Source organism: Winogradskyella sp. SYSU M77433, assembly GCF_029911945.1.
GTDB lineage: Bacteria > Bacteroidota > Bacteroidia > Flavobacteriales > Flavobacteriaceae > Winogradskyella.
This window is the reverse complement of sequence record NZ_JARYTG010000005.1, coordinates 57,672-115,342: the sequence shown is the minus strand read 5'-3', so window position 1 is coordinate 115,342 and position 57,671 is coordinate 57,672. Positions and strand designations below refer to the sequence as shown.

Below are 57,671 nucleotides of genomic sequence, written 5' to 3'. Positions count from 1 at the left end.
GTTTCCGACACATCTGTTATAGCGTAATAGTGGCTAGAAGTACCAAAGGTTAACGTTACATAACGACCTAAATCAAAAGCATTATGTTGTTTATAGTATTCGGTTTTCTTAAATAAGTATTGAAGTTTAGCTAGTTTAGAACTAGCATCTTCAGAAAACCCTAGAGTTCTAACGTCTAAAGAAACTATAGAATCTTTTGGATTAAATTTAATGAGTGTAGAATCATTGGCAATGGTAGAACCCAAATACGAAAAAGCCCATTTTAAGCCAGTAATGTTTCGCTCAAATGTATCTTCTGGATAAGCTTTATTCCATTTCAGATTGATTTCATAATCTTTCTTCGAACATGAAAAACAAAGGAATAAAACAATCAATATGGAAAGATAGGGTTTCATACTATTTGCTTAATTTCATTAGTCCTCTCGCTAAGCTGGATTTTAACTTATAGCCAATCATCTTTTTTAGATTTTTGTCATTAAGTTTTTCCTTATTGAAATTAACCTCATTAACAATTCGTCTTACCGCATAATCGTAAAATTTTCTGGGATAAGTTCTTGTGAAATCAATATCTCTATCTGTTGAGGTTTCCCAGTTTGGCTTAACGGTTATTTTATCTTCAATGTCATTATATAAAGATGTCCCCTTAATCGGATAAGCGACAGTGATTGTAAAATGTGTAGGATTTGCGGCTTTTAAATAAGTTATAGTGTCGTTAATATCCTTTTCATTTTCACCTGGATAACCAACCATAATAAACGTGCCAGATTCCATGCCTAGAGCATTGGTTTTTTGTATGGCTTCTTTAACAACATCAACATCCACACGTCTGTCCATGGCATCAATTATTTTTTGAGACCCACTTTCAGCACCAATCCAGATTCTATAGCATCCAGCTTCTTTCAATAATTTAAGGATGTCGTCATTTAGACGCTCGGCTCTAGTAATACACTCAAAGGGAATTATAGCATCTTGTTTTATAACCTCATCATGAAATGCTTCTAACCACTTATGACTGACAGTAAAAACATCATCTACAAACCAAATCGTATCTGGATTATAAGTGTCCTTCAATAGCTTTAACTCATTGGCAACTAAATCCGCAGGCCGTCTTCTATAACTTTGGCCATAGACTGCAGTACTACACCATTTGCAGGTGTAAGGACAACCACGTTGTGTACTAACTGTCATAGAACTCTTGCCATGGTGAGTTTTCCATGTGTTTAAGTATTTATCTACAGGAATAGCTTCTCTGTTGGGTAATGGCAGCTCAGTAAGGTCTTTGATTTTTGTACGTGGCGTAGTTTTTTTTACGCTACCATTTTCCAAATAAGCAATGCCACTAATTTCATTGTAAGTCTTGTTGTTAATGATGGCATTGTAAAGTTCAAAAGTCGTTTGTTCACCTTCACCAATAATTAAAAAATCAGAACCAGTATTTAAGTAATTTTCACAATTGTATGTGATATCTGGTCCGCCCAAAATAATTTTTGGGTAACCATATTTTTCATCGGTTTTTAAAAGTTTGACTAGTTTAATGACATTGATTTTTGTCATTAGATTAGTATATATGGCTACAACCTTGGGTTGTTTTTCTTCAATAAAATGAAGTTGCTCTGCTTTTGAATAAAACGTTGAATCAAACACAAAATTAGAAACGTTATTTTGGTTGAGATAAGCAGAAATATATAGAATTCCCAAAGGTGCGTAAGGCTTCATGATGGCCCTTTCTTTAGCATCTTCAAATAAATAGTAAGCATGTGTTAGTAAAATGCTCATCTCTTATTTTTTGGTTAGTTCTATTAAAAAATGATCTGAATATTTAGCCCAAACCGAAGCAGTTAATATTTGATCGATAAACTTAAGTATAGATAAAAAAGGTGCTTTAGAAAGAAACGAATCTTCTAAATATGAAGGCGGAATGGCTAGGCCAATTGGTTTTATGTTTTCTGTTTTATAATTTGATTTCGTAAATTCTATAATATCCTTAGGATTGTAGTACCAGGTTTTTACATCTACACCATCAACATTAGCTAAAACACAATCATTGGTTTGTCGTCTTTTAGCTTGTTTAAGTTTTCCTTTTAAAGAAAAATATAATTTTTCCCAAAGACATTGCTTTGTCATTATAACCAATATCATTTTTCCTTCAGGCTTAAGCAATCTAGAGGCTTTTGTAAAAAAAGATTGTAATTCAGATTTTGATAAACAGTTAAATCCGCCGAAGTTTGAGAATATTAAATCGAATGTTTTGTCAAATGAGTTCTTTTCAATTGTATTGATATCCTGTACTCTGAAATTTAAATTTTTAGATCTAGATTTTGCGCTGGCTAGTTTTATCATACTTTCAGAAATGTCCGTGGCAATTACTTCATGACTAAGTTTAGCAAAATTGATAGCATCTTCGCCAGTGCCACAATTCAATTCTAAGATGTCAAGTTTTTTATTTTGTGTAATAATAGGATTTAGATATTTAAAAACCATATGACGTTGCGCCTTTCCTATGTTAGAAAAAGTAAAGACTGTATCGTAATGGGCTGCAGCAATATCAAAATCGTTAACCATTAGAAATTTCCATATTTTTAAGTTGAAGCTTATCAACTAAAGACGAAGGTAAATAATAACCCAAAAGTACTATTGATCTTAGTTTCTGTTTTGAAAGTGCTAACGGATTTTTAAATACGGTTTTGATATTCTCAAAAGCTTGACTCTTTCGATATTCTTTGTGAACATAGCGCTGTAATTTTTTGTAAAATTTAGAACTGTATGTACCTTTAAATAGCATAGCTAAATCATCAGAATCGGTCCAGTTGGCTTTGAGTTGTAGATCGTCTTTTACCTTATCGTAAAATTTTGTTCCAGGCAAAGGATACGAAACCGAAACACCGATATTGTCAGGTAGTAGCTCTTTTATCATAGCAATGGTTTTAGCAATGTCAGCTTTTGTTTCACCCAAATAACCAAATTGTATAAAAAAGGCGACTCTAACACCTCTCTGCTTTAAAAGTTTGGTGGCTTCATAAATCTGCTCAATGGTGGTGTCTTTGTCCATAGCATCCAAAATACTTTGAGAGCCACTTTCCGCACCAACCCAAACTTCTTCCAAGCCACTTTCGGCTAAAGCATCGATGGTATCTTCTTTCAACAATAAATCAACTCGACTTTGTATATAGTAAGAAATTTTAAGTCGTTCTTTCTTTAGTTCTTCATTGAAATTTTGAACCCAATTTGGTTTCAGCCCAAAAATATCATCACACATCCAAAAACGATTCACACCATAAGTTTCAGATAGATATTTTATGTGTTTTGTAATATATTCTGGTGAATGCGAATTGTATCGATTACCGTAGATTGGTTTAGCACACCAATTGCATTTAAAAGGGCAACCTCTAGTGGTTGCAATATTTAAAGTGAATTCATTATTACCACTTTCCCAAATATCACGATAAGGCTCAATATCTATTAAATCCCAAGCAGGAAGAGGCAACTCGTCTAAATTTTTTAAAACCGGTCGCTTAGGATTCTTTATAATTTTATCATTTGTTTCATAAACAATTCCTTGAATATTTGAGGTGTCAAAGTCGTTTTCTAAAGCATTAACCAATTCTTTTAAAGTGATTTCTCCTTCTCCTTGAATTATAAAATCAGCACCAGCATTCAGGTATTTCTCATAGTGATCCGTAGAATCTGAACTGCAAACAATGATTTTACAATTAAGATTTTTGGCAATTTTTATCATTTCAAAAGCAGCCTCACGCATGGTGGTTAAGCACATTTTTGTGAGATAATTAAAACCGTCATCATAAATTACAAAATACTTTGGCTTTTCAGTTTCTAAGTAAGGTTTTATAACTTTCGGATGATCTAATAAATTAGCATCAAAAACACCAACTTTATAATTATTTTCTCTGAGATAGGATGCAGCATATAAAGTGCCTAAAGGTGGATATGGCGTTTTGTTTTTCCACTGTTTAGGATCGAATTTATAGTAGTAAGAATGTGAAAATACAATATCAAGCATTTTCCATGGTCAAATTTAGGTTGTAGGCTTTATTTTTATTTTCGTAATTTTTATTCAGTCTTACGATAACTTGAGACTGGAAATCTTGTGGATGATGTTTAGAAACATCATTGGTAGACTTCATGGCAATTTCAAAATTGTCTTTTTCTAAATGGTTAAATTTTTGTTTCCACTTTTTTAATGTAACCGCTTTAAGTCTTTTATCAATAAACCTTCCTAAACTGTTGTCAAAAATCAACTCTAGAGTTTTACTCCAAAAAGGTTTGGAATGCATCTCACGTATAAATTTTTGATTAATTGTTTTGTTGGGATAGAAACCTAAAGTCCATTTGTTGGACTCTATAAACTTATCGAAAGTAGCTTTTCCGTAAATAGGAATAAGCGTCATCAATTCCGTTGCAGTAAACTTATTCTGTTCTTTTATTTTTAGTTTATTAGAACTTATAAAATAGTTGACGCAGAAGTACTTTTTTGAATTCAATAAAAACACTTTTTTGAATAAAATTAAAAGTGTTCGTGCAAGCCATAAATGATTGGGTTTTGTAATAATAAAAAAATCAATGTCACCATCATTGTCATAATAACCTTTAGAAAGCGAACCCGAAATAGATACAGATTCTATAAAAGGGAATGAAGCAATTAGCTTGGCACGTTTTAAAGCTTTTGGCATAATATCCTTGGCCATTTTATTGCCTTTAATACGTCTTTCAACTAAACTGAAATTATTTTTATCAGTGTAATAATCCCCAAACTTATAGATGATTTTTTTATTGGTTAACTCTTCAAGTTCACGCTGAACTGCTTCCATGTTTTCTAAACAGGAATAGTTAAAAACCTCTTCTTTTTTCAAAGGATAATTAAAAACAGAGGAGTATATGATAACTTTAAGAGCGTTCATTTTTTAAGTTGGTGATTTATAAAAATAAGACTAATTATATATTAACTACGATATTAGACAAATTTTTAGATGTTTTTTGAGTTCTTTTTTATAAAACAACTCAATGCTAAAAACCACTGAAAAAAAGTGAAGATTTTTGACAAAACGCGAATTCTACTTTGTTGCTCTTGTAAGTCTATCGTTTATAGATTTACCCAAACCATAATCAGGAAGACGTTCTGCAATAATAAGATCCAAGTCTTGTTGGTCTAGTTGATGTAAGGCGTCATAGAGTTTTGAAGCGGCTTCTTCAAGATTTTTACCTTCGGATAGCACAATTTTGAAATGAATAGCATCATCGTTCAAAATATCATTGTATGTTAAAAGTCCTATGCGTAGACTTTTGTTTGCCTCAACAGCTTCTTTAAGATGATTGGTAAGAATGGTTTTGGTTTTTGGCGCATAATGGCGTTCTAACATTCCTGGTGCATCAGGTGCAACTTCTTTTTTGTTTTTAATTTCAATAGTTCCAACTACAGCTTCAATAGCTTCTATAGAAGTTGAACCGAGTCTATAAATTATAGGTTCACCATTTTCAAAACCAATAATTGTAGATTCAATGCCACTTTTACAAGCTCCGCCATCCAAAACCATTTTTATTTTATCCTTAAAATAGCTTTCTACATGCTCAGCTTTGGTTGGACTTATTCGGTTAAAAGGATTAGCACTTGGTGCAGCAAGCGGAAAATCTAATTGATTTAAAAGTTCTAAAGTAGTTGGATGATTCGGAATTCTAACAGCAACCGTATCTTTTCCGCCAGTGATTAAATCTGGAATTATAGATTTCTTTTTTAAAACCAAAGTAATTGGTCCAGGCCAAAAAGCCTCAGCTAAGAGTTTTGCCTTTTCAGGAATCGCTTCAACAATAGTTTCTAGATAATCTATATTAGGAATATGAACAATCAACGGATTAAAAAACGGACGCTCTTTAGTTTCAAAAATAGCCTTAACCGCTTTTTCTGAATAGATATTGCCAGCTAGACCATAAACTGTTTCAGTTGGTATAGCAACAAGCTCTTCATTATTAAGAAGTTCTACGGCTTTTGATAGGTCTGTTGAAATGATGCTCATAACAGGTTTAAAATGCAATATTACTTCAAAAAAATCAAAGATTTATCTTTCGGCTTTTAGTAGTTTTGCGCCTTTAAAATTAAAGCTATGATTTCTGTAGATAATTTAGTTGTAGAATTTAGTGGTCACACCTTATTCAGTGATGTGTCTTTCACTATAAATGAGAATGATAAAATTGCCCTTATGGGTAAAAATGGTGCCGGAAAATCTACAATGATGAAAATTATTGCTGGTGTTCAAAATCCTACAAAAGGTAATGTTAGAGCACCAAAAGATGCCGTAATAGCTTATTTGCCTCAGCATTTATTGACCGAAGATGATACGTCTGTTTTAGAAGAAGCCTCAAAAGCATTTAGTCACGTTTTTGAAATGCGAGATGAAATGGATGCGCTAAACAAACAGCTTGAAACGAGAACCGATTATGAATCTGAAGACTATATGAAAATTATAGAACGCGTGTCAGATTTGGGTGAAAAATACTATGCTTTAGAAGAGGTAAATTACACAGCTGAAGTAGAAAAAGCTCTAAAAGGTTTAGGTTTTAAACCAGAAGATTTTAATAAGCCAACAAGCGAGTTTTCTGGTGGATGGCGTATGCGAATAGAATTGGCAAAAATTTTACTTCAAAAACCAGATTTGATTCTGCTTGATGAGCCAACAAACCATATAGATATTGAATCGGTAATTTGGTTAGAGGATTTTTTGGTGAATAAAGCCAAGGCTGTCATGGTTATTTCTCACGATAGAGCCTTTGTTGATAATATTACAAACCGAACCATAGAAGTTATCATGGGTCGTATTTACGATTACAAAGCCAACTATTCACATTATTTACAGTTGCGTGAAGACAGAAGAGCGCATCAAATAAAAGCCTATCAAGAGCAACAAAAATTTATAGCCGATAACCAAGCATTTATTGAGCGTTTCAAAGGTACCTATTCTAAAACCAATCAAGTGGCATCTAGAGAACGTATGCTAGAAAAACTTGAAATTATTGAAATTGATGAAATTGACACATCGGCTTTAAAACTGCGTTTTCCAAAAACACAGCGTTCGGGAGATTATCCTGTAACAGTAAAGGATGTGTCTAAATCGTATGACGATCATGTGGTGTTTAAAAATGCAAACATGTCGATTGCGCGTGGCGAAAAAGTGTGTTTTGTAGGTAGAAATGGTGAAGGAAAGTCTACCATGATCAAAGCCATCATGGGACAAATTGATGTTGAAGGTACTTGTACACTAGGTCATAATGTTCAAGTGGGTTATTTTGCGCAAAACCAAGCCGCACTTTTAGATGAAGAACTTACTGTTTTTCAAACAGTTGATGAAGTCGCTAAAGGAGATATTCGTACACAAATAAAGAATATTTTGGGTCGTTTTATGTTTAAAGGCGATGATATCGACAAAAAAGTAGGTGTTCTTTCTGGTGGTGAAAAAACCAGGTTAGCTATGGTGAAGTTACTACTAGAACCAGTAAATCTTTTAATTCTGGATGAGCCAACCAACCATCTCGATTTAAAATCAAAAGATGTATTAAAAGACGCTTTAAAAGAGTTCGATGGCACCTTAATTTTAGTGTCTCATGATCGTGATTTTCTTCAAGGGCTGTCTAAAAAAGTCTTTGAATTTAAAGACAAACGTGTGATAGAACATTTTGAAACTATTGACGATTTCCTAGCAAGAAACCGAGTAGAAAACTTAAAAGCACTCGATTTGTAATCTTAAAATCGAACGTATTAAACATTTTATAGTAATTTGGATTTGTGTGGTTTAACAAATCTTCAACTGATTAAGTTGTATTTTCTAACTACCTTTATGCCGTTATGCAAGAAGAATTAAGACTTTCTAGTTGGTTGCCTACCACAAATAAAGAGGTGAAAATTCGCGGATGGGAATACTTAGATGTTATCCTGTTTAGCGGAGATGCCTATGTAGATCACCCAACGTTTGGTCCTGCAGTAATCGGACGTTTGTTAGAAAGTATGGGTTTACGTGTTGCTATCGTACCGCAACCTAATGTTAACGATAATCTTCAGGATTTTGTTAAGTTGGGTAAACCGCGTTTGTTCTTCGGTGTTACTGGTGGTTGCATGGATCCTATGATTAGCAACTACAATGCTAATAAAAAACGTCGTGATAAAGATGCTTACACACCAAATGGCGAAATTGGTTTTAGACCAGATTATGCATCAACAGTTTACAGTAAAATTTTAAAAGAAAAATGGCCAGATACACCAGTTTTAATTGGAGGTATTGAAGGCTCATTACGTCGTGTGACGCACTATGATTATTGGAGCGACCAATTAATGCCAACCATTTTAGAAACCTCTAAAGCAGACATGTTGGTATACGGAATGGGAGAGCAACCATTACGTGAAATTGTGCGTTTGTTAGAACGTGGTGTACCTTTTGAAAGTATTAATACGGTAAACCAAACCGCAATTCTTATTAATGATGAAAACGATATCCCAAAAAATAAAAATTGGGAAGATGTTGAAATCGCTTCTCACGAAACTTGTTTAAAGGATAAAAAGGCTTACGCGTCTAACTTCAAGGTTATAGAACAAGAGTCAAATAAGTTAGCTGCAAGACGAATTTTTCAAAAAGTAGGTGATAAGATGCTGATGATAAATCCGCCGTATCCTACAATGACAGAGGAAGAAATTGATGCCTCTTTCGATTTACCTTACACGCGTTTACCGCATCCTAAATACAACAAACGTGGACCAATTCCTGCGTTTGAAATGATTAAGTTTTCCATCAACATTCATCGTGGTTGTTTTGGTGGATGTAGTTTTTGCACCATTTCGGCACATCAAGGAAAATTTATTGCGTCTCGTAGTAAAGAATCCATTTTAAAGGAAGTCGATACTGTGGCGAATATGCCAGATTTCAAAGGTTATTTATCTGATATTGGCGGACCAAGTGCAAATATGTATCAAATGAAAGGTAAGGTACAAGCTATTTGTGATAAATGCGTTGCGCCAAGTTGTATTTCGCCAGTAATTTGTAGCAATTTAGATACGTCGCACAAACCATTAACCGAATTATATCAAGCGGTTGATAGTCATCCGAAAGTAAAAAAATCGTTTATCGGATCTGGAATTAGACACGATATGTTGGTGCCAGAATTCAATAAAAATGCAGATCCAAAAGAGTTAGATGATTATACCGAAGAAGTGATGACGAAGCATGTTTCTGGTCGACTTAAAGTAGCGCCAGAACATACTAGTGATCCGGTATTAAAATTAATGCGAAAACCATCGTTTAGTTACTTCCATAAGTTTAAAGAACGTTTTGATAAAATCAATATTAAGAATAAACTGAACTTACAGTTAATTCCGTATTTCATCTCAAATCATCCAGCTTGCGAAGTTGAAGATATGGCAAATTTGGCTGCCGAAACTAAAGATATGGGCTTTCAGCTAGAGCAAGTTCAAGGCTTTACGCCAACGCCAATGACGGTTGCAACGGTGATTTATTACAGTGGTTATCATCCGTACACGCTAAAAAAAGTAAATACGCCTAAAACCCGAAAGGAAAAAGACGAACAACACCGTTTTTTCTTTTGGTATAAAGATGAAAACAAAGCTTGGATTAAAAACACGCTTAATAAATTAGGAAGACAAGATTTATTAAAAGTCTTACTTCCTGAAAAGACTGAAAAATGGCGTAAAAACAAACCAGGAAAAACTAAGCATACTTTTAACGATGCTGTACCTTTTAACCAACGAAAGGACAAGGTGAAGTACAAGAAGAAAAAGCGAAAGTAATTTTTCTTCTTTTTATAAATCCCTTCTTCCATGCTTAGCAGCAATCACACTTATTGCTACAATTTGAAACGCGTGAAACATCATTATTGGCAATAAAATAATGCCTAAAAATGAAGCGTTTTGAAATAGTATTTTAGAAAATACTGTACCGTGTACTAATGACTTTTTGGTGCCGCAAAACTGTGCTGTAATTCGGTCTTCAATAGAAAAATGAAATCGTTTTGCGATGAAACCTATAAAGAAATATACTAACCAAAAGATTAAGATAGCAACAGCTAAAACGGCTAGTAATTTTAACGGACTTAAATTTTCAAAAATGCGATCTAAAAAGGATTTAGAAAAGCTTTTGTAGATAATCAACAAAATGACACCTTTATCAAATAGCGTAATTTTTTTACTGTGTTTTAAGGCAAAAGCACCTAAAAATCGTCGTAACAATAAACCTAAAATAACTGGTGCTAAAATTTCTAACAATAACTTTTGGTAGACTTCGATTAAGCTATAATCTGTTCCGGTAGAGGTCATAAAAAGACCAATCCATAATGGTGTAAGGATCACGCCAATTAATCCCGAAATACTCGCGTTAAAAATAGCTGCAGGAATATTTCCTTTGGCAATAGATACCATAACTACAGATGAAGATACTGTTGAAGGCAACGCTGCTAAAAACATAAAAGCCAGCCAAAGTGCTTTGTTATCTTCAGTAATTAAAGGATATGCAGACAATACAATTAAAGGAAAAACAATAAACGTTGTCGCTTGTATTAAGACGTGTAGTTTCCAGTTTTTTAAGCCAATTTTTATTTGTTGCGGACTTAATTTTAGTCCGTAGAAAAAGAAAATAAGCGATATACCAATACTGCTCAAAGTGTTTAAAACCTGAGCACTTTCACCTTTACCCAAATCAGGATAAATGTATGCCGCTATCACGGTAATTATAATAGCAATGACAAATCTGTCTATTTTCAAAACTCGATAGAGATTTTAAATTTAATGCGCTTCTAACCAGTTATCACCAAGACCAATTTCAACATCTAATGGTACCGATAATGTAAAGGCATTTTCCATTTCGGTTTTTATCAATTTCGAAATTTCTTCTAATTCAGGTTTGTAAACATCAAACACCAATTCATCATGAACTTGCAATAGCATTTTGGTTTTGTAATCACCAGTTTCTAATTTCTCATAAATGTTAATCATTGCTAGTTTGATGATGTCTGCAGCACTACCTTGAATTGGTGCATTAACAGCATTTCGTTCTGCTGCACCACGAACAACCGCGTTTCTAGAATTGATATCTTTTAAATATCTGCGTCTGCCTAAAACCGTTTGTACATAACCGTGATCTCGTGCAAAATCGACTTGTTTACTGATGTAGTTTTTCAGTTTTGGATAGGTTTCATAATAGGTATCGATTAGTTCTTTAGCTTCGCTACGTGATAAATCGGTTTGGTTACTTAAACCGAATGCCGACACACCATAAATAATTCCGAAATTCACCGTTTTCGCATTGCTACGTTGTTCTCTAGTCACGTCTTCAATAGCAACATTAAATACTTTTGAAGCAGTTGAGGCGTGAATATCTTCACCGTGTTTAAAGGCTTCAATCATCGTTTCTTCTTCACTTAACGCTGCGATGATACGTAATTCAATTTGAGAATAATCGGCAGCTAATAAGGTGTAGTCTTCGCTACGAGGCACAAATGCTTTTCGTACTTGTCTTCCACGTTCAGTACGAATAGGAATGTTCTGTAAATTAGGATTATTACTACTTAAACGACCAGTTGCAGCAACGGTTTGCATATAATCGGTATGTACGCGACCTGTAGCTTCTTCAACTTGAAGCGGTAAGGCATCTACATAGGTGCTTTTTAGCTTTGATAAACCTCTAAAATCAAGAATGTTTTGGATAATTTCATGGTCTTTTGCTAAGTAACTCAACACGTCTTCTGCGGTAGAATATTGACCAGTTTTGGTCTTTTTTGGCTTGTCTACCAGTTTCATTTTTTCAAATAAAATAACACCTAATTGCTTTGGTGATGCAATGTTGAATTCTTCGCCAGCAGCTTCGTAAATGCTCTTTTCTAAGTTGGCAATATCACTATTTAATTGCTCTGATAAACTGTTTAAAAAGTCTTTGTCTAGGTTAATACCTTCTAATTCCATCGCAGCTAACACGCGTAGTAACGGGATTTCTATCTCATCAAACAATTTTTGAGTGTTAGCTTCTCCCAATTCTTTTTCAAAATGTTCTTTAAGTTGAAGTGTAATGTCAGCATCTTCTACAGCATACTCGGTTTGTTTATCTAATGGCACATCGCGCATTGATAATTGGTTTTTACCTTTTTTACCAATCAATGTTTCAATGGAAATAGGCGAGTAGTTTAAATACGTTTCTGATAGTACATCCATGTTGTGACGCATGTCTGGATTAATCAAATAGTGCGCTAACATGGTATCGAATAAAGGTCCTTTAACTTCGATATTATATTTAGCTAAAACCTTGATGTCGTATTTTAAATTCTGACCAATTTTCTGAATGTTTTCGGCTTCAAAAAATGGACGTAATTCTTCAATTAATTCTTGTGCTTCATCTTTATTTTCAGGAAAAGGTAAATAGAATCCTTTACCAGTTTCCCAAGAAAACGCAATACCAACCAATTCTGCAGTTAACGGATTTAAGCCTGTAGTTTCGGTATCAAAACACACTGAAGTTTGATTAAGTAGGTTTTTTACAAACAGTTTAGTTGCCATTCCGCTTGCAATACTTTGGTAAAAGTGACTTGTGTTTTCGGCGGTATTTCTTGTGAAAGTTGTGTTTGCTTTTGTTTGCGAATCATCATCGCCGCCACCAAATAAAGAGAATTGTCCTGCACCAGCAGATGCTTTTTCTTTTGTTGTTTGAGACTTCTCGACTGCGCTCGAAGTGACATTTTGATTAGTCGTTGTAGTTGAATTATCGCTTTCTGAAGTAAACGTTTTAATAAAATTGTCTGTAAGACGTCTAAACTCTAACTCTTGGAAAATTTCTTTTACTTTTTCAATATCTGGATGATCTAACTCGAAATCTTTCGCGTTGAATTCTACTGGAACATCAAGCATAATTCGCGCTAATTCTTTTGAAAGCCTTCCTAATTCAGCATTAGCTTCAACCTTTTCTTTCATCTTACCTTTTAGCTGGTCTGTGTTGGCTAAAAGGCCTTCCATGCTACCAAATTGCTTGATGAATTTTTTAGCAGTTTTTTCACCAACGCCAGGTAAACCAGGAATGTTATCACTAGAGTCGCCCATCATTCCTAAAAAGTCAATGACTTGTTCTGGTCTTTCGACTTCAAATTTTTTCTGAACTTCTGGAATTCCCCAAGTTTCATATCCGCCACCAAACGATTTTGGGCGATACATAAAAATATTTTCGGTAACTAATTGTGCAAAATCCTTATCTGGCGTGACCATATAGGTTTTGTAACCTTCTTTTTCCGCTTGACGGGAAAGTGTCCCAATAACATCATCTGCCTCAAAACCTTCCTTTACCATAATTGGAATATGCATGGCTTCCAAAATGTTACAAATATGCGGAATAGCAGTGCGAATGCCTTCTGGTGTCTCATCACGGTTGGCTTTGTAGTCTTCATACATTTCTACACGGTCTACGCTTCCGCCTTTATCAAAACATACCGCTAAATGGTCTGGTCTTTCGCGTTTGATGACATCTAAAAGCGAGTTCATAAAGCCCATAATGGCTGAGGTATCTTCACCTTTAGAATTAATTCTTGGGTTTTTTATAAAAGCATAATACCCACGAAAAATAAGCGCGTAAGCATCGACTAAAAAGAGACGTTTTTGTTCTGACATGTTTTGAATTTTGAAGTCTATAAAACTACAAAACTTAAACTTTGAAATAAAGTAAAGACCAACTAAAAATAAAAAAGAAAGCCGAAATGGAAATCGGCTTTCTTTTAGGTTTTATAGAATAGTATAAGTGATTTATTTTACGAACGTAATACCGTGTTCACCACATATTTCAGTTACTTTTTCAAAATCTGGTTGTCCAGGAGGTAAATCTGCTAATTTTCTAAACATAATTTCAATCCCAGCAGGAAAAGCACTAGTAATCATGGTGGCTTTTTCTGTGCCTACCACTTTCCATGAATGTGGTAAATTTTTTGGAGCAAATGCAGTATCACCAGCTTTTAAAATAGACGTTTTGCCATCTACCATTATTTCAACCTGTCCTTTTATAACTCTAAAAATTTCATCTTCCTTAGTATGAATATGTGGTGGAATTCCGGTGCCAGGTTCCACATTATCCTCCCATTCTACAATTTGATTGTCGGTTTCACTACCAACTAACTTATGCGTTTGTATATCTCCAATTACATTTAAGACTTCACCTTCATCTTTTCTGATGATTTTAGACTTTAGCTTATCAAGATAAGACATTGTGCTTGCATAGCTAGGTTGAGGTAAAAAAGTTAAAATACTTAATCCACCTATGGACTTCAAGAAATTTGCTCTTTTCATAATGTTAAGATTTAGTAATGTTTTAAAAAAAGAAAGCCGATCCCTACTTCGGCTTTCTTTGGAAAAAATATAATTGAAGACAATCCAATTATGCTTTATATATTTTTATAATTGTTCTACTTCAAAAAAAGTTGCTCTTGCGTTCTGATTAATGCTTGCACCCACGGCTGGTCTTACAAAGGCGACATCGATAGTCTGACCAGCTGTTAAGTTTAAGATTGAGGTCACTTGTCTTACAAGTTCTCCATTACCATGGTGATTATATTCAGAACGTCTTTCTTGTGTACCATCTACACGAATGCGGACACCAAAAACGCCAGTTGCTGTGCTTGTGTCTAAAGTGATTTGCACGGTTACACGATAAATCCCATCTGCAGGCACAGTAAATTCATCGGTAGTTGTATTAAAGTTGCTATTGGTATCAAAATCAACAGTATCAAAATTTACTTTTGTTGTACCTCCACCTGTTTCTGTCTGAGAAAGGCTCATATACATTCTAGCTATTGACTTAGTTGGATTAAGGCTTGATAAATCCACAGTTTGTGCAGCTTGGCCGTCGTCTTCAATTTCTAAGGTTAAGATGTTTGTGGTTGAGTTAAAACTGAAATTATCTATTTGTTGATTGTCTGTGTTTATAGAAGCTAAATCAACAGTCACAGGTGCAACTCCATCGTCTTCAAGAGAAATGCCTAATACAGTCCCAACTAAGCCAAGGTTATCAATTTGTTGGTCGTCTGTATTTGTTGTTGGGTTTTGGAAGGTCACATTGCCAGCACCATCTGTGGTCATTACTTGTCCAGCTGCGCCATCAGAAAGAGGCATTGAATATCTGCCAATAGAAGGATTATTTCCAAAGGACATACTACCAATAAAATAGCCTGCGTAGCCTAAGGTACTTTGAACATCACTAAATATTCCATATTGTTCACCTAATGAGGTTGAAGGAATAGTTACTTCTAGACCAAATTTTCTTGCGCCTCCAGAACCTTCAATATGAGATTTAAAGCCATAAATATCACCTGCAGTACCTCCGTTATAGCTTACATCGTGATTAAAGCCTATGGAAGTTGTTAAATAATTAAGGGTTGTAGGGTCTGAAAATTCAAATGAGACTCCTCTTCCTGAAATAAGTCCAGAGTTATCAATTAATACACCACTATCTTGTCCAGTATTGTTACTATGCTTATTAATTTCAACATTCATAGATGTTAAGGCATTTGTAGTCTTTATAACTGATCTATCGAATAGATTATATGAAGATGTAACTTCTCCATAAATTGCAGATTCTGTTTGAGAAGAATTACTTATAAATTGGGATCCATATTGGATACTAGCATTAGTATCAACGTAAATACCATAATCTCCTAAAATTTCTACATTTCCATTATCTGCATAAATGGTGCGTCCTGCTCCTAAGCCTCCTTCATTATATGCTTGATCTAGGGTGTTTTGGGTGTTTCCATCCTGTAGCGTTGATAAATCAATTGTTGTGGTGCTACCTGCTTCGGTAATTTCCAAATCTGTACCAGATAATATGGCTGCAGTTATTGTTTCATTGGTACTATCAGCATCAGCATCTTGTATGTTTATAGTTGTGCTGGTTCCGTTGGTGATTGTAATTTCAATTTCTTCATTAGCTGTAACGATATTACTACTAAGGTCTTGTTCGTCGGTATCAGTATAAGTTGGTAAATCTTGAAAACTAATATTACCAGCGCCATCTGTGGTCATAACTTGCCCAGCTGTACCGTCTGCTGCAGGCATTAAATATCTATTAGCAGTAGTATCTCCTAAAGAGGTTCTTCCTAATAGATAAGCTGCATAGCCTGAGGTGTTTTGTACATTTGAATATAATCCATAATGTATGCCAAATAGTGATGAAGGAATATTAACATTAAATCCATACTTATTTCCTGTATTGGTAATACCTGATATGAAATTTATATTAGCTCCATATAATCTTCCACTTCCACTTGTAGAATAAAAACGGCCAGAAAATAAATTAGTATATGCATTAAAAGTTCCTGTTGCTTGTGCGAGAAAATTTGCACTTTCTGCCTGTATGGTCCCAGAAAGAAAAGAGCTAACTCCAAAATAATTATCTGAGCTGTTCGCATTTAATGTTATATATGCACCATTGAAACTTCCTGATCCAGAAGCGGCATTAAGACTTCTTGATATTGTTAATGAACTGGTATTACTAGAATTCCAATCATATATGGATAAGGGTGATGATGCAGCTGAGTTTTGACCAATTTTAATTTTACCGTAAGTATAAATATCGTCTGTGATACTATTTGGTGGATTAGAAGTTCCTATTTCAAAAAAGTCTGAGTCAGAATCAGATCCTTTTACTGAGACCCAAGATGTTGTTGCATTATCCCAATAATAAAAGCCTTTTCCAGATAATGATGTACCTGTATAAAATACCATCATACCATCTTGGTCTGCTGTTGGATCAGTAGTTGGGAAATTATCTATTCTAGGTATAAGGATACCATCTTCGTTTGTTGGCGAAGTAGTACTAGAAGCAGAAATATCTAAAGTGGATTTTGGATCTGTATTGCCAACTCCAACTTGAGAAAAGGCAAAACATGAAAAGAATAGGAATAGGGTAATTGTAATTGTCTTCATTTTGTAGGGTATTAATAATTCTTTGTCTTAGAGTTTAACTTCTACATTAAAAGTATTTTTTACATCTTTTAGAACTCTGTTGACATAGTAAAGTAGTCCAAGAAAAATTTCACTTCCTCCAAGAATAAGTGGATTTACGTTTCCAAATAATTGAATGGAAACATGACCTGCCAAAAAGCTCGAATTGATAACTAAAAGAGACACAAGAAATGTAGAGGTCTTCATCTTGCAATGAATTAATGATTAATAGCTCTCCAAAACTAGTTTCGATGTGTAAAAATGCTCTTGATTATTTTGTCAAACACAAGGAGTATTTTGTCAAAATGAAGAAAAACGACTAGTAGTATTTATTCAAAAAACAAATAAAAATATGAAAATCAGTTAATTGCGAAATTCAGAAGGGCTTTGTTCAAATTCCTCTTTAAAAGTCTTACTAAACCAATTTGGGTCGTTAAAACCTATCGCATAGGCAATTTCTGAAATGGATAAATCTGTAGTTTTTAGTAATTCTTTTGCTTTTTCGAGACGTACTTTTCTTATGAAAATGGCCGTACTAGAATTGGAAATGGCTTTTAATTTTCGGTAGAGTTGTGAGTCGCTCATCGCCATGGATTTTGCGAGTTCGGTTGGTCCAAAATTAGAATCTTCGATGTGGTTATGAATAACATCTACTACCGACTTTAGAAAAACGAGGTTTTTATCTGTAGGTTGAGATTCTTTTTTAGTGGTTGTAACAATAGTATTTACAGCATATTTTTCTTGTAACTGTTTGCGTTTGGCAATCAACATTTTCATGCGGAGTAATAATTCTTCTTTATGAAAAGGTTTGGTCAAATAGGTATCTGCACCACTCGAAATTCCATCAATCTTATCCTCTTGCATCGCTTTAGAAGTAAGCATAATTATAGGAATATGATTGGTGTTGGTGTTTTGCTGTAAATGTTGGGTAAGTTCGTAACCATCCATTTTTGGCATCATCACATCTGTAATAATAATGTCCGGAATTTGCTTTGATGCTAGTTCCAATCCTTCCTTACCATCGTTAGCAAAAGTGACCTTGTATTGCGGTTGTAAGCACGATGCTACATATCTTGCCATATCATGATTATCCTCAACAATTAGCACACTGTTAGAATCTTCATCCGAAATAATATCAGCTGTTTTTGGTACTACTGTACCAACTGACATTTCACGGTTATTGGTAGTAATAGTTGTGATTTCGGCAGTATTTGTAATTGGTAATGCAATTTTAAAGGTAGTGCCTTCACCAACTTCAGAAGAAACTTTAATAGTTCCATCTAATAATTCTACAAGCTCTTTGGTTAGCGCTAAGCCAATACCTGTACCTTGAGAAATTTTATGAGCTTTGTCTTCAACTTGATAAAAACGATCAAAAATATTAGGAAGCTCTTCTTTGGGAATACCATAACCTTGGTCTGAGACTATAATGTTCAGATTGTTATTTTGTTTTTTAAGGGTTACAGCTATTATGGAATTTTCAGGTGAAAACTTAATAGCGTTTGAAATAAGATTCGTTAAGATTTGACGCATTTTTTCAGCATCAAAATCCATTAGGATTTCATTTGGTGTCGTATCAAAATCGAGAGTTATAACTTTATCAGACGCAATACTGAGAAAGCTATCAATAACGTTTAACGTAAATTTTACGATATCGTTTTGTACAAGGTTTAATTTTAGTTGGCCTTTTTCAAGCTTTGCTAAGTCCAGCATTTGGTTTACCAAATCCAAAAGGTTATTGCTATTTTGTTCTATAGTTTCTAAAGAGGTTTCAAGCTCTTTTTTACCATTAACTTTGTCTTTTACATTACCTAAATAGCCAAGAATTATGGTGAGTGGTGTTCTAAATTCGTGAGTTATATTTGTGATGAATCTCGATTTTAGCGCATCAAGTTCTTGCAAACGTTTAGACTCTTGTCCTGCGATTTGGCGTTGTAAACTTATTTTGTAGAACGCATATACGATTCCTAAAAATATGAGTAGATAAAAGAGATAGGCAAGGTTGCTTTTGTACCAAGGAGGTATAACTTTAATCTGTAGTTCTAAGGGTGCTTTTTGCCAAAGATTGTTTCTGGATTTACCTTGAATTTTTAAAGTATGTTTTCCTTTTGGAAGGTCTAACAACGGAATTTCTCTTGAACCAGATAACTCATTCCAATCGTTGTTGTCTAAAGCATATACAAATTCATTATTTTTTGTTGGACGCAGATCTAAATCCGAGAATGAAATATAACAAGGGAAATCTGTGTAGTTAAGTGTGATTTTATCTACGGTTGTAATACTCCGATCAATGATGTCGTTATGAGTTACAGGATTAATTTCTTCGTTTTTTACCCTTAAGGACGTAAAGGTTAAATCGCCAGGTACATCAAGTTGATGAACATTTCTGGGATTAAAAATGTTAACGCCATTAATACCTCCGACGTAGACTTCATTAGTATCCTTATTGTAATAATGCGCTCCAAGATTAAACTCTGAACTTTGCAAACCATCATTTACCGTATAGTTTGTAAAAATTTCAGTTGCTTTATTAAAGCGAAATATGCCACCATTGGTAGTTAACCATAAATTATTATCTTGGTCTTCAGTGATACTATAAACAAACGTATTGGTTAAGCCTTCATCATTACCAAAGCGTTTAAAGGTGTTGTTTTCTGAATTGAACTTATTAAAGCCATCTTGTGTGGCAACCCATAAGGTTGCATCGGCATCGTGCCAAGTATGTAAGGTAGTGTTACTACTCAGGCTTGTGGAATCGTTTTCCTCACTAAAATAATTAGTGAATTTAGGATTTTGATAATTCTCATCTTCAAAATGAAGTTTGTTGAGGCCATCTTCAGAGGTTATCCAATAATTCAAATTCTTGTCTTGCGACATATTGTAAGTGAAATTGGAACTTATTGAGTTTGTGCTTTCTTTGGTTTTATAATGCTCAAAGGTTATGATGTTACTTTTTAAGTCTCCTGTAAATCGGTTGACTCCTCCACCATAAGTCATAATCCACACTGTACCATTGTTATCAATATGAATACCACGAGTAGCATCAGAACTTAAAGATTTAGGATCGTTGATGTCATTGTAAAAACTAATAATTTTTGGAGATTCAGGATCGAAATCATTCAAATCAATAATAGAAGCTCCTTTAATTGTACCAATCCACATGTAATTGTTTTGGTCTATTGCCATACTTCTAATCACGTTAAAAGCTAAGGCATCATCTGTATTTTCTTTAGTAATGTAAGTGACATTGCCTTCTGAATCTATGCAGTTAATTCCTTTTCGAGTCCCAACAAAAAAGTAATCTTTGTTTTTGGCGAATGATAAAATAAAGGCATTGTTTAATGAGATTTCTGAAGTGGTATTTACATTTTTAAAGACAGGTTCCCCTAGGATAACCACGTCTAGATTGTTGGTGCCAACCCAAAGTAAATTACCATCTGTATAAGTATCATAAACACGATTCGAAGTGATAGAATTGCTATGATTCTGTTCACCATAATATGTGGTTATGTGCTCAAAGCGTAGGTTTTGTTCATTAAAATCTTTTGCAATATAAAGACCGTCAAAAGTGCCTATATAAAAAGTATCATTATTTATATCAATAGATGAAATATGTAGCTTATTATTATTATTATTATTATTACTGTTTAAGGGTATTTTAGAAAGTTGTTTTTTGGATTTGTTGTATATAAAAAGGCCATTAGTAGTACCAAGCCAGATTTTTTTATTAGTAGCAAAAATGGTATTAATATTTGCGATTGTTTGGTTGAGTTTAATCTCGAAAAACTTTGCATCTTTAGTCTTAATATTCTCACATACAAAAAGCTTTCCATCTTGTGTGCTTACATACACTATGTCGCTATCAACAAATGTTGAATTGAATTGCTGAGTTTCTCCATCAAATTTTGAGATTTTCCGGTAATTATCCCCTCCTTTATTGAAAATAAAAATACCTTCATTTAATACCGTTGCGATTATTGTACCATCTGAAGTTTTGGATAAACTACTACAATTTCCAGTCTTAACTTTGGTACTTCTAAAACTATTGATTTTAGAATCGTATATAGAAATACCATTGTCGTTTGTGCCTATCCAAATATTACCCTCTTTATCTTCTAAAAGTGTATTAATAAAATTCCCAGAAATGCTTAGACTGTCTTTTTTCTTGTTTTTGTAAACAGTGAAAGATGTACCATCAAACCTGTTTAATCCTTCTTGCGTGCCTAACCATAAAAATCCGTTAGAATCTTTTAGAATAGTTCTTATTGTTTCTTGAGACAATCCGTCTTTTGTGCCGTAATGATAAAATGTAAGGTTTTGCGCACCACAAAAGAAGCTAACTAAACATAGAATCAAAATAAGTTTAGTTCTGAAAGAATTACTACGAAAAACAGTAACAGGATTGGTCATAGAGGGTTAAAAGGTAAGTACAAAATAGTAAATCTTTATTTTATAAGAAAATGCTTATGGCTAAAGGAAAGAAACTTTACCATAACAAAAAAGCCGAAACAAACGTTTCGGCTTTTTTATTCTTTATTATGATTGGATTAACAAAGCTTAATAGTTTTCATTTTTAGTTGAAGACTTTTTCTGTAAGCTTTAATACTTATGATCTCGTTACTTTTCTTATGATTTAGTTTTATTACAGTTGCTTTAACTTCTGCAGAAATTGAAACTTTTTTAGCTTCTACTTTTTCTACTGTAGTAGAAACAAGTTCAGTTTCGTTATTAGAAACAGTATCTTGTTGTGCGAAACTTGCTGCAGATGTTGTTAAGAATAATAAGATGAATAAAACTTTTTTCATGACTTTAAGAAGCTATTTTGTTTTAACTTCACAACAAAGAAACATCGGTTTGTAATATTAGGGTCTAACTTTTGGACGAATGACCGAGATGTGTAGATAAGTGGTAACTGAAAGTATAAAACATCGATGAAATACACAAAATGAGCTCTCAGCCCTTTAAAAGCGTTGTTTTTATGAGGTAAAAACGTTGGTTTTCAGGCTAAAAGAGATGCTTTACAGATATCATCGATGAAATGCAATGTGTTGAATAATAGATAGGTATGAGCAATAATAACTTCGATTTACGTGATAATCCATACTATAATTTGTTTTTAAAACAGCAGTCGAAACAGCTTGAAGTCGGCATTATACCTTATAAAGAGAGACTAAAGCAGTTGAATAGACTCAAAACAGCTATAGAGGTTACTTACCGAGAAAGAATAATAGAAGCGTTACAAAAGGATTTACATAAACCAAAAGTAGAGTCTGAACTAACAGAAATCTATCAAATTATAGGAGAAATAAAGCATGCAAAATCTAATTTGCGTAATTGGATGCGCAAGCAGAGTGTTACAACACCTTTATCAATGTTAGGTTCTAGTTCTTATTATATATATGAGCCCAAAGGCGTTTGTTTAATTATTTCACCATGGAACTTTCCTTTCAACTTAACTTTTGGTCCTTTAGTTTCTGCAATAGCAGCTGGTAATTCGGTTATTATAAAACCATCAGAGATGACTAAGAATTCTTCTAAACTTATGTCTGAAATTGTTGCCAATATTTTTTCGGAAGATGAGGTAGCTTTGGTAGAAGGAGAAGTTGAGACTTCAACACAATTATTACAATTGCCATTCAATCATATCTTTTTCACAGGGTCTCCAAATGTTGGAAAAATAGTGATGTCTGCAGCAGCAAAACATTTAGCTTCTGTAACGCTTGAGTTGGGAGGGAAATCACCTACATTAATTGATAGTTCTGCAAATATTGACAAAGCGGCTAAAAAAATTATATGGGGAAAATTTATTAATGCAGGTCAGGTATGTGTTTCACCAGATTATGTACTTATAGAAGAAAGTTTAAAGGCTAACTTCATAGAATCTTGTAAAAAATGGCTAAATCATTATTATGGAGAAAATCCTGAAAATTCAGATTCTTTTGCCAGAATCGTTTCCACTAAACATTTTGAGCGTTTGAAAGACCATTTAGAAAATGCTGAAAAATTAGATGCTAAAATTGAAGTAGGAGGAGCGCTAGAAGCCGAAACTAAATATGTATCACCTACTATAGTATCTAATCTAAACCAAGCATCTTCTTTGCTCCATGAAGAAATATTTGGGCCTATTTTACCAATAGTTACTTATAAGACTTTAGAAGACGCTATAAAATATATAAATTCTAAAGAAAGACCATTAGCATTATATATTTATAGTAATAACCAAGTAAAGACAAAGCAGATTATTAAAAATACCAGAGCTGGTGGTACTTGTATAAATAACAACGTTATTCATTATGCCAATCATAATTTACCTTTTGGTGGAATAAACAATAGTGGTATTGGTAAAAGTCATGGTGTTTATGGTTTTGAGGCTTTTAGTAACAGAAGAGCAATTGTTAAACAACATACCTTTGGTATTACGGAATTGTTATTTCCGCCTTATTCCAATCTTAAAGAAAAATTGGCCAAACTGACTATAAAATGGTTTTAACAAAAAAGGGAATTGCTCCCTACTGCAAATTCCCTTTTAATGATTTTTTCTATACTACGTTAATAGTGATACAAATGTCTATTAAAAAACTAATTATGGTATCACCCTTTTGGGTGATTTTGATAGAAAAATATGACTGCTCTAAACGATAATAATTAAACTTAGTAATATTAATTATCTGGACATGTAATTTCTTTACCCTTCAGTATACCATTTTCACCTGGTTGATAGCGGTAGCATTTTCCATCCTGAGCTTTCATAATAATACCTCTATATTTATTATTGATAAAGACGTCTCCTGTAGCAATTTCTAATTGGCTATGAGGTGTTGTAGTACCAATACCAACTCCACCATCACTAGAGCCTGTATCTATTGTGCCACTACTTTCGCACACATCACCAATGCCATTGTTATTTGTGTCTGCCTGATCTGAATTTGCGGTGTCTGGGCAATTATCGCAAGCATCGCCTATACCATCACCATCTGTATCTATCTGGTTAGGATTATTTACATCAGTACAATTATCTTCGGTGTTAATTATGTTGTCTTCATCATCATCAGCTTGTGAAACAGCACATCCAACAAGTATTGCAGGTATTCCTGAACAATCGGTATCATTTCCTGATATGACTAAGTTACCATCAAGGTAAGATGTTCCATCAATAAAGTTTCTTACAATACAACATTCGTTTAGAGAAGTGTTATTGGTTATTGTTAAGCTACCACCTAAGTAAATTAATTCTTCTAAAAGGCTAATGTCCGTTAAACTATTATTTTCTTCAATATTTAGACCAACGTCTAAACTTGATGTATTAGCAATACCAGATAATGACGTTAATGCGTCGTTGTCATCTATTTCTAAAGATGCTGAACTGCCACTTGTTAAATTTTGAAAATCTACACCTGTCAGGTCGTTTAAAGCGTCATTGCCGGAAATTAATATTCGTGTTGCTGAAATACCTGCCATGCCCGAAATATCAGTTAAGGCATTATTGTTGTCTAAAACAAATCCAGAATTGTTAGTTAAAGTTACATTCGGTAACCCATTTAAGTTAGTTAAACCATCATTGTTTTGAATTGAGATATCACTCATTGTACTTCCAGATTGAATTCCAGATAGAGCAGATAAATCATTCAACGAATTATTATTTGTCAATGAAAATCCATATACCATTCCTGTGATGTTGTTTAACCCATTTAAGCTAACGAGTTGAGCGTTATCACTGATGTTTACAGTGGATATTCCACCTGTAACGGAAGATAGGCCTGATAAATCTGTTAGACCAGTGTTATCAATGGTTATGGTATGAAAATACATATTAGAAGCATCAAAACTATTAAAACTAGGTAAATCTGAAATAATCAAGTTGCCACTTGAACTATATCCAAAATTTGCATCTTGAATCTTCAATCCATTTGAACCCGTAGACGTTAATAAAGGAAGTGAAGCACTTATCAGGCTTGGCCCATGTAAATATAACCCAGCACCAACTGTAGTAAGATTTGGTAAGTTGATAGAGGTTAATCCTGTATCACCAATTTCACAATTTCCACCTATCGAGGTTAAACCAGATAGAGCACTTATGTTGGAAATGGCATTATTGGTTAATTGAAAATCTCCAGTAACGTTAGATATTGAAGCTAATCCACTAACATCTGATAGATTCGTATTGTCATAAATCAGTAAGTCATTAGCAATATTAGTTACTGCCGAAACAGCAGAAAGATCAGTGAGACTGGTGTTGTATATACTTAAATTATTAGCTGAATTTATGCTGCCCAAATCTAGAGTAAGAGGATTGCTAATGTTGGCAATTGTTATATTATTTTGGGTAGCACTGGTAGTGATATTAATGTCTGAAATTCCAATAGAACCAACAATACTATTTAAACCAGAAAAATTAACATTCGTAAGATTCGGACTGGTAATATTCATATAAGAACCGATTGAAGTAAGTGTTGGTATACTAACAGAGGCCATCTCTGAATCAATTCTAACAAAACTATTAACTGTTGTTAGTGAGCTTAGGTCTAAAGTGTTTAGTGCTGTAGCGCTGTATATATTTATTGATTCAAGAGCACCCATACTTGGAAGTTCTAATGAGGAAACGGTATCTCCAGTTAGCACCAAATAAGTAGGGTTTGCAGTACTACCAGAAACATATGCATTAGATATATAAATGCCGTTTGGCGCAGATGCTAGCGTGTTTAGAGATACAGATTGTAAAGCGGCTGCAAATCTTACATAAAACATAGTCCCTACACTGGTAAGGTTGGGTAAGTTTATAGAAGTTACTGAATTGTTATTATAAAAGAAAAATTGCCCACCAATAGTTGTTAAATTGGTAAAATTTAAATTGGTTAAATTGGTGCCTCCAATAACGAAATTTCCTAGTGTTGAATTAAGATTAGGAATAGATAAGGTTGAGACAACGTCACTATCTTCTACATAAAAATCATCTACTCCAGAAGACAAACTGCTTAAGTCTATAGTGTTAATATTAGTGTTGTCTCTTATATATACATCGCCATTAACAGTATTAAGATTGGGTAAATTAATAGTGTTAATAACAGCATTATTTGATATATTAACATAACTACCAACATTAGTAATGTTCTGCAAACCTGTTAAATTTGATAAATTATTACAGTTATATACTTGTAGATAACCATTAACCTGTGTTATAAATGATAATCCTGATAAATCTGTAATGTCGGCTCCGTTATAGATACGTAAATAGCCGTCAATAGTATCACAAGTACCACTATATGTTGCTACAAAATTATCAACAGCAGCTTGAGAGTTTAGAGTTATATTAGTTATACATGTTTGTGAATAACTACTTAGCGTAGTAAGAAATATGACAAATGAGATAAAAATAGTTTTCATAATGACATGAGATTAATAGCAAGTGGTAAATTTCTGTAAAACAGATATTTGTAACCTCACCCTTTTGGGTGATTTTTTAAAATAAAAAAAGCCGCTCCCTACTGCGGCTTTTTTCTAATTTGACCTAGCCCTTTAGGACTTGGGTCTCAAAAACATAATTGAAATTTGCTACTAATTCTCAATTATCAGTTTAATCTTTTGAAAACGGTCTATTTATTTTCTAGTGCTAATATTCTTGCTTCTAGGGTTTCAAGTTTTTTTAGTTTTTCTTTTAAGATTGTGTTTTCTTGTTTAAGAGTTTCAACCTCTTCTTTAAGTTCTTGTACGGCTTTTATAGCTATAACACCTGTGGCACTATAATCCATATGGTAGATATCCTCATCTTCATGATACGTAATTAACTCAGGGTAGATTTTTTCCACATCTTGGGCAACCATTCCAATGTAGTTTTTACCTTCATCATCTGCTTTATATTTATAAGTTAATGGTTGTAAGTTCATAAAGTCATCCCATGAAAAATAGAGGTTTTTGAAGTCCTTTTTGAGTCTTCTGTCGGATGTTGCTGTATATGCACCAGATATATCATTAATATTAGATATTATCGTAGTTCCTTGATTGCTAGAAAAAAACCTTAAATCATCAGTTCCAGAAGAAACGTACATGCGGAACCAACTATTATTATTTATGTTTTCTAATTTCATACCGTCGGCATCACCATTATTACCATGATACAGATGAAGATCAATATCTGGTAAACCACCAATACCTACATTATTCTCTCCTGCATCTATTCTAAACATATTAGCTCTGCCAGAAGATTCAATCCTAAAATCTCTATCTAAACCTTGTTCATTAAATACAAATTGAGTATTCATATCTAAATCTACTGAGATATTACCGTTTTCTCTAAGAATAAATCTGGCGTCATCCCCATCATCTAGCATTTGGGCTAGGATTGTACCGCCTGTATCTTCATCTCTCCAATATAGGTCTCCACCTAAAACAGTGTCACCATTATCAAGTACAGAAAATTTACCTGTTCCAGCATCTTGAATAATAAAGTCTCCATTTCCATTTAGATTAAAGCGAGTGTCAAAATTACCGTAAGTTATATTGGTGTCTTGGGTAAGTGCCCCTCCCCATCTTATATCGTTACCTACTTCAGTTAGTCCATTACTAGCGGTACTACTTTCTGCGGCATCAGACCAAGTTAAACCTCCAGAACCATCGGTTACCATTAATTGTCCAATAGTACCATCTGCAGTAGGAAAAGCATAACCACTATCTGATGGATTATTCACTTGTAATTCTCCGTTGGCTCTTAGAATATTGTTATCAAATTCACCGTAGATTAATGGTGCGTTGGAGCTTGAGTTTTCAATGTATAATTTATTATCACCTGTTGCATTATATCCAGAATTATAACCAATAAAAACGTTGCCAGATTTGCTTTCAGCTGTACCATCTCCTCCACCAGATTCCGTACCTATATATACATTCTGAGAGGATGTAGTATCTGAGTCACCTGCTCTAAATCCGATAGCAATATTATCATTACCATTATTAGCATCGGTGAGAGAATAGGAACCAATTGCTATATTATTGTTGTTTTCTTGGGAATTATATAATGCGTTAACACCTAAACCTATATTATGTGATCCTATAGTATTATTATATAATGTTCTAAAACCGATACTTGTATTATAATTTCCACTAGTATTAAAATATAATGCTCGGTTACCAACTGCCATATTACAAGTTGCATTATTGCTATTGTACATAGCTTGATATCCTATACTCGTATTATATTGGCTACCTACAGAAGAAAACCCATTTTGGTAACCAATAAATGTATTTCTATTGTCTCCAAGGTCATCATTTTCACCAGCCTGTTCTCCAATAAATAGAGAATTACTGCCATTAATCATTTCTAATTGTCCTTTAGTAGTTAGACGCATGTGTTCATTATTATTAACTCTAAAGCTAAGCTCTTGGTTATCGGTTGTGCCAATAAAATTAGTTGATGGATTTGTACCAGAGTTACCAGAAAGAGACCAGAAATGCGAATCACCGTCAACAAAACTCACTTGCCCCAAACCATTAGTTGCCATGACTTGGTTGGCTGTACCGTCTGTTAGTGGCATATCGTAGGCATCATTAATGTTCATTAAGCCATTTTTGTAAATAGTTAATGCATTACTTTCAGCACTACTACTGGTTCCGTTACCAATTACAAAAAGTGGGTCTGCACTTTGCCATGTAGTAATGTTCCCAGAAACCAACGAATTATTATACTGGCCGATTACAGTTTCATAAGCAGAAGTAGCAATTGTAGAATGTCCTAAGGCCGTACTATTAACTCCAGCAGCATAAGTGTTTCTACCCATAGCAATACTGTAATCATTATTAGCAATAGTATTTGTTCCAAATGCTGTACTAAAATTTGCATAAGCATTAGCAGATTCACCAAAAGCAAAACTGGCATAACCTTGAGCATATGAACTATTACCAAAGACTAGACTATAATCAGCGTCAGCATGAGAACTCGAATTATTACCAAACACAAAACTGTATTCTCCGCCAGCAGTTGAGTTAGCACCAAAAGCGGCACTGTAAGCACCAGCTGCGATAGCCAGTTGACCAACTGTAAGACTATAATCACCTATTGCCTGAGATTGGTTTCCAGAGGCAATACTGTATGTGCCATATGCATATGTAAGAGCACCAAAAGCACTGCTAAGACTACCTTCTGCGTGTGTATTAGATCCAAAAGCAATACTGTGATCACCTTCTGCATGTGTGGTTTCTCCAAAGGCAAGGCTATAGTCACCTTCAGCAATTGTAGAATAGCCAAAAGCAGTACTGTGTGATGCACCTGCGGCAGTATTATCGCCAAATGCCATGCTATAGTCCCCTTCAGCCGTTGTGTCATAACCAAAAGCAGTACTATAATCACCGACACTTGTGCTTTCCCATTGCCCTCCCGACACAGTTCCAGCTCTAAAGGCTGCTTGGTTAGGATTAAAAAACATACGTGTACCAGCACCAGTAACTTCTGAGTCTATTGTGTTTCCGTTACCAAAAGATCCCGAGACCACAAAACCATCTTCACCATTTATACTTACAGCTCCATTGTCTGCAGTGATAGTTCTTCCATTACCAGCACCTCCTTCATCATAAGCTTGGTCTAAAGTATTATGGCTAATTGATAATAACGATGACGGATCAACAAAATTTACCTGACCAGAACCATCTGTAGCCATAACATAATTAGTGGTGCCATCGGTAGAAGGTAAATTATAGCCATTGCTTCCCGTTGTTCCTATATATACATCACCTAAAAAGTAACCAGAATAACTGCCTGTTTTAAGAACACTTGAATAAACACCATAATGAGTACCACCTGCAGTTGTAATTATATTGACGTCTAAACCTTTTTTAGTGCCTGTACCTGTACCACCCATATAGGCTTCAAATCCTGTTCTGTATCCAGTACCTCCGGATTCAATACTATTTCTGTATCCAACAAAATTACCATTTATAGTCCATGCTGGTGCAAGTGTATTTAAAAATCCGTAGGCAAAAGGAAATGAGCCCGAATTAAAATAGTTTTGTACACCATAAATATTTTGGCCACTTGGTAAGGAATAGTTTGAGAAACTATTAGATAATCCTGATGTAGCTCTTTGAAGGTTTGTGAAATACTGAATTATACCAGTTGTTCTACCTGGTGATGTGTTAGATGATGAATCAAAAGTTTGGTTTATTCCTGTTAGAATTGCAGCACCAGTTGCTTCATATGTTGCTTCAATACCTACTTTATTATCAGTTGTGTTTGAAGTGCCATCTATATATAAAAAATCATTTCCACTTCTTAGTTCTACTGCACCATCAGTGGTATTTATAACCCTTCCATTGCCAGCACCACCTTCGTCATAGGCTTCATCTAAAGTGTTTTTTGCTCCTGAAGCAAGAAATACCCAAGTAGAAGTGGTGCTATTCCAATAATAAAAGCCTTTACCAGAAGCTCCGCTTCCTGTGTAAAAGATTAACATACCATCTTGTGCTGCTGCAGGTGAAGCTGGAAAATTGCTCATGCGAGGAATTAAAATACCATCATTGTTTGCAGGAGTTGTAGTACTGCTTGCTGAAATGTCTAAACTAGCCTGCGGATTGGTATTGCCAACTCCGACTTGTGAAAAAAGTGAAATAGAATAAAATAGGGTTAAAGCAAAGAATAATAATTTTGTCTTCATAGCCTTATGTTTTTGAGTCTGTTGTCTGAGAAATAACATGCAAAATAAATTGCAGTAGAGAAGTTATTTTAAGACATTATAACTGATTAATAGCTATGTGAAATTAGTTTGCTAGAGGCAATCTAACGTATTGATTTTAGTGAAAACCTTATTTTTTTTAGTGAAAACAATACAACCAAATTATATGCTTTTCAACCTTTCGGTAACTAGGCTTTTTTGAGACGCACTTAAAGGGATGGAATCGTTATCTAGAAAGAGAGAATTCTTGTCTACACTATGTATATGTTTCAAATTAACCACATAAGAACGGTGTGATTTTAGAAAGAAATCACCTTTTAGTTCTTCGGAAATATGTTTTAAAGTGTGAGGTACAAGAAAAGTTTCTGTATTAGTTACTATATAGCAATAGTTGTCATAAGCTTTTAAGTACTTTATGGTTTCTTCATTTATACGATGAAATCTTCCTTCGTGTCTTATCGTTATGAAATGCTGTTGCGATTGATTATAATTATGCCAGGCAAGTTCAATATTGGTGCGTAACCCTGTTTCCGTAAAAGGCTTTACAATATAGCCAAGAGGGTTTGTTTGTTTTACAAGTTCTATAGTACTTGGATCAGTTTGCGAGGATAGAAATAGATAGGGTATTTTCTTTTGATCTAAAGCTTTAGCCAAATCTACACCATCTTTTTCGCCAGTTATTTGAATATCAATAAGTGTTAGATCGGGTTTTAATAATTCTATATCTCTAAGTGCTGTATGATAGTCTTCTGCATCACCAACAGCATAGAAGCCTTGTTTTCTTAAAGCCACCTCTATAGTAGAAACTATTATTGGCTCATCTTCTACAATGTATATATTTAAAGATTTCAAATGTTTTATTTTAAAAGGTTAAAATAGTTTGATGCTGAATTTTTCATTTTTTTTCTTTAGTGAATGCCTCATATTTTTTAGTGAAAAATCATAGTATGGTAAACTTAGATATTTCTAGTATAGCCTCAGTACCTATATTTATTTCTGACTTGTAATTTAAAGTAGCTTTAAGCTTTTTAGATAGCGCTTTCATTAGAGTAATACCAAATGAAGTGTTTTTTACATCACCTTCAAACCCTTTGCCGTTGTCTATAACCTTAAGTATTAGCTTATCATTCTCTGAATAGAATTTTATATGAATTTTGCTTTGAGCTGTTATGTCATCAAAAGCATGTTTTATTGTATTCACTATTAATTCATTCAAAATAAGACCTATTGGAGTAATGGTTTCAATGTCTAGAATTAAAGATTCAACGGTAAGGCTATATTTTATAGGTTCGGTTTTAAATTGATGGCTTTCAAAAATATCACGGACTAAATCTGTAAAATAATCCTCAGTATTGATACCGACTAATTCATCTTTGTTATACAATTTTTGGTGAATCAACACCATGGATCGTACTCTGTTTTCAGCTTCCTTTATGGCAATTTTTGCTTCTTTATCTTGAACGCTTTCAGATTGTAGGTATAATAAGCTAGACACAATTTGAAAACTGTTTTTTACACGATGATGCGTTTCTTTTAGTAATACATTTTTTTCGTCAATGGATGTTTCTAGAAGTACTTTTTGTTTAGCAAGTTGTATGTTTTTCTTTCTGTTTTTATAAAAGAAAAAACCCAGTACAGCAGCCAATAAAAGTCCTGAACTTGCTAAATATGAATAGAGTTTACTTTCATTTTCTTTCGATTCTAGGGCTAAAGCATTTAATTCTTGAGTTTTACTAAACTCATATTGCATCTCTAGTTGGGTCTGTTTTTTTATGTTCTTTTCATTGAAAATAGAATCGTTAGTTTTAGTAAGAAGCTCATAATTTTCAAAAGCTTTTTGAAAATTTCCAGTAGCTTGATAGGCTTCAGATAAGCATTTACAAGCGTCTGAAATAAGCTCAAGATTTCCTGCGTCTAAAGCCAATGTTTTGGCTTTGCTACAATCTACTATGGCGTCTTTATATCTTTCTATTTCAATAAAAAGAGTCCCTCTATAATTTTTTGCAATGGTTAGATTTTCAATAGTATTAGATTCGTTGTAATAATCATGACATTTATTGAGGTTTTCTAAAGCGTCCTCATATTGCCCTAATTTAGTCTGTGCGTTTCCAATATTAAGATAAGAACTCATGAGAAAGCTTAAAGGTGCTTTTCCTGTTTCTTTTAAAGTTTTTCCTTTTTCAAAAAGTTCAAGGGCTTCTTTGGGTTTACCCTGATTGAGCAATAATTCACCTTTGTTAGATATGATAATGCCTGCATTGATACTCGACTCTAAATTTAATGCACTTTTGTAAGCCGAATCGTAATAATCAACGGCTTTATCAAACTCTTCCATCTGATTATAATAATTAGCCAAGGTATTATTCAGAACCAAATTTGTTCCAACATATTTTTTCTTTTGCTCCTCGTCTAACTTCAAAGTGTCAATTTTATCAATTGCTTGCTTTGATTCTAGCATTGCAGCTATAGCTTGGCTAATGTTACCTCGTTTTCTGTATATGCCGCTTTTAGTCATTAGGTTTGAAGCTCTTAGGAACGGCATTGTTTTATCATTAACATAAGATAAAGACTTATTAATATATATATCTGAAGAATCTAATTCACTATTATAAAAAAAGTAATTTCCTAAAGAATAGTATGTATTGGCATATAACTTCGAGTCTTTATTGGATTTTGATAAGGAAAGCGCTTTATCGATTAAAATTCTAGAATCTTTAGAGTAACGCATTTTTCCAGCATTACTTGTGAGTATTCTTACTTTTTCAAAATTGTTATTAATAGTGTCTAAAGACGATATTATAGAATCAACTTTTTTTTGATTAGTATTAGATGTTTCCTGTGAGTAAAGGGTTAGTGAAAAAAGCAGAACAATAAATAGATAAAGGTTTTTCATGAATGTTAAGTTAGGGATTAACACTTAAATTTAAGAGTTTTCTTATTTTTTTAAGATTAATAGTAGCTGTGTAAAGTTGAAATATTGTACTCATTTGTATTTCATCCTTTTGGGTGATTTTTCGGAATTTTGGTTTTGTATTTTTGCTGTATATGTTATTTAAGTTTATGACAATACTATTTAGATATTTCTTCGTAATTGTTTTTATAAGTGGTTTTTTAAACGCTCAAGATGCTGAACCTGATGCCTATCAGGATAGCTTGCAGAAAGTTATTGATAATAGCACTTCAAAAGCTGTTAAGAAAGCAAGCCTTTTTTTATTAGGAGAACATTTAGTGCAGCGCAACCCTGAATTCGCAGAAGATATTGCTAGAGATATTGAACAGAATTTTCTCAACATTGAAGACAGCGAGGAAATAAGAAGGAACAATTACATATTTGCGGCAAGCCATCGTTGGCAAGGTGATTACAAAACCGCTTTAAATTATTACCAAAGTATTTACGAATATTCAAAAGACAATAAGGATTCTATAGATATTGCTAAAAGTGGGCATTTTATAGGAACCATTAATATGTTTTTGGGTAACAACGTGGTATCTCAAAATCACCTATTAGAAGTTGCTAATATTTATGATAAAATTGGTTCAGCTGAACAGAAAGCCAGAATAAATAATACTTTAGCAGGCTTTTATCTTAATATAGACCAGCTAGAAAAAGGAAAGGATCAATATCTTTTAGCTTTAAGTCAGTTTGAAAAGCTGAATGACAGTACAGGTATGGCAAGTGCTAATGCCAATTTAGGATTGCTTTACACTGAATTGGGTGAGTTTGATAAAGCTGAGATGCACCTAATGAAACAAAAATCATTAAACAAAGTATTTCCAACGTTAAGGGAAATGGGCTTTCATCATGATTTTTTAGGATTATTAAGACAAGAACAAGGACGTTTAGAAGAAGCTTATCAAGAACACCTTAAAGCTTTAGATATACGTGAAAATTTAAGTAGTACTTATAATCTTTGCGAATCAAAATTAAATATGGGTGAAGTACTGATAAAATTAAAAAGATATCCAGAAGCCATAGAGCAATTAAATGATATTTTTAGATACGATGAGCACCAATCTTTATACCAACAACAAACAGCCTATAATTTATTGTCTGAAGCCTATGAGAAAAGCGGTAGACATAAAGATGCTTTAGAAAATTTTAAAGCCTATAAAAAGATCAGTGATTCAATATACTCTGAAGAATCCTTAGAAGTTATAGCGGAAAAAGACGCGCAATACGAAAGACAAAAAAAAGATGCCGAAATTGAACTTTTAAATAAGGAAGGTGAGGTAACAAAAGCTAATCTTTCTCGCTCAAAAGTAATTTTGATAGGTACAATAATTTGCTTGGTTTTATTCCTAATAGTAGTTATAGCCTTGTATAAATTATATACTAAAATAAAGTCCAAAAACTATATTATAACAAAAGCCTTAAAAGATAGAGAGCTGTTGTTGCACGAAACACATCATCGTGTTAAGAATAATTTACAAATGATTTCAAGTTTGTTAAATCTTCAATCAAAATATGTTGAAGACAAAAAAGCATTTGAAGTATTGCAAAATGGAAGGAATAGGGTGGAATCTATGGCGATTTTGCATAAAAATCTATATGCAGGCGAAGATTTGAATATGGTGAATCTTCAAACGTATTTTGAAGGTTTAGCACAAAGTATTTTTAATTCGTATCATAAATCAGATAAGGAATTTAGTGTAAAAGTTAAAGCTAAAAATATTTTAATGAATGTTGAATCTGTTATTCCTGTAGGTTTAATTGTAAATGAACTTGTTACCAATTCATTAAAGCATGCATTTCCTAAAGGCCAGATTGAACAGCCTGAAATAATTATAGAAATGACTGAAAGCAACTCTGATTATTGTCTTATCGTAAAAGATAATGGTATTGGAATAAATGATGCTATTCTTCAAAAAACAGCAACAGAATCTTTTGGACAACGATTAATACAATCATTAACCAAAAAGTTAAAGGCTAAAATTGAAGTAAAAAATGATTCAGGAACTCAGGTTTTTGTAACTATTCCTAAGAAAAAAACTAGTGTAGTAATTGATTGAGAAGCGACATAGTTTCAGAACGTGTGTGGGTGTCTAACTTTTCGTAAATATTCTTAATGTGTGTTTTTACGGTATTGATACTCACAAACTGTTCGTCTGCTAACTGCTGATTGGTTTTGCCATCATATAATCCTTTTAAGATATCGAATTCTTTTTCAGTCAAAGGGTTTACAATAACATTATTGATGACGTCTCTATTAAGCTCTAAGGGTAAAATGAATTTAGAGAAATTATGTAAGGCAATTTCAATACTAGAGAATAACTCTCGTTCATTAAAAGGTTTTACAACATAACCCATAGGAAGCGTTTGCTTGGCCTTATCTAAAATTTCCTTTCCTGAATAAGACGTCAGGTATAAAAATGGGACTTTTCGATTTTTGTTAATATAATTTGCGATATCGAAACCTTCATAATTTCCTTCAAGATTAATATCTAATAAAACTAAATCGGGTTTGTTTTCGCTGATATGACTTAAAGCTTCGTCCTTATCATAAGCGATACCAACAACATGGTAGTCAATACTACTAAGCATGTCTTTGATGTCCTCTGCAATTATTGGGTCGTCTTCTACAATTAATACTCTTATTGCTGACATAGGGATTATTTCAGAATAAAGTTATGAAGTTTTACTTTATGCGAAAATTAAGTTTTTTTGTCAGTCTATTACAATTTGTTCGATAAGATGTAAGATAATTACTAATAAAAGAAGTTAAGAATTGTTTTTAAGGAAATAATCTGATTGAATTTGCTCGTTTTTGCCATCTTGAAATTTAGTCATGCTAAACCACTGATGAATAGAGTAACTCCCAGTTTCTCCTTTTTTATTTACAGCAATATAACCAACTTGAAAATCTTTATAGTTACTGTTGGGTTTACTTACAATTCTACTAATGGCTTCCTCACAAGCTTGTTGAGGTGATTTGCCTTGTCGCATCAGTTCTACAACCAAAAAACTCCCAACTGTTTTCACAACTTCTTCTCCGAGACCTGTAGCTACACAACCTCCAATTTCATTGTCTATGAATAATCCTGAACCGATAATTGGGGAATCTCCAACACGACCTTGCATTTTGTAGGCCAATCCACTTGTTGTACAAGCTCCTGAGATGTCACCATTTTTGTCAATGGCTAGCATACCAATGGTGTCATGGTTTTCAATATTGATTATAGGTTTATATTCTGATTCCACTTTCCACACTTCCCAGGCTTTTTTAGAGCTCTCGGTAAGTAAATCTTCAGCTTCAAAACCATTTGATAAAGCAAATTGCTTAGCTCCTTCACCAGCAAGCATTACATGTGGTGTATCTTCCATTACTTTTCTGGCTACGGAAACGGCATGTGTAATGTCTTTTAGGAATACAACCGACCCACAATTACCATCCTTGTCCATAATACAAGCATCCAAAGTAACGTTCCCATCTCTGTCTGGCAGACCACCTTTGCCTACTGAGCTGTTTTTTATGTCAGCTTCTTCAACCATACAACCTTGCTCAACAGCGTCTAAAGCTGTTCCTCCAGATTGCAATATTTCCATAGCTTTTGCTGTGGCATTTTCCACATACCAAGTCGCAATCACTAAAGGCAATGATGCTTTTTGAGTTGTAGAAATAGGAGTTGTATTGTTCTCTTTTTTAGAAGTGTCTTCACAACTCAATAGCGAATTTGTAACGGCTAATCCGGCACTTGTTAATGCTGCACTTTTTATGAATTTTCTACGTTGCACAATTTTAGTTTTTTAATATTCAACACCTTGTTTATCTAAAACTGTCTTAGTTCTAAAAGCGTAAAACAGAAGATAGGCAAAACAGGCTACAGCCATCCAATACGATGATTGAATTGAAAATACATCTGCTAATTTACCTTGCACAGGCGGAATAATGGCTCCACCTAAAATCATCATTATTAAGAATGAAGAACCTTGAGAGGTGTATTTTCCTAACCCAGCAATACTTAATGTAAAAATACAAGGCCACATTATAGAGCAAAATAAACCACCAGATAAGAAAGCAAATAAAGCTACATTTCCAGAAGAGAACAAACCAATTAACATTGCTATAACTCCTAAGAGACTAAAAAGTTTTAAGGTTTGAACAGGATTGTCTTTTGCTAAGAAAAAACCTCCAATTTGAACGGCTATACAAACAGCAAAAAATAAAATTTCATCAGAACTGAAGCTGTACTTTATAGAATTGACAAGTATGATGACACCAAAAGCAATGTAAGGTACAATGATAAGCAGGGCTTTTTTAAGCCCTTTACTTGGATTAAAAACCGTGATAGCACCAACCCAACGACCAATCATTAATCCACCCCAATACAATGAAATATATGAACCGAGTTGAGAATCGTTAAGAGCAGGAAGACCAAGCATATTTAAACCTGAATTTTCGATTTCTTGTTTTAAAAGTTCCCCTAAATTACTTCCTACAGTAACTTCAACACCAACGTATGTAAAGATTGCAAGCATACCTAAGACCAATTGTGGATACTTCATAGCACCCCAACCCTCTGGCTTTTTTGATGCGCTAGTATATGCGTAAAACACTGCAACAACGACAGAAATTAGGGCAATAAATAATAAAATCAACCTTAGTCGTTCTAATTCTTCGTTAGTATCATTTTTTCCAACATACGAACCAATTACATATCCTATACATCCCAGAACGACGATTGTCAATAAAATAAGTAAGTTTCTGGCTTTATTAGCGGGTTCAAAAGCGGTTTCAGATTTTAAGGCTGGTAATTTTTTAGAGAAATAGAATAATGCTGCTGCAGCTAAAAATAATCCGCCAACTCCAAGGTAGAGTTGTTGTACTGTCATTAGCGTAATTTCATTATTGGCAATCATTGAAGCCAATTCATCAGAGCTCCAACTTGCAGAACCAAAAATGACTAAACTTACCACAACAGGACCTATAGTTGTTCCAAAGGAATTAATTCCACCAGCTAAATTCAAACGATGCGAGCCAGTCTTTGGGTCACCAAGTGCGATAGCAAATGGGTTGGCAGCCGTTTGTTGCAATGAGAATCCTAAGGCAACAATAAAATAAGCAATAAGAACCAAGTAGAATACTCCAGTTTGACCTTGTTCGGCGCCAGCAGTTACAGGATACATTACAAAAGCACCGACGGCTGAAAGCAATAAACCGTAGATAATCCCATTTTTGTAGCCCCAATTATTCATAATGTCTTTTTTGATAGAACCAGACAGAATGAATAATAACAAAGCACCAATATAATATGCTCCATAAAAGGCAAAATCTACCAATTGCGATTGAAACTGGTCAATGTTAAAATACGTTTTACAAAAAGGAATAAATACACTGTTAGATGCAGCAATAAATCCCCAGAAAAAGAAAACGGTGACTAAGGTTGCTAAAGCCGATTTGTTGTTTTGATTGCTCATATAGTTTTTGTTAGTTAGATTCTAGTTCTTGACCAAATTGTAATCTGTAACCATTGTTGTCAAAAATAGCAAACTCTCGCATGCCATATTCAAAATTCTCAATAGGATAGCAGATATCAGCTCGGTCTTTAAGTATTTGCCATATTACATTAATATCATCCACATAGATGTACAATCCACCAGTAAAAACGGGTTTTGGAAATTTATCTTCGTAAAAACGTAAGATAGCATTATTTCTACATCATCCTTTTTTAAAAACGCCCAATTATTGGCATCTCTGCTAATACATTTAAAGTCTAAAAACGATTCATAAAACGCAATGGTTTTATCCATACTCTCGACTTCTAATGTTGAAACTAACGAGTTAAAGGCCATTTTTATTTTAACTTTTTAGAGTATATGCGACATTTAATAGAGTGATCTATAAAATAACTACTTTCATAATATTCGTTAGGTATATTATCATTGAAATCTTCTTCAGTTTTTTCTTGATATTTTCTCCGGCATTTCAAAAACTTTTCGAAATCTATACCCTCATCGATATAGGAATTGCGATCTTCTTCATAAACCTCATTAAATAAAGCTATTGATTCGCTATCCCATTTTTTTTGAGCAGGAACAAAAATGTCATCGAAGTAGAGTTCAATTATTTTTTGTGTCGTTTTAATCCCAAATAATCTTTCGTTATATAAATCATTATATGGCATATACTTCCATTTTTTGGATTCTTCTGTCCAATAGGTTAGAATGTATCCTCTTGATTTAGTAGTTAAAACCTCAAAATTGTCTTCAGAATATTTGGTAAGTTCACTGTCTAAAAATGCTTTGTAATCTTTTAAATAAAAATTGTTTGCATTTCCTTGTATTTTTAATGAACTGGTATATTCAACAATTTTAAAAAACACATCATTTATTTCTCTAGTAGAACTGATTTTTTCAATTAGTATGTCTTGAGAAATAATGTCCCCTTCTTTAAAAAAAGTAGAATTAATAATATTTCTTACACTATCTAAATGTTTATATAGTTTCTCCTTTGGTACCGAATCTTTAACTTTTGAAGGAATACTTTCAAAATAGTCGTTATTTGTGAAATTACCTTTTGCTAAATTGACAATTTTAGTTTTCTCACTTTGTAAATTATAGGTGGGTTTACAAGAAAAAAAACATAGGATTATAAATAAAAAGACTAAAGATTTTTTCATTATTTATCTTATCGAAATTTCATCAGCAAAAATCCAACTTCTACCATCCATTGGATAGCCTAAATGCCATTCAGGTAGCTCTCCTAATTTCTTGGCAATTATTTTTACATGTTTATATTCTGCTGTTGGAATTTTAAACTCAACAGTTTTAATTTCAATTTCATTATTTCTGTCTCGCGTGTTTATCTTTTGCGATGGTAAAGCTTTATAGTTTATACCATCTTTTGAAACGAAGCATTGCACTTCTGTTGGGTAAAAAATCCACGCACCTTGATCTTGTAAAAAGTTCACAGAAATAGTATTGATAGCTTTTTGCCTTCCTAGATCAACTGTTGCTACCAAATCTGTATTATGGTAACCTTGCCAACTGCCTGTTCTGTAGTTTTTGGTGCTACGAATACCGTCAATTAGTGCATCGTTTCCACCAGCAGAATACTGGTTGGCAAATTCACTTTCTAAAGAGATACTTAAGTTTGGATCAATCTTATAAAATGGTGTGGATAATACATTACTTGAATTTCCATAACCATCTGAAGCATACATTCTAATATTAGAAGGCTGAGATATTGTGAATGGATTTCTATAAACTTTAAAATCAGAACCATCAATACTATAAAATATCTCAGTGGCAGATGATACAATTCCTAGGGAAACTTTAGTTGAATCTCTAAAAGTGATATCGCCTTTTTCAATAAATGGTGACGGTAAAATAATATGATCTGTTATTTCGATTTTTGGTTCTTGTCCAATTTTAGTACCCCAATTCGTTGGACTATCCGTCATAAAAAACTCTAGGTTTCCACCTGAAACAACTTTATCGTGATTTAGATAAGTGATATCTAAATCTTCTCCGTTAAGTTTTGCAGATTCAATATAAATATTGGTATCACTAAGATGATGAGCGGTAATATTAAACTGCTTTCCGTTTTCTAGATTAATGGTTGCTTTGTCAAAAAGAGGTGTTCCTATGACATACTCATTACTTCCAGGAGCTACAGGGTAAAACCCTAAGGAACTCAACACATACCAAGCGCTCATTTGTCCACAATCTTCATTTCCAGAAACTCCATCAGGATCGTTTTTATAGAGTTCGGTTAAAATTTGATGAACTTTCTCTTGCGTTTTGTGTGGCTTGTTTACAAAATTGTAGAGGTAAGCCATATGATGACTTGGTTCGTTACCATGAGCATATTGGCCGATTAATCCTGTGATATCAGCTTGATGTCTTCCAGAAGTTTCAGCGTTTGCAGAGAATAACTGGTCAAGTTGTGACTCTAAAGCGTCTTTTCCGCCGAGCAAATCCATAAAGCCAGAAATATCCTGAGGAACATAAAAACTATACTGCCATGAATTAGCTTCGGTATAGTTAAAATTGACTTCATAAGGATCAAAAGGAGTGAACCAAGTATTTCTAAAACGACCACGCATAAATTTACTTTCAGGATCGTAAACATTCTTGTAATATTGCGCACGTTGAATATAGGTTTTATAATCGTCGTCCTTGTTCATCGCTTTTGCCATCTGTGCAATCGTCCAATCATCATAAGCATATTCCAAAGTTTTGGAAACCGATTCGCTTTCTTCATCAACAGGAATAAAACCATATTTTTTATAAGATTCTAACCCGAATTTATCACGAGTAGCTGAATGTTTCATAGCCTCAAAAGCTTTTTCGGTATCATAATTTCTGATGCCTTTTAAATAGGCGTCGGCAACAACAGGAACGGCATGATAACCAATCATACAGTCAGTATAATTTCCTGATAAATCCCACATTGGCATAATCCCACCTTCATCATATTTTGCTAAAAACGTATTGATGAAATCATTGGTTTTGTCCTGTTCTATAATAGTGTAAAGTGGATGAGCCGCTCTATACGTATCCCAAAGTGAAAATACTGTGTAATAATCGAAATCTTTAGTTTCGTGAATTTCTAAATCCATACCTCTATAGCGACCATCAACATCTTGATAGATATTTGGTGCAATCATAGTATGGTAAAGTGCAGAGTAGAAATTGGTTTTCTTGTCTAAGTCATCACTTTCTATGACAATTTTTTCAAGTTGAGATTCCCATTCTTGTTGTGCTTCTTGCTTTACGGTTTCAAAATCTTTGGTTAAAACTTCAACTTCCAAATTTTTATAAGCACCAGCTTCATCAACGGCAGAAATTCCTGCTTTAATGATGATTGGTTCGTTGTTTGGGTTTTCAAATTGAATGATGGCCTTTTTACTTTCAAACTTGTAATTTTTACTTACAGCCACACCTTCGCCGTCATCATAAACAATTTCTTTTATTGGATGTGAAAACTTAATATGATAGAACAAACGCTGATCTTTAGCCCAAGCTGAAGAATGTCTAAGTCCATTGATTTCAGTATCATTCAGCTTATTAATTTTATAGTCTAATAATTTGTCGCGATGATCTAGATCCAAAACCACATACTGATTTTCAGCTGAAGGAAATTGATATTTATGAATACCACTTCGTTTAGAAACTGTCAGTTCAACATCAATATTTGTTGAATCTAAGTACACTTTATAGTAGCCAGGTTTAGCACTTTCATTCTCGTGTGAAAAGTGAGCTCGGTAACCCGATTTTCCATCAGATCCATTGTTAAAATTCACTTTATCAGTAGGCATTAAAAGCACATCTCCATAGTCACTTATACCTGTACCGCTTAAGTGTGTATGTGAAAATCCGTAGATATATTCATCTGTGTAATGATAGCCAGAGCAACCGTCCCAACCTTCTAAACGTGTGTCTGGACTCAACTGCATCATCCCAAAAGGCATTGTTGCGCCAGGATAGGTGTGACCGTGGCCACCAGTACCAATAAATGTATTGACGTAATTGGTTAATGGTTGATCTTTTTGTGCAGGTTTTAGATTTGTGGTTTCGCTACACCCAAATAAAAGTAGGATAGCAGTACATGCGGAAATAAACTTAAGATGTTTCAAAAGAATACTAGTTTTTAATGCAACTAATATACTAAAATGCCAAGCAAGAATGTAGTTCTTGTTTTTAATTATGATTACTGCTTGTGCTTAAATAAGTTAACTGATTTATTATCTTGAAATAAGATGAGGTTAAGAGATTAAGTTGAGAAAACCATTTGTCTTTACTTATTGATCATTAAACGACTGAAAAATCCATCCCAGCGATTTTCACCAGTTTACGTCTTCAAAGTGACCGACATTTGAATTCAGTTAAATTTTTAGTCATGAAAAAAATACTATTCATACCATTGCTTTCCTTTTTTGTTTTGTCTTCATGTAGTAAGGACTTGGAAAGCATAGAAAACGATTCGTCTGATTCAATAGGTAATGTTATTTCAGAGCTTAACATTCCTGCAGATTTTAATTTTGTTACCACTTCGGAAATAGAAATTGAAGTTGAGGTAAAAAGTGTCACAGATCAAGCTTTATCAGGTGTTAAGGTTAGCTTTTTTACAAAACATCCAGATTCTGGTGGAACATATTTATCTTCTGGATTGACCAATTCAACAGGTGTGCTAAATACTAAAATTCAAGTGCCAACATATTTAGAAAATTTATTCGTTCAAGTTCATAGTGTAGGTTTTGCAAATCAAAAAACCGAAGTTGTATCACCAAATATGAGCCTAACTTTTGGAGGAATTCCAGAAGAAAGGTCAGATGAATATCATAACAGAAATTCAAACAACGCTATTCCGATATCTGACAATTATTACTATATGGGAAGTTATAATACAGGAGGAACAATGGGATTGCCTCATTATCTTGAATCTGAAAGTGATAATTTAAGTCAAGAGTTTTTAGACGGAGTGAATGCTTCTCTTCCAGAAAACAAACCTGTTCCAGATTTTAATCCAGAATACTTAACTTCAGGAAACGAACTTGATGTTGTAGTAACAGATCTGAGCGATGTTTGGGTCACTTTTGTGACTGAAGGTGCAGGCTATAAAAATGCTTTAGGTTATTATGTTTTTGATACCCAAAACCCACCTGCGAATCCAAGTGAAATAGATTCCATTTATGTGGTCTTACCTAATGCTTCATTGGCTTATTCAGGTGGTGAACTTTATGCTGGTGATAAAGTCAGACTAGGAACTTTTCAAGCAGGAAAAACCATTTCTTGGGTACTTTTTCAAAATGCATGGACAGGATCTGGTACAAATGTAAATACGACTAAATTTTATTCTCGATCAGATTTCAATACTGTGGAAAGCGACCCAAATATGCGGCAACATACCGTTCAGCTAGCGGATTTTGGAAACCAACGTTTATTAAATGGTTTTGAAGATCAAACACGATCTCAGGGTAGTGATAATGATTTTAACGATTTAATATTTTATGTTTCGGCCAATCCATGGGAAGCTATTGAAATAGGAAGTATTCCACAAGTAACTCCGAGTACGGATAATGATGGAGATGGGGTTTCAAATGAAAGTGATGATTTTCCAGATGATCCATTAAGAGCGATCAGAAACACATACACAGGCTCTTTAGCTTTTGAAGACCTATGGCCAGCTCAAGGCGACTACGATTTTAATGATATGGTCATTGACTATGAAATAGATCACATTCTTAACGGAAACAATCTTCTGGTCGATATAGAAGCGGATTGGAATGTTAAGGCGGTTTTTGCAAGTTTTAATAATGGTTTTGGTGTACAGTTAAAGAATCTTCCATCTAACAATGTAGCGAGTGTAAGTGGTTTACACCTAACTAATAATATTATTACTGTTAACGGAAACAATACTGAGACAAATCAAGACAAAGCAACTATGATATTCTTTGACAGTGTAGTTGATGTTATTCAAACATCTCCAGATAATGTTGTGAGCTCAATAATTAGTTTTAATAATCCAGTCTCACAAAATCTAACAGGATATCCACCTTATAACTCATTCATTTTCGTAAACGGAGATCGAAGTAAAGAAATCCATTTACCAGGACATCAGCCCACAAATCTTGCCGATGAGCAATTATTAGGTACGTCTTATGATGCTAGCAATTCGGCAAATGGTTATTATTACAAAACCTCAAATGGCTTGCCATGGGCTATCAATATATCAGAGTCGTTTGACTTTCCTGATGAAGGATATCCTATTAACGAAGCTTATCATTTCTTTTCAAATTGGGCCACGAGTGGTGGTAATATTCACAAAGATTGGTATAGAGATCTCCCTTCTAATAGGGACGCAAGTAAAATTCATTAACTGTTCATAATTTGGTTAAGTTTGGGTCTCGGATGTTGCTTTTTAACATTCGGGACTTTTTTGGTTAAAAAGATTTCATATGATGGAGTCGATTTGTGATTAGTGTAAAAAATTAAACTGAAGTTTTGATGACCTTAAAATAGATTCCTAATTTTAAGCAGTTAAAACACCAAAATGCATATCAAGAAATTAATAAGTCTTTTTATTCTGTCGTTAATATTTGTGAATTGCAATGAGAATTCAATTCAAACTATTCAACCGCAGATTATACCAATTCCAGATTCCGTAGAATTAACCGATTCTTTTTTTACTATTGACGAAAGTACAGGAATAACTTACGATGACAACTTTAAAGTTAGTGCTCAATTTTTAAAAGATTTTATTGAAAGCGGAAGTTCAATACATCTGAAAGAAGGAACCGATATTAAATTTAAGCTGGATGAAAATTTAAAGCCTGAAGCTTATCATTTAACGGTTTCAAAAGAAGGAATAACAATTAAAGCATCAACGGATCAAGGTGCGTTTTATGCTGTGCAAAGCTTAAGGCAAATAATGCCTGTTGATCTGGAAAATGATACGTTCTCAAAAAATGAAATCAATATTCAAGCTGTAACTATAAGAGATCAACCACAGTTTAAATATCGTGGTATGCATCTCGATGTGGCAAGGCATATGTTTTCTGTTGATTTTATCAAAAAGTACATTGACGCTTTAGTTTTGTTGAAGATGAATACATTTCATTGGCATCTTACAGACGACCAAGGTTGGCGAATTGAGATTAAAAAATATCCAAAATTGCAAGAGGTTTCAGCATACAGAGATGAAACTTTGGTAGGACATTACAGTGACCAACCACATCAGTTTGATGGTAAACGATATGGAGGTTACTACACGCAAGAGGAAGTTAAGGCTGTTGTTCAGTATGCTAAAGCGCGGTTTGTTACTGTAATTCCAGAAATAGAAATGCCAGGTCACGCACAAGCTGCCATTGCCGCTTATCCAGAGCTAGGTTGTACAGACGAACCCGTTGAGGTTGCCAAAAAATGGGGAGTTTTTGAAGAGATTTATTGTCCAAACCAAAAAACCTTTGCGTTTTTAGAGGATGTTTTGGATGAGGTTTTAGAACTGTTTCCGAGCAAATATATTCACATAGGAGGAGATGAAGCTCCTAAAACACGTTGGAAAAATTGTGAACATTGTCAAAAGCTGATTAAGAAAGAAGGCTTAAAAGACGAACACCATCTGCAAAGCTATTTCATTACCAAAATGGAAGCCTATCTCAACTCAAAAGGGAGACAAATCATTGGTTGGGACGAAATTTTAGAAGGTGGTTTGGCACCCAATGCAACGGTAATGTCTTGGCGAGGTACGAATGGAGCAGTTGAAGCTGCAAAATCTGGACATAATGTGGTTATGACTCCAACATCACATTGCTATTTTGATTATTACCAATCTGAAAATGAGGATGAACCTTTGGCTATTGGAGGTTTTTTACCGTTGGAAAAAGTGTATGGTTTTAATCCAATTCCAGAAGAATTAACAATAGAAGAATCAAAATATGTTTTAGGTGCTCAAGGCAATATTTGGACAGAATATATTCCAACTGAAAAACATCTTGAATATATGACATTTCCGAGAATGTTGGCGTTGAGTGAAGTGGTTTGGTCTCAACCTCAACATAAGAATTACAAGGATTTTGTTTCGAGGTTAGAAAACTTTCATCAGCGTTTAAATGCTTTAGATATTAACTATGCCAATCATCTTTATGAAATTGAAGGCGATTTAATTTCAGATGAAGGCAAGTCGTATTATGAATTAAAAACTCTCACAGAAGGCAAGAGTGTTCGTTATACTTTAGATGGAAGCGAACCTACCATAAATTCAAAAGTTTACGAATCTAAAATTCCGATTACCGAAAGTTCAACAATCAAAGCTGCTGTATATAATGATGAAAAACAATTAGGTAAAACCTTCACACAATACATTAATTACCACAAAGCAGTTGGAGCAAAAATTACGATTGATAAACAACCACACAAAGCCTACTCTGGTAGTGGAGCAGAAGGTTTAATAAATGGTATTTCAGGAAGTGATTCACGCTATGGAGATAAAGAGTGGTTAGGGTTTTGGGGAGAAGACATTGAGATTACTATTGATTTTAAAGAGCCAATAAAAATTGATTCAATAGAAACAAGATTTTATGATGGTAATGGGCAATGGATATATACACCAGAACACATAGCAATTAGAATTATTTTTGATAATGATGAAGTTATAGCAAATAAATTTTTACCAGAAAGTTCGGGGAATCCAAACTTGAAGAACGTGTTTTGGGAACAATCAATCTTATCCAATAGACCAATAAAAAGAGTAAAGTTACTTGTTCCAAACTACGGCATAATCCCAGAGGGTAAACAAGGTGCTGGCAACAAAGCTTGGACCTTTATTGATGAGATCATTGTAAATTAATATGAAACTAGAAATCTGCGCCAACTCATACCAATCAGCAAAAAATGCTTGCGACGCAGGAGCACATCGCATAGAATTGTGTCAAGAACTCTCGGTTGGTGGCATTACACCATCTTACGGTTTATTGAAAAAAGTAATTGAAGAGTTAGATATTCCGGTTTTTGTATTGATACGTCCTCGAAGTGGCAATTTTGTGTATTCTGATGATGAATTTCAAATCATGAAAAACGATATTCAAGTCTGTAAAGATTTAGGTTGCAAAGGCATCGTTTCCGGTATATTGAAACCTGATGACACTATAGATGTTGAACGAACAAAAATTTTGATAGACCTTGCCAAACCTTTGTCATTTACATTCCATCGTGCTTTTGATGAGGTTAAAAACCCAAAAGAAGCCTTATTACAACTTATAGAACTTGGTGCTAATCGTGTGCTGACTTCAGGTAAAAAAACAACCGCAGAAGAAGGCTTAGATCTTTTAAAAGAATTGAATGTTTTAGCCAAAAATAGAATCACAATTTTAGCAGGAGGAGGAATCACTTCAAAAAATGCAAACTTGTTTAAAGAAGCAGGATTAACTGAAATTCACGCTTCTGCATCTTCAACAAAGAAACAGGATGATGGTATGTTTTCTGTGCCAATAACCTTTTCAGACCCAATGAAAATAAAAGCCATTTTAGATGCGATATAGTCTACTGTTGTTAATAATTATCTGTTTTAGCTGTCAACCAAAACACGATTTACCAACTACGATAAATCTCAATGAAAATTGGCTGTTCAAAAAAGTAACAGATACTGTGTGGCATTCGGCTACGGTTCCAGGAAATGTGTTTTCAGACTTGTTGCATCATCAACTTATTGAAGATTCATTTATTGGTAATAATGAAGAAAAAGTACAATGGGTTTCAGAAACCGATTGGGAATACAAAACCACTTTTTCATTAAGTGAAGACTTGCTCGAAAAGAAACATTTTGAGCTCAATTTTGAAGGTTTAGATACGTATGCTTCGGTTTATTTGAATGATAGTCTCATTTTAAAAGCCAACAACGCATTCAGAAAATGGGAATTAGATGTAAAATCACTTTTAAAACTTGAAAATGAGTTGCGACTAGTTTTTGAAAGTACCTCTAAATATGAAGCAGAAGCACAAGAAAAATCATCTTATGAGCTACCGGAAGGCGAGCGTATTTTTACTAGAAAAGCACAATTTCAATATGGCTGGGATTGGGGACCAAAATTGAACACAAGCGGTATTTGGAGGCCGATAAAGTTAGTGGCTTGGAATGAAGTTTATCTGAAAAAAGAGAATACATATGTTGTACAAAGTCAGCTTACAGATTCTTTAGCTGATTTTAATATTTTACTTGAAGATTACCCATCAACAGAATACTCTTACGAGATTTATGTTAATGATAAACTTAATCAGTCGTATGAAAGGTTGCCTTCAGATATGACAGGCCTTGTCTCATTTCAAATTAAAAATCCAAAACTTTGGTGGCCACATAATCTAGGTGAACCATACTTATACGATATTAAGGTTGTAGTAAAAGAAGGTATAAAAATTTTAGATAGCATTTCAACAAAGTATGGCATTCGTGATATTGAGTTGGTTACAGAGAAAGATAGTATTGGAGAATCCTTCTATTTTAAAGTCAATGATGTTCCTGTTTATGCCAAAGGTGCTAATTATATTCCACAGCACAGTTTTCAAAATGAAGTAAACAATGAAGATTATGAAAGACTCTTAAGTGATGTTGTAGATGCCAATATGAATATGCTCAGAGTTTGGGGAGGCGGTATTTATGAAGACGATAAGTTTTATGACTTGTGCGATGAAAAAGGTATTTTGGTTTGGCAAGATTTTATGTTTGCCTGTGCAATGTATCCTGGCGACACGGAGTTTTTAGATAATGTTGCTAAAGAAGCTGAGCAGAATGTAAAAAGGTTACGAAATCATCCATCTATTGCACTTTGGTGCGGTAATAACGAAAGCTCTGAAGGTTGGAATCGTTGGGGCTGGCAAGCCGACAGAAGTGAAAAAGAGAAAGAAGACATATGGAACAATTATCTAAGGCTTTTTGACAGTATGCTTCCAAAAGCTGTGAATCAATATTCAAATACCAGTTACTGGCAAACGTCGCCAAAATATGGAAGAGGCAATCCGTTGTACAAGTCAGAAGGCGATGCTCACGATTGGTGGATTTGGCACGATGGTTATACTTTTGAGCATTTGGAAGAGAATGTGCCACGATTTATGAGTGAATTTGGGTTTCAGTCGTTTCCGAGTTACGAGGTCATTCAATTCATAAATCAAAAGGATAGTGTGGATATTACTTCCGAAGGGTTTAAAAATCATCAAAAACATTCCAGAGGATTTCAAATAATAGACGATTATATGCAGCGCGATTTTCCAGTGCCTGACTCAGCAGAAGATTATGTATATATAAGCCAGTTGTTGCAAGCTTATGGCATTACTAAAGGTATTGAAGCACAAAGAAGAGCAAAACCTTATAATATGGGCTCGTTGTATTGGCAACTCAATGATTGCTGGCCTGCAGTTTCTTGGAGTAGTATCGATTATTTTGGGAATTGGAAAGCTTTGCATTATAAAGCCAAAAGAAGTTTTGAGGATGTTTTAATCTCTTCAAAGGTTGAAAATGATATTTTAAAAACTTGGATTGTTAATGATAAATTAGATAAGATAACAGGTCAGTTGACTTTGAGATTAATGAAATTTTCAGGAGAAGTTATTTGGTTTAATGAAGAGCAAATATCGGTCGAGCCACTTTCAAGTGAAGTGAAGTTTCAGTTAGATTTAAAAAACTTAGACTTCAATAAAGGCGAAACTGTTTTAGTTTCAACTTTCAATGGTGAATCATCATTTTTCTACTTTGTGAAGCCTAAAGATTTGAAATTAAATCAAGCCAAAATTCAAAAAATAGTCACTAAAACTAATGATGGTTTTTCCATAGAGTTGTATTCATCAACACTTCAAAAAGATGTGTTTTTGTATACAGATGCTAAAGGTGATTTTTCTGATAATTTCTTTGATTTAATGCCTAATGAACCAAAAACTATTCAATTCCAAACGAAATCAAAAAGCCTAGACAGCCTACAAATCAAAACCTTTAACACTTTCATAAGATAACTAGAATGGCATATGCGTAAATTTGTCTTATGACAAGATGGATTATTTTTATTGTAGTTTATATACTACTTACAGCTTATGGTTTTCAAGCGATAAAGACCATAACAAAACAAGTTTGGGTTCATTATCTTTTTCTTGCGGTAGCATTAGTAGTCGTAGGAAATTTTATACTTCAATTTACAGTAGTTAGCGAAGGACGTGTTCTAAGTCCTGCAAAAAGTTATGCTTTTGGTTTTCTTTTGACGTTTATGTCATTAAATATAGTCCTAGTTCCAATTCTTTTAGGAGAAGATATTATTAGAGGGGTTTTCGGGTTGTACGATAGGTTTATAGCAAAGCGTGAAGCCTTTTATATTCCTGAGAGAAGAAAGTTTATAAGTCAGATTGGTTTAGGTTTGGCAGCTATTCCTTTCGCTTCGCTGCTTTATGGAATGTACAAAGGAAAGTACAATTTTAGAGTATTGAAGTACACACTTCATTTTGAAGATTTACCAGATGCTTTTGATGGTTATCGAATTACTCAAATTAGTGATATTCATTCAGGGAGTTTTGATAATAAAGAGAAAATAGACTATGCGGTTAACTTGATAAATAAGCAAGAGTCTGATGTGCTTCTTTTCACCGGAGATATGGTGAATAATAAGGCTACGGAAATGTTGCCTTGGAAAGAAACATTTGCCCGTATTAAAGCAGCAGATGGTAAATATTCCGTTTTAGGAAATCATGATTATGGTGATTATGTAGATTGGGATTCTGAAGAAGCAAAAGTTCAAAATCTTGAAGATTTAAAAGCAATTCAAAAAGAGATTGGTTTTGATTTATTGCTAAATGAGCATCGTTATCTCGAAAAAGATGGACAAAAAATTGCTCTTATTGGTGTAGAGAATTGGGGTAAAGGCGGTTTTAAAAAAGCAGGTGATCTAAAGAAAGCATCATCTCAAATACAACCAGACGATTTTAAGGTTTTAATGAGTCACGATCCTAGTCATTGGGATGCAGAAGTATTAGCTCATGATTATCATTATCATTTAACCTTAAGTGGTCATACACATGGTATGCAATTTGGAATTGAAATACCAGGTTGGATAAAGTGGAGTCCTGTAAAATGGCGTTACAAGCAGTGGGCAGGTATATATGAGCAATTAGGTCAATATATAAATGTAAATAGAGGTTTTGGCTATTTGGGCTATCCTGGTCGCGTGGGAATCTGGCCAGAGATTACAGTTATAGAACTTAAAAAAGGAGTAAAAGAAGCATAATTGTTGAGAAATTAGTATTTTTATATTGCTAGTATTGAACTTTCTACGATTTTTCATTGTAAAATTATAGTAGGTTTGTATAGCGCGTTTTATTAAAACAATAACGTATGTCAAAATTTGGGGAATTAATAGATGTCGATATTCCGGTGCTATTAGACTTCTATACGGAAGCAAATGACCAATCTATTGCAATGCATCCTGTTTTAAGAGATGTTGCCGCTGCTCTTGGTGATAAGGCCAAAGTCATTAAGATTGATGTTGATAAAAATAAGGAGCTTGCTGAAGCGCTTCGTGTAAAAGGTTTACCAACATTAATCATTTATAAAAATGGCGAGATGAAATGGCGCCACAGTGGAGAGTATGATCTTAATGCTCTAATTAATGTTATTCAGGAATACGTTTAAATTCAAATCCCTTTTCACTATAATATTCTAAAACTTTAGGTAAGGCATATTTTAAGTTTTTGAATGCTTTTACACTATCGTGAAATATAATTACACTACCACTTTTTGCTGCAGATGTTACATTTCTAAAGCAATTTTCTTCGGTTAGGGATTTGTCCCAATCGTAAGAAATAACTTCCCACATAATGACTTTATAACCTAACTCTAGAATCTTTTTACTCTGTTTGGTTTTGAATTTGCCATAAGGTGGCCTAAACAATTTCTGTTTATTGTTAAGCTTATAATTTTTGATTAGGCTTTCAGTCTTTAAAACATCATTGATATAGTCCTCAGTTTGGTGTTTCCAACCTTTAAGATGATTATACGTGTGGTTGCCCACAGAGTGGCCATGATCAATAACCCGTTGAAAAATTTCAGGGTGTTTTTCAATATTGTTGCCTATACAAAAAAACGTTCCTTTAGCATCATATTGCTTTAAAGTTGAAAGTACCCAATCGGTAATTTCTGGAGTGGGACCATCATCAAACGTTAGGTAGAGTTCTTTGTTTGGAGTATCAATATTCCAGACAAAATTTGGAAATAGTGTTTTTACAAATCCTGGTGTTTTGGCTGGAATAATCTGCATCGTTCTATTCTACAGGAACTAAAGTGTCAATTGTATCTTTAACAGTGTTCATTAAATCAAGCTCTTCGGGAACTTCAGGAAGCTCTTCTTCATCGCTATAGCTGTTCATTAACTCATTAAATAACTCTAAGTAGCTATTGAACTTTTGCGTTTCTTCTTTCGCAAACTCATCGTCATTATAGATTACAAGAATATCAACAAGAGCTCTATAGCGTTGAATATCTAAATAAATATCTTCTCCAACCTTACGTTCTTGGTTTTCGAGAGAAAGACTACTGTAATACACTAAGTTCTCTTGATACTTTTTAGCGACTTTTTTATAAAGATCTCTTCCTTTTTCTACATTACCAATTTCATAGTAAGCACTTATGTATGGTTCTAAGAGCGAGTAAAAACCAAAGGTGTCTACAGGCATTTTTTCCATAGCAAGATCAGCTATGTTTTCGGCTTTGTCTAACTTATCTTCATTGATTAATTGTTCTATTAATCTAGCCAAGTTACCTCTATAGGTTATTCCGTTTCTTCTAGTTTCAATATCGTGGTAAATATCTTCACCACTTCCTCCCCAATTCCAAGACATAACTTTGTCATACATTAGATCTGTATCAACACGTCCCATATCATAAGGGTTAGCTCTATCTACAGGAGTTTTTATAGGTACAAGCTTATAACACATACCATCTAACTGTAAATAGTCTTTTAGCCAAATGTAATCTTCGTCACTAAAAGCACCACCTGTAAAGTAAATAGGGCGTTCCCAATTATTATTGTTAATGATATCTAGCATTAACAAACGGTTTTTATAAATAGTGCTACCTGTAATTCTTGCATAGATGTTGTCTTCAATTTTATCTGCATCTTTAGGTTTTACTATACCATTTTTAAGTACTTCTGCTTTATCAACAGGAATACTCACGTTCTTCGTTGGGAAATAATTAGTGTTCAATAGATTGCTTGGGTAACCGCTAGGGTCTTCACCTCGTCGTTCTACAATATGTTTTAATTTAGTAGTTGGCTTATCACTGGTTATGAAATCCATAAAGTCACTAATACCAAGCGTATCTCTAGCAATTTGTTCATTAATTTCTCTATAAATAATGAAGTCACGAGTTCCATATCTGTATTGTTCGTGTTTTAAAGATGATGGAATAGGGTCACTTTCATAAGCTTTACGTTTCATTTGGTCGATGTACCAATCCGTTTGGAATAAACTAGTATTTATAACACGTACATCAGTACGAACTCCTTCAATTTCTTGTAAATACCATAACGGGAAAGAATCGTTATCGCCAATAGTAAATAGAATGGCGTTTGGCGCACAAGATTCAAGATACTTACGAGCCATAGCGTTGGCTGTATATTTACCAGACCTGTCATGGTCGTCCCAGTTATTAGCTGCTAAAATTCCAGGAACTATAAGAAGACATAATATGCTAACCGCTGGTGCTAATAGTTTAGACTTTATATTAGATCTTAATAAATCATAAATTGCATAGACACCAAAACCAATCCAAATAGCAAAAACATAAAAAGAACCTACAACAGAATAATCACGTTCACGAGGTTCAAAAGGTCTAATGTTGGTATAAAATTGAATAGCAATACCAGTTAATAGGAAAAACACTAATAATACCCAAAAGCGTTTCGCATCAGAATACATAAGGAAAAGGAAACCAACAAGTCCTAGTAATAGAGGTAAGAAATAATAGGTGTTTCTAGCCTTGTTTTCAAGAACATCGGTAGGTAAATTGTCTTGAGACATACCTAAATGTAGTTCATCTATAAATTGTATTCCAGAAATCCAGTTTCCATTAAAGTCATCATACTTTCCTTGTACATCGTTTTGTCTTCCTGTAAAATTCCACATGAAATACCTCCAGTACATATATCCAAATTGATACTGGAACATATACATGGTATTATCAAAAAATGAAGGTTTCTCAACAATAAGATATTGTTGTGCATAACGCCTTAAAAATTGATCATAACCTTCATAATCAATTTCACCATTGGCAACACGCATTCTAAAATCCATTACCATTTCATCCACTCTACGCTTTTCACCAACAGAATATTGTGTAGCTTGTTCTTCTGACAATCCAGCGTTCATAGCTTCACGGTAAGCATAATTTTGAAGATTAGGATCTACTTTAAAATCTATGAGACCTGTAAACATCATATAATTTTCTGCATGTTCGCTACTCCACATTCTTGGAAGTATAGAGGCGTGCTCGTGATTGTAATTCTGTTTACTATCTTTCCAATCGTTTATAATAACATATTCGCCTTTTTCTTCATCTTTTTCGTAGTTCTTTTTGTCGTCTACAAAAGGTTCATTTTCATCTTGACCAGAATATATTTCAGTAAACTGTGGTCCGTAGAATAAATGCGTTTCAGGATATTGCTCAAGGTTATAATATGCTAAAAGTTCTCTAGCATCAGAAGGATCATTTTCGTTGATAATAACATTGGCATTGGCACGTATAGGAAGCATCATCCAAGATGAAAAACCAACAAAAATAAACATGAGGCAGAGTATCAATGTATTGATATGTATCATGCCTTTTTTTCTTGTATAGTTAAGCCCAAAGTAAAAAAGAGCAATAACCATTAATCCTGTTATAATGGTTCCTGAATTGAAAGGCAGACCAACAGAGTTAACAAAGAAAACCTCTAAATATCCAAATAACTTTAAAGTTGATGGAAGTAATAACTTAAAGATAAAAAGTAGAATAGCAGCTGAAACTACGTTTGCTACTATAAAGTTTTTTATTGTTATGGTTTTATAATTTTTGAAATAATAGATGAGTCCAATAGCTGGAATAGTTAAAAGCCCCATGAAGTGAACACCAAAAGAAAGACCAATAACAAAAGCAATTAAAATTAACCAACGATTACCTCTAGGCTTATGCATGTCTTGCTCCCATCTTAAAGCAAGGTAAAACATCACAGACATAATAAGTGTTGCCATGGCATAAACCTCAGTTTCTACAGCATTAAACCAGAAGGAATCTGTAAAGGTAAATGACAGGCTGCCTACTAAAGCACTTCCTAAAATAGCCATAGCTTTACTAGAGCTAGAGTCTTTCTTGTATTTTACAAGTTTCACAAGCAATAGACTAATGGTCCAGAACATAAATAGAATAGTAAAAGCACTGGCTACAGCGCTCATCATATTCAATAACATACCAATCTGAGAAGGTTCTAGAGCAAACATTGAGAAAAATGCTCCAAACATTTGAAATAACGGTGCTCCTGGTGGATGACCAACCTGTAGTTTAGATGAGGTTAAAATATACTCACCAGCATCCCAAAAACTTACTGTTGGCTCAATGGTTAGTGCATATACAGTAAACGCAATAGCGAAAACAAACCATCCTAAAATATTATTCCACTTTTTAAAGTTAAAATCTGTCATGAAAACCTTACTTATTGATGCTGGCGAATTTACTAATAAATACTAAATACCCTAAGTTTTTATGTAAACGTTAAGTATTTTGAATTATTTTTTGATAATTTTTTTGTCCAAGTAAAACTTTGTATTAAATTTGCACCCTCATTTGAGAGATTGGCCTATGGTGTAACTGGCAACACGTCTGGTTTTGGTCCAGAAGAGTCTAGGTTCGAGCCCTAGTAGGCCAACAGAAAAAAATCCTAATCAAAACTGATTAGGATTTTTTGTTTTTAATACATTTTCAAATATTATATTTTAAACGTTATTACAGGTCTTTTAGCATGGTTAACAAGGTCTTCGCTAATACTGCCATTCAGAAAGTGGGCAATACCTTGTCTTCCATGAGTACTGATGCCTATTAAATCGGCATTAATGTCTTTAGAAAAATTAAGGATACCTTGCTCAACACTAACATCGTTATGAACTGTAATAGTGTAGTCACTAAAAGATTGTCCTGAAATAAAGTCGTTTATACGTGTTTTAGCTTCGTAAGTAGTTAAAAAATTATTAGCTGTATTCACCATCAGTAGGTGGATTTTAGAATCAAAAGCTTCTGCAAATTGTATAGCCTGTTTATAGGTTTCTTTGCTGTCATTTAGAAAATCAGAAGCAAACACAAAATCATTAATTTCAAAATTTTCATGTTCGTTCTTTATAACCAAAACAGGAATATCAGATGTACGTACAACTTTTTCTGCATTAGAACCTACAAACATTTCTTTTAGACCTGTTGCACCATGAGAGCCCATAATAATTAGATCTATGTCAAATTCCTTACTAGCATCTTTAATTTCATTAAATGTAATATCGGCTTTAACCGTTTCATGAATAGTAATACCTTCTAAGTAATCACTAGCCATAA

The 57,671-nt window shown here is 33.8% G+C and carries 36 protein-coding genes and 1 tRNA gene (2 of these 37 cut by a window edge); 11 read left to right on the top strand and 26 right to left on the bottom strand.

The features are described from left to right. From QGM60_RS11350 to QGM60_RS11325, 6 genes are all read right to left on the bottom strand, one after another. Window positions 1–395 carry the 5' portion of a hypothetical protein gene (locus tag QGM60_RS11350; protein WP_281140362.1) on the bottom strand. Its footprint begins 712 nt before the window's first position, so the window shows 395 of its 1,107 coding nt (coding positions 1–395); the start codon lies at window positions 393–395; its stop codon lies off the left edge, out of view. Between the two features lies 1 nt (window position 396). Continuing rightward, a complete protein-coding gene (locus tag QGM60_RS11345; RefSeq protein ID WP_281140361.1) occupies window positions 397–1,776 on the bottom strand; it encodes a radical SAM protein in 1,380 nt (459 codons plus the stop codon). 3 nt (window positions 1,777–1,779) lie between these two features. After that, window positions 1,780–2,562 carry a class I SAM-dependent methyltransferase gene (locus QGM60_RS11340; RefSeq protein ID WP_281140360.1) on the bottom strand — a complete coding sequence of 261 codons (783 nt, stop codon included), beginning with the start codon at window positions 2,560–2,562 and terminating at the stop codon, window positions 1,780–1,782. Next, window positions 2,555–4,018 carry a radical SAM protein gene (locus tag QGM60_RS11335; RefSeq protein ID WP_281140359.1) on the bottom strand — a complete coding sequence of 488 codons (1,464 nt, stop codon included), beginning with the start codon at window positions 4,016–4,018 and terminating at the stop codon, window positions 2,555–2,557. Before QGM60_RS11335 ends, QGM60_RS11340 begins: the two co-directional genes overlap by 8 nt. Continuing rightward, on the bottom strand, window positions 4,011–4,916 hold the full coding sequence (locus QGM60_RS11330; RefSeq protein ID WP_281140358.1) for a nucleotidyltransferase domain-containing protein: 906 nt from the start codon (window positions 4,914–4,916) through the stop codon (window positions 4,011–4,013). Before QGM60_RS11330 ends, QGM60_RS11335 begins: the two co-directional genes overlap by 8 nt. Window positions 4,917–5,069: 153 nt before the next feature. After that, complete coding sequence (locus tag QGM60_RS11325) at window positions 5,070–6,026, bottom strand: L-threonylcarbamoyladenylate synthase (protein ID WP_281140357.1); 957 nt, start codon at window positions 6,024–6,026, stop codon at window positions 5,070–5,072. 87 nt (window positions 6,027–6,113) lie between these two features. Between QGM60_RS11325 and QGM60_RS11320 the strand changes: the two genes are divergently transcribed. Further along, window positions 6,114–7,745 (top strand): ABC-F family ATP-binding cassette domain-containing protein, encoded by a 1,632-nt coding sequence (locus QGM60_RS11320; protein WP_281140356.1) that lies wholly within the window; start codon window positions 6,114–6,116, stop codon window positions 7,743–7,745. A gap of 104 nt (window positions 7,746–7,849) precedes the next feature. Next, complete coding sequence (locus QGM60_RS11315; RefSeq protein WP_281140355.1) at window positions 7,850–9,799, top strand: YgiQ family radical SAM protein; 1,950 nt, start codon at window positions 7,850–7,852, stop codon at window positions 9,797–9,799. Window positions 9,800–9,811: 12 nt separating this feature from the next. Here the strand turns inward: QGM60_RS11315 and QGM60_RS11310 are convergent, their stop codons facing one another. The 7 genes from QGM60_RS11310 to QGM60_RS11280 form a co-directional block, all read right to left on the bottom strand. After that, window positions 9,812–10,768 (bottom strand): bile acid:sodium symporter family protein, encoded by a 957-nt coding sequence (locus QGM60_RS11310; protein WP_281140354.1) that lies wholly within the window; start codon window positions 10,766–10,768, stop codon window positions 9,812–9,814. Between the two features lie 21 nt (window positions 10,769–10,789). Then, window positions 10,790–13,651, bottom strand: a complete 2,862-nt coding sequence (polA, locus tag QGM60_RS11305; protein WP_281140353.1) for a DNA polymerase I — start codon at window positions 13,649–13,651, stop codon at window positions 10,790–10,792. A 132-nt stretch (window positions 13,652–13,783) separates the two neighbouring features. Beyond that, complete coding sequence (locus QGM60_RS11300) at window positions 13,784–14,320, bottom strand: cupin domain-containing protein (protein ID WP_281140352.1); 537 nt, start codon at window positions 14,318–14,320, stop codon at window positions 13,784–13,786. A gap of 105 nt (window positions 14,321–14,425) precedes the next feature. Beyond that, the gene (locus QGM60_RS11295) at window positions 14,426–16,954 is read right to left on the bottom strand and encodes a hypothetical protein (protein WP_281140351.1); all 2,529 of its coding nucleotides are present in this window, start codon (window positions 16,952–16,954) and stop codon (window positions 14,426–14,428) included. A 27-nt stretch (window positions 16,955–16,981) separates the two neighbouring features. Beyond that, window positions 16,982–17,179 (bottom strand): hypothetical protein, encoded by a 198-nt coding sequence (locus QGM60_RS11290; RefSeq protein WP_281140350.1) that lies wholly within the window; start codon window positions 17,177–17,179, stop codon window positions 16,982–16,984. 156 nt (window positions 17,180–17,335) lie between these two features. After that, a complete protein-coding gene (locus QGM60_RS11285; RefSeq protein WP_281140349.1) occupies window positions 17,336–21,382 on the bottom strand; it encodes an ATP-binding protein in 4,047 nt (1,348 codons plus the stop codon). A 137-nt stretch (window positions 21,383–21,519) separates the two neighbouring features. Continuing rightward, entirely contained in the window at window positions 21,520–21,777 is a 258-nt protein-coding gene (locus tag QGM60_RS11280; protein ID WP_281140348.1) for a hypothetical protein, read from the bottom strand. Between the two features lie 260 nt (window positions 21,778–22,037). Between QGM60_RS11280 and QGM60_RS11275 the strand changes: the two genes are divergently transcribed. After that, the gene (locus QGM60_RS11275) at window positions 22,038–23,462 is read left to right on the top strand and encodes an aldehyde dehydrogenase family protein (RefSeq protein ID WP_281140347.1); all 1,425 of its coding nucleotides are present in this window, start codon (window positions 22,038–22,040) and stop codon (window positions 23,460–23,462) included. A 170-nt stretch (window positions 23,463–23,632) separates the two neighbouring features. On the opposite strand, the gene QGM60_RS11270 is transcribed toward QGM60_RS11275, so the two are convergent. From QGM60_RS11270 to QGM60_RS11255, 4 genes are all read right to left on the bottom strand, one after another. After that, entirely contained in the window at window positions 23,633–26,353 is a 2,721-nt protein-coding gene (locus QGM60_RS11270; protein ID WP_281140346.1) for a leucine-rich repeat protein, read from the bottom strand. 209 nt (window positions 26,354–26,562) lie between these two features. Further along, window positions 26,563–30,609 carry a tail fiber domain-containing protein gene (locus QGM60_RS11265; protein ID WP_281140345.1) on the bottom strand — a complete coding sequence of 1,349 codons (4,047 nt, stop codon included), beginning with the start codon at window positions 30,607–30,609 and terminating at the stop codon, window positions 26,563–26,565. A 180-nt stretch (window positions 30,610–30,789) separates the two neighbouring features. After that, window positions 30,790–31,479 carry a response regulator transcription factor gene (locus QGM60_RS11260; protein ID WP_281140344.1) on the bottom strand — a complete coding sequence of 230 codons (690 nt, stop codon included), beginning with the start codon at window positions 31,477–31,479 and terminating at the stop codon, window positions 30,790–30,792. 88 nt (window positions 31,480–31,567) lie between these two features. Beyond that, complete coding sequence (locus QGM60_RS11255) at window positions 31,568–33,520, bottom strand: histidine kinase dimerization/phosphoacceptor domain -containing protein (protein WP_281140343.1); 1,953 nt, start codon at window positions 33,518–33,520, stop codon at window positions 31,568–31,570. A gap of 167 nt (window positions 33,521–33,687) precedes the next feature. Between QGM60_RS11255 and QGM60_RS11250 the strand changes: the two genes are divergently transcribed. Further along, window positions 33,688–35,637: a histidine kinase dimerization/phosphoacceptor domain -containing protein gene (locus tag QGM60_RS11250; RefSeq protein ID WP_281140342.1), complete on the top strand. Its 1,950-nt coding sequence runs from the start codon at window positions 33,688–33,690 to the stop codon at window positions 35,635–35,637. On the opposite strand, the gene QGM60_RS11245 is transcribed toward QGM60_RS11250, so the two are convergent. The 6 genes from QGM60_RS11245 to QGM60_RS11220 all read right to left on the bottom strand — a co-directional run bounded on the left by QGM60_RS11245 (window position 35,618) and on the right by QGM60_RS11220 (window position 43,206). Next, window positions 35,618–36,232: a response regulator transcription factor gene (locus QGM60_RS11245; protein WP_281140341.1), complete on the bottom strand. Its 615-nt coding sequence runs from the start codon at window positions 36,230–36,232 to the stop codon at window positions 35,618–35,620. The genes QGM60_RS11250 and QGM60_RS11245 overlap by 20 nt on opposite strands. A gap of 114 nt (window positions 36,233–36,346) precedes the next feature. Further along, complete coding sequence (locus QGM60_RS11240; protein WP_281140340.1) at window positions 36,347–37,360, bottom strand: N(4)-(beta-N-acetylglucosaminyl)-L-asparaginase; 1,014 nt, start codon at window positions 37,358–37,360, stop codon at window positions 36,347–36,349. A gap of 12 nt (window positions 37,361–37,372) precedes the next feature. Next, a complete protein-coding gene (locus tag QGM60_RS11235) occupies window positions 37,373–39,043 on the bottom strand; it encodes an MFS transporter (RefSeq protein ID WP_281140339.1) in 1,671 nt (556 codons plus the stop codon). 144 nt (window positions 39,044–39,187) lie between these two features. Next, window positions 39,188–39,418, bottom strand: coding sequence for a hypothetical protein (locus QGM60_RS11230; RefSeq protein WP_281140338.1), 231 nt, complete (start codon window positions 39,416–39,418; stop codon window positions 39,188–39,190). Window positions 39,419–39,420: 2 nt separating this feature from the next. Then, a complete protein-coding gene (locus tag QGM60_RS11225) occupies window positions 39,421–40,245 on the bottom strand; it encodes a hypothetical protein (protein ID WP_281140337.1) in 825 nt (274 codons plus the stop codon). Window positions 40,246–40,248: 3 nt separating this feature from the next. Then, complete coding sequence (locus QGM60_RS11220; protein ID WP_281140336.1) at window positions 40,249–43,206, bottom strand: GH92 family glycosyl hydrolase; 2,958 nt, start codon at window positions 43,204–43,206, stop codon at window positions 40,249–40,251. Window positions 43,207–43,469: 263 nt separating this feature from the next. Between QGM60_RS11220 and QGM60_RS11215 the strand changes: the two genes are divergently transcribed. The 6 genes from QGM60_RS11215 (at window position 43,470) to QGM60_RS11190 (ending at window position 52,730) form a co-directional block, all read left to right on the top strand. Beyond that, complete coding sequence (locus QGM60_RS11215) at window positions 43,470–45,449, top strand: LruC domain-containing protein (protein WP_281140335.1); 1,980 nt, start codon at window positions 43,470–43,472, stop codon at window positions 45,447–45,449. 174 nt (window positions 45,450–45,623) lie between these two features. Further along, window positions 45,624–47,918, top strand: a complete 2,295-nt coding sequence (locus QGM60_RS11210; RefSeq protein ID WP_281140334.1) for a family 20 glycosylhydrolase — start codon at window positions 45,624–45,626, stop codon at window positions 47,916–47,918. Window position 47,919: 1 nt separating this feature from the next. After that, window positions 47,920–48,609 (top strand): copper homeostasis protein CutC, encoded by a 690-nt coding sequence (locus QGM60_RS11205; RefSeq protein WP_281140333.1) that lies wholly within the window; start codon window positions 47,920–47,922, stop codon window positions 48,607–48,609. Continuing rightward, window positions 48,599–51,067, top strand: coding sequence for a glycoside hydrolase family 2 protein (locus tag QGM60_RS11200; RefSeq protein ID WP_281140332.1), 2,469 nt, complete (start codon window positions 48,599–48,601; stop codon window positions 51,065–51,067). The genes QGM60_RS11205 and QGM60_RS11200 overlap by 11 nt, the downstream gene beginning before the upstream one ends. Before the next feature lie 29 nt (window positions 51,068–51,096). Then, entirely contained in the window at window positions 51,097–52,326 is a 1,230-nt protein-coding gene (locus tag QGM60_RS11195; RefSeq protein ID WP_281140331.1) for a metallophosphoesterase, read from the top strand. Window positions 52,327–52,433: 107 nt separating this feature from the next. Beyond that, the gene (locus QGM60_RS11190; RefSeq protein WP_281140330.1) at window positions 52,434–52,730 is read left to right on the top strand and encodes a thioredoxin family protein; all 297 of its coding nucleotides are present in this window, start codon (window positions 52,434–52,436) and stop codon (window positions 52,728–52,730) included. On the opposite strand, the gene QGM60_RS11185 is transcribed toward QGM60_RS11190, so the two are convergent. Further along, a complete protein-coding gene (locus QGM60_RS11185; protein WP_281140329.1) occupies window positions 52,711–53,355 on the bottom strand; it encodes a polysaccharide deacetylase family protein in 645 nt (214 codons plus the stop codon). The genes QGM60_RS11190 and QGM60_RS11185 overlap by 20 nt on opposite strands. 4 nt (window positions 53,356–53,359) lie before the next feature. Next, window positions 53,360–56,773, bottom strand: a complete 3,414-nt coding sequence (locus QGM60_RS11180) for a DUF2723 domain-containing protein (protein ID WP_281140328.1) — start codon at window positions 56,771–56,773, stop codon at window positions 53,360–53,362. Between the two features lie 151 nt (window positions 56,774–56,924). Here QGM60_RS11180 and QGM60_RS11175 point away from each other — a divergent pair. Then, window positions 56,925–56,997, top strand: a tRNA-Gln gene (locus QGM60_RS11175). Between the two features lie 60 nt (window positions 56,998–57,057). Here QGM60_RS11175 and QGM60_RS11170 read toward each other — a convergent pair. Further along, window positions 57,058–57,671, bottom strand: partial view of a universal stress protein gene (locus QGM60_RS11170; RefSeq protein WP_281140327.1) — the 3' portion only. It continues 211 nt past the right edge of the window; 614 of the gene's 825 nt are visible here — the last part of the coding sequence; the start codon falls outside the window, past its right edge — the gene reads right to left on this strand; it ends in the stop codon at window positions 57,058–57,060.

Excerpts from the sequence above, each read along its gene's own strand:
- QGM60_RS11315 (WP_281140355.1), top strand. The coding sequence starts at position 7,850 with ATGCAAGAAGAATTAAGACTTTCTAGTTGGTTGCCTACCACAAATAAA.
- QGM60_RS11255 (WP_281140343.1), bottom strand. The coding sequence starts at position 33,520 with ATGAAAAACCTTTATCTATTTATTGTTCTGCTTTTTTCACTAACCCTT.
- polA (WP_281140353.1), bottom strand. The coding sequence starts at position 13,651 with ATGTCAGAACAAAAACGTCTCTTTTTAGTCGATGCTTACGCGCTTATT.
- QGM60_RS11225 (WP_281140337.1), bottom strand. The coding sequence starts at position 40,245 with ATGAAAAAATCTTTAGTCTTTTTATTTATAATCCTATGTTTTTTTTCT.
- QGM60_RS11295 (WP_281140351.1), bottom strand. The coding sequence starts at position 16,954 with ATGAAGACAATTACAATTACCCTATTCCTATTCTTTTCATGTTTTGCC.
- QGM60_RS11340 (WP_281140360.1), bottom strand. The coding sequence starts at position 2,562 with ATGGTTAACGATTTTGATATTGCTGCAGCCCATTACGATACAGTCTTT.
- QGM60_RS11285 (WP_281140349.1), bottom strand. The coding sequence starts at position 21,382 with ATGACCAATCCTGTTACTGTTTTTCGTAGTAATTCTTTCAGAACTAAA.
- QGM60_RS11190 (WP_281140330.1), top strand. The coding sequence starts at position 52,434 with ATGTCAAAATTTGGGGAATTAATAGATGTCGATATTCCGGTGCTATTA.
- QGM60_RS11345 (WP_281140361.1), bottom strand. The coding sequence starts at position 1,776 with ATGAGCATTTTACTAACACATGCTTACTATTTATTTGAAGATGCTAAA.
- QGM60_RS11210 (WP_281140334.1), top strand. The coding sequence starts at position 45,624 with ATGCATATCAAGAAATTAATAAGTCTTTTTATTCTGTCGTTAATATTT.
- QGM60_RS11275 (WP_281140347.1), top strand. The coding sequence starts at position 22,038 with ATGAGCAATAATAACTTCGATTTACGTGATAATCCATACTATAATTTG.
- QGM60_RS11245 (WP_281140341.1), bottom strand. The coding sequence starts at position 36,232 with ATGTCAGCAATAAGAGTATTAATTGTAGAAGACGACCCAATAATTGCA.
- QGM60_RS11195 (WP_281140331.1), top strand. The coding sequence starts at position 51,097 with ATGACAAGATGGATTATTTTTATTGTAGTTTATATACTACTTACAGCT.
- QGM60_RS11320 (WP_281140356.1), top strand. The coding sequence starts at position 6,114 with ATGATTTCTGTAGATAATTTAGTTGTAGAATTTAGTGGTCACACCTTA.
- QGM60_RS11230 (WP_281140338.1), bottom strand. The coding sequence starts at position 39,418 with ATGGCCTTTAACTCGTTAGTTTCAACATTAGAAGTCGAGAGTATGGAT.
- QGM60_RS11330 (WP_281140358.1), bottom strand. The coding sequence starts at position 4,916 with ATGAACGCTCTTAAAGTTATCATATACTCCTCTGTTTTTAATTATCCT.
- QGM60_RS11265 (WP_281140345.1), bottom strand. The coding sequence starts at position 30,609 with ATGAAGACAAAATTATTATTCTTTGCTTTAACCCTATTTTATTCTATT.
- QGM60_RS11250 (WP_281140342.1), top strand. The coding sequence starts at position 33,688 with ATGACAATACTATTTAGATATTTCTTCGTAATTGTTTTTATAAGTGGT.
- QGM60_RS11185 (WP_281140329.1), bottom strand. The coding sequence starts at position 53,355 with ATGCAGATTATTCCAGCCAAAACACCAGGATTTGTAAAAACACTATTT.
- QGM60_RS11235 (WP_281140339.1), bottom strand. The coding sequence starts at position 39,043 with ATGAGCAATCAAAACAACAAATCGGCTTTAGCAACCTTAGTCACCGTT.
- QGM60_RS11270 (WP_281140346.1), bottom strand. The coding sequence starts at position 26,353 with ATGAAAACTATTTTTATCTCATTTGTCATATTTCTTACTACGCTAAGT.
- QGM60_RS11215 (WP_281140335.1), top strand. The coding sequence starts at position 43,470 with ATGAAAAAAATACTATTCATACCATTGCTTTCCTTTTTTGTTTTGTCT.
- QGM60_RS11335 (WP_281140359.1), bottom strand. The coding sequence starts at position 4,018 with ATGCTTGATATTGTATTTTCACATTCTTACTACTATAAATTCGATCCT.
- QGM60_RS11200 (WP_281140332.1), top strand. The coding sequence starts at position 48,599 with ATGCGATATAGTCTACTGTTGTTAATAATTATCTGTTTTAGCTGTCAA.
- QGM60_RS11280 (WP_281140348.1), bottom strand. The coding sequence starts at position 21,777 with ATGAAAAAAGTTTTATTCATCTTATTATTCTTAACAACATCTGCAGCA.
- QGM60_RS11290 (WP_281140350.1), bottom strand. The coding sequence starts at position 17,179 with ATGAAGACCTCTACATTTCTTGTGTCTCTTTTAGTTATCAATTCGAGC.
- QGM60_RS11325 (WP_281140357.1), bottom strand. The coding sequence starts at position 6,026 with ATGAGCATCATTTCAACAGACCTATCAAAAGCCGTAGAACTTCTTAAT.
- QGM60_RS11180 (WP_281140328.1), bottom strand. The coding sequence starts at position 56,773 with ATGACAGATTTTAACTTTAAAAAGTGGAATAATATTTTAGGATGGTTT.
- QGM60_RS11300 (WP_281140352.1), bottom strand. The coding sequence starts at position 14,320 with ATGAAAAGAGCAAATTTCTTGAAGTCCATAGGTGGATTAAGTATTTTA.
- QGM60_RS11205 (WP_281140333.1), top strand. The coding sequence starts at position 47,920 with ATGAAACTAGAAATCTGCGCCAACTCATACCAATCAGCAAAAAATGCT.